Source organism: Stenotrophomonas sp. STEN087, from assembly GCF_056759115.1.
Genome location: NZ_JBRRCR010000011.1, coordinates 1 through 56,090, shown reverse-complemented (window position 1 = coordinate 56,090; position 56,090 = coordinate 1). Strand labels below are relative to the sequence as shown.

Here is a 56,090-nt window from a genome sequence, read left to right as displayed (position 1 = left end):
GCCTGACGGCACGCGGAAGTGCGATGCCACGGTGAACGAGCCGGTACTGATTCGCGCACCCGAACCGCTGCCGCCGACCGGGGCATCGCCTTCGGCCGCGCTGTCGAAGATCTCTTCCAGTGCCTGCTTCAGCTTGGTCGGATTGCGTGCCAGGAAGTAATTATCCGGCACACCCTTTTTCTTGCTGTCCCAAGCCTTCTTGCCCGCTGGGACACCGTACTTGGCGGCATACCAGAGTGGGCTCTCCAGCTGGCCGGCGGCACCGCTGGAGGCCTTGTACTTGATGACGACAGGCTTCTGCCAGTCAGCGGGGAAGCTGCTGGTGGTGCTGAGCACAGAAGCATTGGAGTTGCCCGGACGAAGCGCAAGCCGTTGTACTGGATCGGACGCATTGGAACCGGTAATGGTGTAACCAGTCAGCATTGCATTGCCGGCATATGCAGAGAGGTTCTCGATGCGGATCACCACTTCGTCAGCAGCGGGTGTGCTGATCAGACCAGTGCTATTGCAGATTGCTGCGTTATTGGCTGCGCTAACGCTCTTAGTCGTGTCCGCTTGCCAGCAGATGTTGTTGAAGCCCGTGTTCTCGTTACAAGTCGAGCCCACGCAATAGCTCAGCATGGCGACCACGTCGTTATCATGGTCGTTGCCCCACAGCGAGTCTTCCCACACGAGTGAGAAGCTGCCCGCCTTACCGTCTGCGCGATAGCTCCTGCCGTAGACCAGATTGCCACCCGTGCTGTTGGCGGTTTTGGTACCAATACCCACGGCACCCAGGAAGCAGCTTCTCCATCCGCTAGTCTTCTGGTTTGCATTGCCGCTGTTGTTGGCCTGGCACAGCGGCGCCAGGCCGATCTTGCTGTTGCCCACGGCAATTTCAAACTGCGGAAGCGTCTCCGCCATAGCGACCGTATATGTGGTGGCGGTCACCTTGTAGCTGGCAGGTTTGCTCTGAACGCCCGGACGAAGATCGGTCGCGGCTGCGCCCTTGGCCATGCCCGCCATCAGATAGCTGCCTTCCATGCTGGGAATATCCGGGCAGATGCCACGCGCGGTACTCAGGCCATTGATGGTCCGGCCCTGACAGATGTCTTCGTGAGTATTGTTGGGGTCGGTGGCAGTGGCGGTATCACGCCCGACCATCCACGACTTGCCGGAAATGCCGTCGCCGGTGCCAATGGCATTGGTCTGCGCAGCGGCATCGATCTGCTGCGGCAGCGTGCCTATGTTGTCGCCGTCGAAGGAAGGCAGGCCTGACGACAGCACGAGGATATTGCAGGTCGCGCAGTAGGAATTGCCTCCGTTGGCGGGCAAACGATACGGATCCAGCCACTTGACGGCTTTCGGCAACCCACTCAAGTCACTGGTGTCGCTATAAAGACCAGATGCGCTGCCACCGATGTAGCGGAGTGCTTCGGCATACATCTCTGCCAAGGGATTACCCCAGGCGCTGCACTTCTGAGAGCCACTGCCCGGGTTGTCCAGAATGCGTGCTCTGTCCGTGCCGGCGCGGTTGAGGATGCCGTAGTTGTTGCAGTCGTTCCAGTTATTGCTCCAGTTCCACTGGTCGATACGGAAGTTGGAGATGGTATTGATGATGCCTTCTTTACCGCTGGCCAGTGTGTTGCAGAAGACACCGTTGGACAGATTGATTTCGTCGCCGTCTGCGCAAAAGCTCGTGCCGTTGCCAGCAATCTTGCCGATGTTACGGCGCACAACACCGCCATCACGCGGGTTGGAATATGTCCCGCTGATCAGACCGAAGCGCAGACGGCCGCTCTCACCATAAGTCTGCAATACGCCGGCAGGCTTGTAGCGGTCGGTGGTGCCGTCGTTGTACTTGCGGCAGTAGCCTTCGCGCAGGGCGGCATTGGTTGATCCGCAGACCTCTGCGCGGACCACGTAATCGGCGGTGGATTTCGGAGTATCGGCGCTGCCTTCACCCGAACGGTTGACGCCGCACTGATACGAAGCCGTCGACGCCCATTCAGACCAGTTGCCGGACGCGACTCGCATCAACGGTCGACCGCCAGAGCTGACGGTGGCGTTACAGAACGACTGGGTGCCAGACAGCGGGGTGAAACTACCGATGTCGCTCCCGCTGTAGACCTTCACCCAGGCGTGCAGATCATTCGGAATCTGCGCGCGCTCGATCACAGTCTTGTTGGCGTCATCAGTGGAACGCTGGCCACCGTAAAGCACACTGCGCATGACATCCAGGCGACTCATGGTCACCCAATTGAGAAAGTTGCCAGACCATGCGCCACTGCAGCTGTGCCCGTTGGTACCCCCTGCCACGGCTGAAGCCTTGAAGACATTGCTGTCTGAATTTCCCGCGGTGGCCGCGTAGCAGAGCTTGGAATCGAAATAACCGCCATACTCGAACGTATCGAGATAGGTGGTGTCCAGCGTGCCGTCTTCGTTGAGATCGCTGTAATCGCTGTAGGCCTTGTTGAACAGCTGCTCGTCACGCGACATCACCATCATCATCAGCGGCGGCTGGCTCTGCTTGGTGTACAGCGGCTCCTGCGCGATATCGTAGTCGCCAAGCGCGGCATGCAGCGGAATGATCAGCGCGGCCAGGCCGGCCAGAACGGCCAGGCCAGCGCCGCCTTTCAGCCAGGTGGAGGGGCGCAGGCGAAGGAAGCGTTGATCGTTGTTCATGGGATGAAGACCGTATCGATGACAGCGCTGGCGGTTGCGTCGGTGGCCTGGTCACTGGCAAGCGCGGTGACCTGGTAGATGTTTCCGGTCTCTTCGTTGCGCTTCTTGCCCACGGTAATGGCCGAGGAGGCGAAGCACTTGTCCAGACGCCGGGTGTAGTTGGACGAGGTGGCGGTGATCCCGTTGGCCCAGGTCGCCGGGTCGAAGGTGGGGCTGCACTCTTCCTGGTTGGCCAGGTACACGTTCGCGCCACTGTCCAGTGCGGTTTCAATGGTCGCTTCGGTCGAGCGCGCGCTCGATTCCGCGTTCTGGAACGCCAGGTTGGTGCGCAGGTAGTTGGACGCCATGCGCTCCTGCATGCTGGTGACCTGCATGCCGGCAATGCCGATCAGCGCAAGCAGGATCAGCATGATCAGCGCCACATAGAGCACCGCACCACGCTGGCGTTGCGGGAAGGCGGGTTGGGATCGTGGCGTACGCATCTTGACCTCAATTGCCGTAAAGGCGGTTACGCAGCGCGACGGTGGTCTGATAGACCGCACGCATGCGCCTGTCGGTAGGTGTGGTATAGGTCACGCCCATGCCGATCAGGGCAGCCGCGCCGTCCCCTTGGCGCGCCGATGCAGGGTCCGGGCTGGACATCAACAGACCGATCTGCACCGCGCCGACACGACGCCATGCCAGCTGGACATCACTGGGCAACGATTCCTGGACGGCCTTGGCGGTTCCCTGGCGATCGACATAGCCTGACGGCGAAATGGTGTCCAGGTTGCGATCCTGGCCATACAGCAGCTGCAGGTTGTCCACACCCTCGACCAGCGGCTCGGGAGCGCCGGCAGCAAGATCACCGCCGGGCGTGGCACTGAAGCGCACGCGATACAGAGAGCTCTGCTTCGTGTCTGCGTCGTAACCGACGTAGTAGACGGCACTTTCTGCTCGGTAGAGGTTGGCCTGGCCTACCGTGTAGCCTTGGACGAAAGTTCGCGAAGCGTTGAGCTTGCCCGTGTTGAAGGTGATGCTTGCGGTGCCGGTATTGACCGCACTGGCCTGGAACACGGTGGCCGACGAGCAGTCCGCCACGCCATACAGACCTGGGTTGGTCATGCCACTGCGCAGCACCGACAGACGCGAGGCATCGAAATTGAAGACCGGCTTGGAAGCGTCGCCGCCCATTGAGGTGACCGGCACGCCGTCGGGCATCAGGTAGCGCAGCGCGATGATGTCACTGCCATTGACCCGGTTGGTCAGCGCCTTGGCAATGGCATCTGGCAGCGCCGGCGTGTAGTCCGTTCCGCCGGTCGACGGCGTTGCTGCGATCGTAAGCGTCTTGCCCGGCTCGGTGCCGTTGGCCTCGTAACCCTGGATGGACCGGTTGAAGTCAAGCACCGGATTGGTGCCATCCAGCGTCGAACGCAGGGAAATCCGCGTCGGCGAGGTGTGCGCCTGGTCGTTCACGCAACCGAAGTGCCCGACCATGCGGATCTCGCGCTGCAGGGTGTCCATGGCGAAGCGGCTGTTTTCCTGCACCCGCGCGAGGCCTTCGGAAAGGCGGTAGGCCTCGCGCGATGCGGCAAACACCTGCACGACAGCCAGCATGATGATCAGGCCGATCACCATCGAGATCATCAACTCGATCAGCGACAGGCCGCGGGCAGCGCCACGAAAGCGGTAGGCGTCATTCACAGTCGGGTACTCGCACTGAAGGTGGTATCGGCGGCGTCGGCCTTCCAGCGGTCGTCGCCCCAGGTCACCTGCACGGTGTACAGGGTCCCGGCGCGGCTGACCTTCGCCTTGGCCCCCTCGCCCAGCGACTTGCCCATGCGGCAGCGCCAGTCGGTCATGTAAGTGTCCTTGGCGATGTCCTTGCCGGTCGGCGGCGAGCAGTTGCTGGTGGTCGCGGTGTAGTCGCCCAGGTAGAAGGCAGCCCCCACCCGGTTGGCACGGATCTGGTCGAGCAGTTCGTAGCTCAGGTTGGTCGCCTGTGTACGGAAGTTCGCACTCTGCACGTAGCGCACGTTCATCGTCTGCAGCAGGGCGAAGCCAAGCAGGCCGAAGCCAAGTACCAGGATCGCGATCAGCACTTCGATCAGGGTGAAGCCCTGCTGGGTGCGGGGACGCATCGGGAATCGACGGAACGGTCTGGGCTTCACTTGCATGCTTCCTTCTGCAGCCGGACCTGTCCGGTAAGCGAGACGATCATCCGCCGCTGCAACGGCTGACCGCCGCAGTCGGCCGGGCGCAGGGTGATGTTGCTGACGGCGGCAGCACGACTGCGGCCGCGCGGGTCGAAGGCGATGCTGAGCGCCTCGCCCGATGCGCCCTTCATCTGCGGGCGCGCTTCGGCATAGCGCAGCACCGGCTCATCCTTGTCGTAGGCGCTGTTGCCGTTGGTGTCGTTCCAGACCATCCAGCCGTCGGCCCAGCTGGCGCCGTCACAGGCAGTGCCGTCCTTGGATGCGCATACGGCACCACCGCGGGTGCTGCGGATCGCCTCGGAACGGGCCAGCGACAGCGCAGCAATCAGCTCATTGGCTGTCGTGGCCATCCGATTGGAACGGATGGTGCTCTGGAAACTGGGATAGGCAATCGCGGTCAGGATTGCCAGCACGGCAATCGTGATCATCAGTTCGACCAGCGTGAAGCCCTTGGACCGGCGCAGTGACATGGAACGCTCCCCAGCGTGTTGGTGGCCACGATGGCGCAGCCGGGTGCCGCCGGCAAGCGGCGGCAGGATGAACGGTCAGAACAGGGCGACGGGCGTCAAAGCGTTGACGTGCCCCGCCCTTCCCGCGGGCTTTGGATGGGGGCGGAGCCCCTTCGGGGGTCCGACCCCGGGCGGCCGGGTGGGCCGCCCCGGCCGGTCAGGCCAGCACCTGGTAGCAGGGCTGGTATTCACCGGAGATCTTCATCCGGCGCTGCTCGACGAAGGCGCGCAGCAGCGCGTCCAGGGCCTGCATCATGTCGGCGTCGCCATGGATCTGGAACGGCCCGAACTCCTCGATGCGGCGCATGCCGTCTTCCTTCACGTTGCCGGCCACGATGCCGGAGAACGCCCGCCGCAGGTCAGCTGCCAGCGCATGCGGGGCGCGGCCGTGGTGCAGGTCCAGCGCGGCCATCGCCTCGTGGGTCGGCACGAACGGCTGCTGGTACTCCCACGGGATCTCGATGGACCAGTTGAAGAAGAACGAATCCTTCTGCGCCAGGCGATGCTCGCGCACCTGCTTGATGCCGCTGGCCATCTTGCGGGCCACCGCCACCGGGTCACCGACGATGATCTCGTAGCGCTCGGCCGCGGCATCGCCCAGGGTCAGGCGGATGAACCGGTCGATCTGCTCGAAGTAAGGCGCGGCCACGGTCGGGCCGGTCAGGATCAGCGGGAACGGCAGGTCCTTGTTTTCCTCGCGCAGCAGGATGCCAAGCAGGTACAGGATCTCTTCGGCGGTGCCGACGCCGCCGGCGAACACGATGATGCCGTGGCCGATGCGGACGAAGGCCTCAAGGCGCTTCTCGATGTCCGGCATGATGACCAGGTGGTTGACGATCGGGTTCGGCGACTCGGCGGCGATGATGCCCGGCTCGGTCAGGCCGATGTAGCGGGTGACCGTCTTGCGCTGCTTGGCATGGGCGATCGTAGCGCCCTTCATCGGGCCCTTCATCGCGCCCGGGCCGCAGCCGGTGCAGATGTCCAGGCCGCGCAGGCCCAGCTCGTAGCCGACCTGCTTGGTGTACAGGTACTCGTCGCGGCCGATCGAGTGGCCGCCCCAGCAGACCACCAGGTTCGGGTCGCCCGGGTTGAGGATGCGCGCGTTGCGCAGCAGGCCGAACACCGCATTGGTGATGCCTTCCGAGGATTCCAGCTCGGCCGCGTAGGCCGGGCCCATCTCGATGGCCATGTAGGCCAGGTCGCGGACCACCGCGAACAGCAGCTCGGCCACGCCGCGGATGATCTCGCCGTCGACGAAAGCCATCGCCGGGGCGTTGACCAGGTCGATGCGCACGCCGCGATCCTGCTGCGCCACCTGGATGTCGAAATCGGGGTAGAGATCACGCGCCGCGCGCGGATCGTCCGAGGCACTGCCACTGGTCAGCACCGCCAGCGCGCAGCGGCGCAGCAGCTCGTGCATTCCGCCACCGGAGGCATCGCGCAGGCGCGCGACCTCGGCCCGCGACAGCACATCCAGCCCACCGCGCGGGTAGATCCGCGCATCCTGCACCGGCAGCGCGCGGGCTGCCTTTTCGTTCGTCGTCATATCCAACTTTTCGCTTCCTTCAAGGTTTCCGACTGTACTGCCGCCCCCTTAAAAAGCAAAACGGCCGGGAAACCCGACCGTTGGATATGTGCTGCCCGCGTTCGCCGTTCCGGGACCGCCAGGCGGCGTAGTTCGCCGCGCACGAGAGGGGATGCTACGCCCCCGCCCGCATGCCCGCAAGGACTTTCGCCTGAACGGAAAACGGCCGGGTTTCCCCGGCCGTTTCCGTGTGCGGCAACTACGTCAGTTCATCAGAACTTGTAGCGGAAGCCCAGCTGCAGCGACCACTGCGAAACGCCGGTGTTGCCGTTGCCGTTGCTGCCATTGGCGATGGACGGCGGATCAACACGAGCCGGATCGAAGTTGCTGTACACGTACTTGCCGTCCACCATGCCAGCAGCGGTCAGCACGCGGCGATTGGCGAAGAAGCCGTAGTCTTCGATGTGGCCCCAATCCTTATTGATCAGGTTGCCGACATTCATGATGTCGAGCCAGATCTCGGACTTGTGGCCCTTCATGAAGCCCGGCAGTTCCTGGCTGATGCGCACGTCGAAGTTGTTGACCCACTGGGCGCGACCGGAGTTGCGCGGTGCGGTCTGACCCGCGTAGCGCGCCAGCTCCGGGTTCTTGGCCAGCCAGTCGAAGAACGACTTCTCCATCGCAGCGTCCGCCGTGAACACACCGGTCGAGCTCAGCGTGCCGAACAGCACATCGCCCGGGCCCGACGGCACGTAGAACAGGTCATTGCCGGAACGGCCTTCGCCATTGGCGTCGTTCGAGTACACGTAGCTGAACGGACGACCGTTGCGGCCTTCATAGAACACGCCGACGCTGGTCTTGTAGTCACCGAAGAAGGCGTGGCTCCAGTTCAGGCTGGCGGTCAGACGATTGCGGATCTGGTAGCGCGAGGTACCGATCTGGTCTTCGTTGGCGTCCTTGATGTAGTTGTAGTTCCAGGTCGAACCTGCCGTCGAACTGGTCATGTCACTGACGATGTCCGAATCGGTGTAGGTGTAACCCAGGCTCCAGTTCCAGTCGCTGTCCGGGGAGAACGGCTTGGTCAGCGAGACGGTGAACTGGCTGCTACGGCCGCCATCGGTGTTTTCCAGCAGGAAGACGTTGCCGAATGCACGGTTGCGGTTGTAGCGGTTGCTGCCGGTGGTCCAGGCCTTACCCTGCTGAGCCGGGTTGTAGTACATGTCACGGCCGTCCTGACCCTGGAAGGTCGACTCACCGATGTTGATGCTGCGGTAGAACAGGTCGCTCTTGACCTTGGTCACCAGCAGTTCGGCCGACGCGACCAGGCCGTACCACGGCAGTTCGTGATCGAAGGCCAGGTTGGCCTTCCACACCGACGGCTGCTCGAAGTCCTTGCTGACGTAGGTCACGTTGGAGTCGGCAGTGCCGGTAGCCGGACGCACCTGGTCAGCCACGATCGGCTCGTACTGCCAGTTGTTCGGGTTGATCGGGCCAGTCTGCTCGCCGCTGTAGCGCAGGTAGTTCAGGCCGGTGGTGCTGAAGGCGTTGCCGAACCACACCTGCGGAGAGGAGCCGCGGAACAGGCCCACGCCACCACGCAGCTGGGTCGGGCGGTCGCTGTCGAAGGTGTAGTTGAAGCCGAAGCGCGGCTGCACCAGCCACTTGTCCTTGCCGTTGACGTAGCTGTTGTCCAGACCGAAGGCGGTCTCGGCAGCAGCGTTGTACGCCGGACGGCCACTGACGGTCGGCTTGTCAGCGCGCACGCCGTAGGTCAGGGTGAGGTTGTTGTTGACGTACCAGGTGTCCTGCAGGAACAGGCCCAGCTCACGGTACTTGAACGACGCCGCAATGGTGTCATCGCTCAGGCCCGGCTGCGGCAGATGCTGGACGTAGTTGCTCCAGAGACCGTTGGCATAGTTGTCCAGGCCGAAGAACTCATACGTGCCGTACAGGTTCTGCACGAACATGTTGTAGACGTCGTTGCTGCTGAACTCGGTACCGAACTTCACGTCGTGGTTGCCGACAGTCCAGGTACCGGAAGCGAAGCCATTCCAGGTCTTGGTTTCCAGCACGTTGCCGGGGGTGCTCGGATCCGGGCCGAACATGATGTAGGCACCCGACGGGGAATCGACGTTGCCACCGAAGTAGATCTTGCTGGTGGCGATCTTCTCGCCCGGCATGACGCGCACCGAGGAGTAATCGCGGTACGAAGCCTTCAACTCGGTGGAGAAGTTGTCCGACCAGTCACTGAAGACCTGGGCGACGTAATTCTCAATGGTCTTCTGCTGCTGGAAGAACGAGGAACTCAGGTTGACGATGGTACCGCCGGTCGTCGGAGTACGGGCCTGGTTCTGGTCGACCTTGCTGTAGCGGAAGCTTGCACGGTGGTTGTCGGTGATGTTCCAGTCGAGCTTGACGGCATACTCTTCCAGATTGGTGCTGCCGTCGACGTCGCCGACGGTGCCAGCATCAACGCCATACACGTTCTTGGCCAGGTTCACTGCCTGGTCAACCTGCGCCTGGCTGATCGAGCCCGTTCCCAGGCCGCTGTCGGCGACGCTGGCGCCCGGCGACTTCCATTCCTGCTTTTCGTAGTTGGCGAAGAAGAACAGCTTGTCCTTGACCAGCGGACCACCCAGGGTCATGCCGTAGGTCTGCTCGCGGTCGAAGCCGTCGAACTTGTAGCCGGCCGGGTCCTTGCCGAACCAGTCGCCGTCACGGTAGGAACCGTAGACCGAACCGTGGAACTCGTTGGTACCGGACTTGGTCACTGCATCGATGACCGCACCGGTGGCACCGGCGATGGTCACGTCGTAGCTGGACAAGTCGACGTTGATGGCTTCCAGCGCGTCCATGGCCACCGGCTGGCGGCGGGTCGGCATGCCGTTGTCTTCCAGGCCGAAGGTGTCGCTGATCGACACGCCGTCAACGCGGATGGCGTTGTACTTGGGGTTCTGGCCACCGACCGAGATCTGGCCGTCGGCCTTGTTGTTCTGCGCGATGCGCGGATCCAGACGCACGTAGTCCTGGATGTTGCCGCCAGCCGAGGGCAGCGCCTCGATAGTCTGGCGGCTGATGTTGGTGCCGGCACCCATCTTGGTGGCGCTGAACACTTCAGAACCACCGGCAACGGCAACGACCTGCACGGCCTCCAGGTTCGTCGCGGCGAGGTCGCCGGACAGCACGGCATTCACCGTACCCGACTGGCTGACGCCCAGGTAGACGCCATCTTCGGTCTTGGTGCCTTCACCAGGCTTGGTGATGGTGATCGTGTACGGGCCACCCACGCGCAGGCCGCGGGCGTTGTAACGACCGGCCGCATCAGTGGTGGCACGCGAAACGGTGCCCGACTCGGTGTGGGTGATGGTGACTTCTGCGCCGGCGACAGGCTGGCCTGCGGCAGACATGACCTGGCCGCCGACACCGGCAGAGGTGCTCTGGGCGAAGGCGGGGGCGGCGGCGAGTGCAGCCACGAGACCAAGGGTAAGCTTGGACATCCGGAGTGGGTGGGTCATTTTTCGGTAGCCTCGATGCGAGTTGGCGATGGCGGAAAAAAGCGCATCCAACCAGCCTTGCGGGCGGCTGACTGGACATTTATCTGGGGTTCCCTACCGTGAACGGCAGCTGCCGCAACGGTTAACACTAGATTAACACGCTACGCCATCATTGTGACGGTTGTGCGACAAGCGGCACCGGATCGCAACGAGATCGTGACGGAACCTTCATTCCGTCTTATCGTCCAGCTAACTGGCGACAGTAGCGTGACTGGCGTCAAGTACCTGCCCGCGCCACGGGGCGCCGGCGGCTGAAAGCAGCGCAACGGCCGCAGCGGCGGCGTTTTCCGGCCCTTGGGCGGCCGGATCCTGGTCAACTGAATAGGCGCGGGCCCGCAGTGCGGTGCGCAGGGGGCCCGGATACAGGCCGCTGACCCGGACGGGGGTACGGCCCAATTCATCGTGCAGGCTGGCGATCAGTCCCCGCAGCCCGTGCTGGGCCACGCCATAGCCGCCCCAGTAGGCCTGCCCCACCCTTTCAGGGGCATCGACGGCAAACACCAGGGCCGCATCGTCGCGCTGCTTCAGTAGCGGCAGGCAGGCCTGGGCCAGCCATGCCGGCGCGGTCAGGGTGACATGCACGGCGCGGGCGAAACTGGCCGGATCGGCCAGCTCGAACGGGGTCAGGCCGGGAAAATGCGCGGCACACACCAGCAGGCCGTCCAGCCGCCCCAGCTCACGCTGCAGGGCTTGGGCCAGTTCGGCATAGTCATCGGGGCCGGCACCTTCCAGGTCCAGCGGATACAGCAGGGGCTCGGGCCCCACGGCCTGCACCTGGGCGTAGACGCGGTCCAGCCGGCGCGGTTTGCGACCCATCAGCACCACGGTGGCCCCCGCTTCGGCGGCCGCGATGGCCGCAGCACTGCCCAGCCCGCCACCGGCACCGGCGATGAGGACCACGCGATCCTGCAGGGGACGGCCATCGAGCGCCGCACCGTTCGCCGACGTCGATGGCCAGGCACTCATCCCTGGGTGGCCTCTTCGACGATGCGCTTGAGCTCGCCGGCTTCGAACAGCTCCATGACGATGTCGCAGCCGCCGATCAACTCCCCGTTGATGAACAGCTGCGGGAACGTCGGCAGGTTGGAGAAGCGCGGCAGGTTGGCGCGGATCTCCGGTTCCTCCAGCACGTTGACCGTGCGCAGGGCGACGGCACCGGCGGCCATCAACGCCTGCACGGCACGGCTGGAAAAGCCGCACATCGGGTATTGCGGGGTGCCCTTCATGAACAACACGAGCGGGTAACGATCCACCTCGGCCTGGATTTGCTGCATTACCGCCACACCTCACTCCTTGCTTCGCCGGACAAACCGACCGCAGTGGTCGGCTAGACTGCCCACGGTAGCCGCCATTGTAAGCCGATGGAACCGGCTGCCGCCGTCCCCTGGCCACGAACCTGTCCATGCCCGTCGAATTGCCTGCCCTGCCCTACCTTTCCGGCTCCCTGCAGCCGCACCTGTCCGCGCAGAGCGTGGAACTGCATCACGGCCGCCATCATCGCGCCTACGTGGATGCGGTCAATGCCGCCATCGTCGGCACCGAATGGGAAGAAGCGCCGCTGGAAGAGATCGTCCGCCAGGCCCAGGGCACGCTGTTCGATGCCGCCGCCCAGGCCTGGAACCACGGCTTCTACTGGCAGTGCCTGCGCCCGCGTGGCGGTGGCGAGCCGCAGGGCCGGCTGGGTGAGCTCATCAAGCGCCAGTTCGGCGATGGCCAGCGCCTGCGCGAGGAATTCAACCGCGCCGCGCTGGGGCTGTTCGGCTCGGGCTGGGTCTGGCTGGTGCAGCACCCCGGCGGCCAGCTCGGCATCCAGGCGACCCGCAACGCAGGCACGCCGCTGACCGGCGAGAGCACCCCGCTGCTGTGCTGCGATGTGTGGGAACACGCGTATTACACCGACTACCAGAATGAGCGTGCGCGCTATCTGGAAGGGTTCTGGCAGCTGGTCAACTGGGAATTCGCCGAGAGCCAGCTGCGCTGAGGCGCCTGCCGGCCAGCGGCCGGCACTACCGGGATGGCGTGCCGCCGGGCATGGCCCGGCGCTACCGACATCGCGCGGCCCTTGCCGGCCAGCGGCCGGCACTACCCGATTCAGCGGTTGCGCAGCGCGTGCACCGCTGGCGCCACCTGGTCCTGGCGATCCAGCTCCAGGCCGACCTGCAGCAGCGCATCGGCCAGCGCATCGGCATCATCGTCACGCAGCGTGGCGTGGCCGACCTTGCGGCCGTCGCGCGGCTGCTTGCCATAGTCATGCCAATGGCCACTGGCCTGGCCCAGCACCGGCGCCGGATCGGGCATCGCGCCCAGCCAGTTCAGCATGCAGGCATGGCCGAGCATGCGGGTGCTGCCCAGCGGCAGGCCCAGCACGGCGCGCAGGTGGTTCTCGAACTGCGAGGTCTCGCTGCCTTCGATGGTCCAGTGGCCGGAGTTGTGCACGCGCGGTGCCATCTCGTTGGCCAGCAGCTCGCCATCGCGGCAGAACAGCTCCAGCGCGAACACACCCACGTAGCCCAGGTGCTCGGCCACGCGGCGCGCATAACCAATCGCCGCCTCATGCTCGGCATCGGACAACACGGCCGGGGCCACGCTGGCCGACAGCACGCCATCGACATGCCAGTTGCCGGTGACCGGCCACGCCTGGAAGCTTCCATCACGGCCGCGCACGGCGACCACGCTGACTTCGCGCTGGAAGGCGACGAAGCCCTCCAGGATCAGGCCGGTGCGCTCGACCTGGGCGCCGAGGGCGTCCCATGCGGCGTCTATGTCCGCCTCGCTGCGCAGGCGGAACTGGCCCTTGCCGTCATAACCCAGGCGGCGGGTCTTGAGGATGCACGGCAGGCCGAACTCGGCGGCCTTCGCGGCCAGCTCGTCACGGCTGCGGATATCGGCGAAGGCCGGCAGCGGAATGCCCAGCTGCTGGAACAGGGTCTTCTCGCTCAGCCGATCCTGCGCGACGGCCAGCGCCGACGGCGGCGGGTAGACCGGCACCTGGTCGGCCAGCCACTGCGCACTGTCGGCCGGCACGTTCTCGAAATCGAAGGTGACCACGTCGACCTTGGCGGCAAACTCGGCCAGAGCCTTGCGATCATCGAACGCCGCCACGGTGAGCGGCGCCAGCGGGCCGCTGCAGGCGTCGGCCGCCGGGTCGTACAGCTCGAAGCGCAGCCCCAGCGGCGCACCGGCCAGGACCATCATGCGGGCGAGCTGTCCGCCGCCCAGGATGCCGACGGTCAGGCTCATTGGCGCGGATCGTCGTGGGCCATGACATCTTCGGTCTGGCGGGTGCGGAAGGCCTCCAGCGCCTGACCGATGGCCGGCTGGTCGCTGGCCAGCATCGCCGCGGCGAACAGCGCCGCGTTGGACGCGCCCGCATTGCCGATGGCGAAGGTGGCGACCGGAATGCCGGCCGGCATCTGCACGATCGACAGCAGCGAATCCATGCCGTTGAGGGCCTTGGACTGCACCGGCACGCCCAGCACCGGCACGGCGGTCTTGGCGGCGATCATGCCCGGCAGGTGCGCGGCCCCGCCGGCACCGGCGATGATCGCGCGCAGGCCGCGCGGGCCCGCCTCTTCTGCATAGCTGAACAATACGTCCGGGGTGCGGTGGGCGGAGACCACCTTCACTTCGAACGGAACACCCAGGGCTTCAAGCTTCTGGGCGGCGTGCTGCATGGTTTCCCAGTCGGAGCGGGAACCCATGACGATGCCGACAAGCGGCGCGATCGGGTTGGGGGTCATTGGCCGTCACCTGCCTTAAAGACGTATTCTAGCCGTCTTCCACGCAAGACGAAGAACCATGGATCGCAAGCTGCTTGACCTGCTGGTGTCGCCGGACACCCGCCAGCCCCTGTCCCTGCTGGATGGCAAGGGCCTGGAAGCCCTCAACAAGGCCATTTCCGCCGGCTCGGTCAACAAGGCCGACGGCAACCCGCTGGCCCAGCCGCTGCGCGAAGCGCTGGTCACCCGCGACCGCAAGCAGGTGTTCCGGGTCGACGACGGCATTCCGGTGCTGCTGGCCGAAGAGGCCATCCCGACCGCGCAGATCGCCGACTTCCCCGCCGCATGACCGCCCTGCCGACGCCGGATGCGGCCCACGTCGCGGCCGATGTCGCCCGCGCGTTGGCCGAGGACCTGGGCAGCGGTGACGTCACCGCCGCCCTGCTGCCCGACCAGGCCGACAGCGCCTACCTGCTGTGCAAGCAGGATGATGCGGTGATCGCCGGTCGCCCCTGGTTCGACGCCACCCATCGGGCGCTCGACCCGGACGTCCGCATCGAATGGCGCGTGGCCGAGGGCGACCGCGTCGCCGCCGGCACCGTGCTGGCCCTGCTGCACGGGCGCAGCCGCAGTCTGGTCAGCGCCGAGCGCACCTCGCTGAATTTCCTGCAGACCCTGTCCGGCACCGCCACCACCACCGCCCGCTACGTGGCCGCCGTGGCCGGCACCGGCACGCGCATCCTCGATACCCGCAAGACCCTGCCCGGCCTGCGCCTCGCGCAGAAGTACGCGGTGCGCTGCGGCGGCGGTGACAACCACCGCTTCGGCCTGTACGACACGGTGATGCTGAAGGAAAACCACATCCGTGCCGCCGGCTCGCTGCCCGCTGCGGTGGCTGCCGCGCGCCAGCAGTGGCCGTCGTTGCCGCTGGTGGTGGAGGTGGAAGACCTGGAGCAGCTGCAGCAGGCACTGGATGCCGGCTGCGAGCGCATCCTGCTGGACGACTTCGATGCCGCGCTGCGCCGCGAGGCCGTGCGCATCACCGCTGGGCGCATTCCGCTGGAAGTCTCCGGCAGTGTGGGCCTGGAGGGATTGCGCGCGATCGCCGAGGACGGCGTGGACTGCATTTCCATCGGCGGCCTGACCAAGCACGTGCAGGCGATCGACCTGTCGCTGAAGCTGGGGCCGCCGCCGGGTTGAGGGTGGATCCTGTAGAGCCGAGCCCACGCTCGGCTGCCCCTCGAGCTGCCGCTTCGCTCGCCAGGCATGGCCCGGCGCTACCGGTTCGGAGGCCTTCACGATTCGGCTACGCCTGCCTCTGCGACGCTGCGGCCATCCCCCACAGGAGCCGCGCATGCGCCGGATGCTGTTGCCTGCCTGCCTGCTGCTGGCCGCCGCGCCGCTGTCAGCCGCCGCCGCCGAAGCCTGCGACGTGCCACCCCGCTTCGGCCTCAGTCCGCTGGCGATCTCCATCCGCAATGCTGCCTGCAATGAACATCGGCTCTGGTACCGCCCCTTCATCGACCGCGAGGGGCGCGCGGCCAGCCTCAGCGTCACCGAAGCGGAGAACGAGAACCTGGCCGACAACGGCCTGATCGCCTGGCAGCGCGTGGCCAGCTACTGGCGCGACAGCGGCACGCTCAACGCGATGGGCAGCATTCCCGGCGCCAGCAGCTGCCTGGCGCCGCTGGGCACGCGCTACACCGACAGCGACTGCCGCGCCTTCCTGGTCGACAACCCGTGGTCGGCCGCGTTCATTTCCTGGGTGATGACCCGCGCCGGCGTGCCGGGCTTCACCACTTCGCCGCGGCATATCGACTACATCCGCGCCGCCTACCAGGCGGGGCCGACCGGCGTGCCGTACCGGCTGGTGGATCCGGCCACGGCCAAGCCGGCACCGGGCGACCTGCTGTGCTTCCTGCGCGACCGCAGCAGCACGCTGAGCTACAGCGGGCTGGTGAAAGCGCTGGGCAACGGCTCGGTCGGTCACTGGAAATCGCATTGCGAAGTCGTGGTGGCGGCCAACCTCGGCGGCGACCAGACCCTGTACCTGGTGGGCGGCAACGTGATGAACACCGTGGCCATGCGCCTGCTGCAGCTGGACCGCACGGGCCTGATCCAGCTGCCGCCCGCGCGCGATCGCAGCAGCACCGGCATCGACCCCAGCTGCACGCCCGGCCGCGAGGACGAATGCAGCTTCAACCGTCAGGACTGGGCGGCACTGCTGCAGCTGACGGCCCCCGCATCGCGGGTGGCATTGCCGCCGGTTGCACCGCCAACGAATGGACAATGAGCAGGATGGCTTGATCCGCTGCGCGTTCGCCGCCATCTTTGCGGGATCGACCCTGCACGCGTGACGCCATGCCTACCCTGTTGTTGCTGCTGATTGCCGGCGGCATCGTCTACTTCTTCTGGAACGCCGCGCGTTCCGCCGCCGAACGTGCCATCGAACTTGGCCGCAATGCCTGCCGCGCCGCCGACGTGCAGTGGCTGGACCAGGCGGTGCACGCCACCGGCATGCGCCTGTCGCGCGGCGAGGATGGGCGGCTCGGCTTCGAGCGCACCTTCAAGTTCGAGTATTCCTACGACGGCATCGATCGCCACGTCGGCCGCATGGTGCTGCGCGGCGACCAGCTGGTGTCGTTCACCGGCCCGGGTGCGGCGCGGATCAGCCAGATCCGCGCGGATGTGGAAGACGCAGAGGACGTCTGAACCCGGTAGCGCCGGGCAGAAGCGTGCCGACCAACGGTCGGCACCCACCGTTGCTTTATGGAGTGCCGACCAGCGGTCGGCACCTACCGTTGCTTGTCGGCACCTACCGTTACTTCACAACGCGCAGCGTCGGGCGGCCCTTCGGCGGCGGCGTGGTCGGCGGGCGGTCGTCCGGCGGCGTGTCATCCGACGGGGTCTCGCCTTCGTGCAGCAGCTCGTCGCTGGTCGGTGCCGGTTCGGTACCCGGAATATCGTCCGGCAGCGCCATGCCCTGCCCGGTCTCGCGCGCGTACACGGCCAGCACCGCACTGATCGGCACCTGCACCGGATAGCTGGTACCGGAGAAGCGGGCCGAGAAGCTCACCATCTCGTTGTTGATCATCAGCTGCACCACCGCGCGCTCGGCGATGTTGAGCACCACGCGGCCATCCTTCACCGCCGAAGGCGGCACCTGGACGCCGGGAACGCCGGCATCGACCAGGATGTGCGGGGTCAGCTGGTTGTCGTTGATCCATTCCACCAGCGCCCGCAGCAGGTACGGGCGGTGGCTGGTCATGTGGAAGAAGTCGTCGGTCATGCGTGAAGTGTACGCGCCCGACGCCCCTGCCGGGGCGGATCGCCTGCACGCCGATGGGCATGCAGACGGAATGCGCCCGCCGGGATCAGCCCGGCAGGTCGCGCAGCTTCTTTTCCTGGTCGGTCAGGCTGCGGACGAAACCGGGGTGGCGGAAGATGCGGTTGCCGTAGTCCTCGATGGCCTTGCCATCCTTGGGCAGCGGCACGTCCAGCGACTGCAGCCGCCAGATGATCGGTGCCATCGCGCAGTCAGCCAGGCTCATTTCCGGGTTGAGGAAGAACTTGCTGGCCTTGAACAGCGGCAGCGAGGCGGTCAGCAGTTCCTTCAGGCGCTTACGACCGGCTTCGGCCTGGGTCTTGTTGCCCAGCTGGATGGCCTGCACCTGCGGCACCCAGTCGTGCTCGATGCGCAGCATGGCCAGGCGGATGCGTGCACGCGAGAGCGGATCGACCGGCATCAGCGGCGGATGCGGGTAGCGCTCGTCGAGGTACTCGCTGACCACCGAGGCGGCGTACAGCACCAGCTCGCGCTCGACTAGGGTCGGCACCGAGTGGTAGGGATTGAGGTCGATCAGATCTTCAGGCGGGTTCTGCGGATCGACAGCAACGGAGTCATAGCTGACCCCTTTGGCCGCCAGGACCAGGCGGACCCGGTGGCACAGGACATCATCGTTCGAGGAAAACAGCGTCAGTGTATTGCGCATGCGTACGCTCGCCGCCATCAAAGGCTCTCCCACGACAGGAGACCGCCTGCCGCATCGGCGCCGCCAGCACCGTGCTGGCGGTCGACTCCTCCCCGAGTGTGCAACCGAGCATCACAAAAGCCAATAGGCTTTGCGTCGTGCCGGCAGCAGAATCAGTGCACGTCCTTCCAGTATTCCTTCTTCAGCAGGTACAGCAGGAAGGTCAGCAGGGCCAGGAACAGGATCACCCACACACCCAGCTGCTGGCGCTTCAAGGCGGCCGGTTCACCGGCGTACTCAAGGAAGTTGGTGATGTCCCGCACGGCCTGGTCGTACTGCCCGGCATCGACGTTGCCCGGCGTTTCCAGGCGCAGCCCGGTGACCGGCGGATCCATGCCCGGCGCCTCGGCCTTGCCATGCACCGCGTGCTGCAGGCCCTGCATCTCCCACAGCGGATTGGGCATGGATGCGTTGGCGAACAGGGCGTTGTTCCAGCCCAGCGGCCGGCTGCTGTCCAGGTAGAACGACTTGAGGTAGGTGTAGACCCAGTCGCTGCCGCGCACCCGCGAGATCAGGCTGAGGTCCGGCGGCATCTTGCCGAACCACTTCTCCGCCTGTTCCTTGGGCATCGCCACCGGGATCGGGTCGCCGATCGCCGAGCCGGTGAAGTTGAGGTTGGCCATCACCTCTTCCTCGCTCAGGCCCAGGTCCTGCGCCATGCGCGAATAGCGCAGGTACTTCAGCGCGTGGCAGCCGGAACAGTAGTTCATGTACAGCTGCGCACCGCGCTGCAGCGATGCGCGGTCACCGAGGTCGTTGCCGGCCTGCAGCAGCTTGGTGCCACCTTCGGCGGCGGAGGCCAGGAAACTGCCCAGCATCAGGGTGGCCGTCAGGGCCAGCCGGACCATCCAGCGATCAGTCATGGGTGGTCACCCTCTCCGGTACCGGTTTGGTCCTGTCCAACCTTGTCCATACCGGCATGGTGATGAAGAACGCGAAGTACAGGAAGGTCAGCACCCGCCCGACGTAGGTTTCATGCGCATCGGTACCGGGGCCGGAACCGATCACGCCCAGCCAGACGAAGCACACGGCGAACACGCCCAGCAGCACCTTCGAAAGCACGCCGCGATAGCGGTAGGACTTGACCTTCGCACGGTCCAGCCACGGCACCAGGAACAGGATCGCGATGGCCGAGAACATCACCAGCACGCCGCCCAGCTTGTTGGGCACCACGCGCAACATCGCGTAGTACGGCGTGTAGTACCAGACCGGCTTGATGTGCTCGGGCGTCACCAGGCGGTTGGCCTCGGTGAAGTTGTCGTGCTCCAGGAACAGGCCACCGAAGGCCGGTGCGAAGAAGATGATGAAGGCGGCGATGATCAGCAGGAAGCCGGCGCCGACGCCATCCTTGAGCGTGTAGTACGGATGGAACGGAATGCCATCGGCCGGCGCGTTCGGCGACCAGCGGTTGCCCTTGGGCCCCTTTTTGATCTCGACACCGTCGGGGTTGTTGGAACCCACTTCATGCAGCGCGCCCAGGTGCAGTACCACCAGCAGCAGCAGCACCAGCGGCAGGGCGATGACGTGCAGGGCGAAGAAGCGGTTGAGCGTGGCATCACTGGGCAGGTAGTCGCCCATGATCCATTCGGTCAGGCCGTTGCCGATGACCGGTATCGCGCCGAACAGCGAAATGATGACCTTCGCGCCCCAGAACGACATCTGGCCCCACGGCAGCACGTAGCCCATGAAGGCTTCGGCCATCAGCACCAGGTAGATCAGCATGCCGAGGATCCACACCAGCTCGCGCGGCTTCTGGTAACTGCCGTACATCAGGCCGCGGAACATGTGCAGGTAGACCACGATGAAGAACAGCGAGGCCCCGGTGGAGTGCATGTAGCGGATCAGCCAGCCCCACTCCACGTCCCGCATGATGTATTCGATGGAACCGAACGCCTCGGCGGCGTTGGTCTTGTAGTGCATCGTCAGGAAGATGCCGGTGACGATCTGGTTGACCAGCACCAGCAGCGCCAGCGAGCCGAAGTAGTACCAGAGGTTGAAGTTCTTCGGCGCGTAGTACTCGCTGACGTGCTTGCGGTAGACCGGCATCAGGCCGGGCGCGCGCGCGTTGACCCAGTCGGCCACGCCGCTGGCGGTACGGGCGAGGATATTGGCCATCAGGCTGCCCCCTGCGGATCGACACCGATGATGATGGTGTTGTCGTCCTGGTAATGGTGCGCGGGCACCTTCAGGTTGATCGGCGCCGGCACGTCCTTGAAGACGCGGCCGGACATGTCGAAGCGCGACTTGTGGCAGGGGCAGAAGTAGCCGCCCTTCCACTGCGGGTCGTACGGCTCGGGCCGGATCTCGGCCACCATTTCAGGCGAACAGCCCAGGTGCGTGCACAGCCCGACCAGCACGGAGACATCCGGCTTGATCGAACGCAGCTCGGGGTTCTGCTTGAGCACGTAGTCCGGCTGCTGGTCCTTCTCGCCGGACTCTGGGTCCTTGAGACGGCCATCCAGCCCATGCAGCGCGTCGAGGATCGCCTTGGACCGTTTGACGATCCAGATCGGCTGGCCACGCCATTCCACGATCAGGCGTTGGCCTTCCTGCAGGGCGCTGATGTCGGCCACCACCGGTGCGCCGGCAAGCTTGGCGCGGGCACTGGGGTTCCAGGATTTGATGAAAGGAACTGCGGTGAATCCGACGCCGACGGCGCCCACCACGGCTGTGGTGGCAGAAAGAAAACGCCGACGTCCGGTGTTGACTGGATCGTGTACCCCATCGTTGGCCATCCGGCACTCCGATATTGATTAGGTAGCTTTAAGGCTGCCAGCGGATCCGGTGGGGGCCAGAGCCGCATTGAATCATGGGCGAGTGTAGCGGAACCGTCGCGCGCCACACAACGCATTGCAACAATCTTTGTAGAGCGTGCCGACTGACAGTCGGCACCTACCTGCTTGCCGCTTCGCTCGCCGGGCATGGCCTGGCGCTACTGCTTGGTCAATGCGGTGCGGTAGCGGTCGGCCAGCTGGCCGACGCGGCGCACGTAGTACTGGGTTTCACTGTACGGCGGGACGCCACCGTGGCGGTCGACCGCGCCTTCGCCGGCGTTGTAGCCCGCTGCGGCCAGGGTCAGATCGCCATTGAAGCGCTTCAACAACCACGCAAGATACTGCACGCCGCCACGGATGTTCTGGCTGGCGTCGTAGGAATCGCTGACCCCGAAGCGTGCGGCGGTCGGCGGCATCAGCTGCATCAGGCCCTGCGCACCGGCGCGGCTGAGCGCGGTCGGGTTGTAGGCCGACTCGGCATGGATGATCGCGCGCACGATGGCTTCTTCCACGCCGAACTCACGTGCGGCCGAGGCGATCTCGGTCTGGAACGAGGTGGTGTTGAGGCGCACGCTGCCGAAGTCCACGCGCGGGTTGACCCCGCAGGCGTAGCAGCGCTCCATGAAGCTGTAGCGGATGGTGCGTACCGGACCGAGATTGGCGACCTGGGTCGGGCGCGCACTGGTGTAGTGGCGCACGCCATCCTGCATGTACGAATAGACCTGCCCGCTGACCATGCGGCCGCCGCGCGGCGTGGTCGCCGGCTTGGCTGCAGGGGTGGCGGCGACGGCCGGGCTGGCGGCACTGGCGGCCACGGCCACCGGGTTGCGCTCGGCGCTGGCCACCTGGGTGGCAGCCGGAGTGGTGCTGGCGGTCTGCACCGGCGCCGCGGCCGGAACGGCGCGCGGGGTGGCGGGACGGCGGGTATCGCGGCTGTAGCTGATGCTGCTGCAGCGCGCGCCGGGCACGCGCTTGCTGACATAGCTGGTGACGCCGTCGGCACCCTGGCACTTGAACAGGGTGCCGGCGCTGGCCGGCGCAGCGGTCAGCGCAGCGATGATGATCGCCGTTGTCCCCAGTATCCCCTTCATGGCGGCGAGTGTCCCAGCTTCGCCGGGCCTTGCCAAGCCGCCCCGCTCAGTCCGTGACCGCCGGCACAGCCAGCAGCTGGCCCAGCCCGGCCAGGCGCTGTGCCAGTTCGTCACGCAGTTCCGGCGGCGAGGTCCACAGGGCCAGTGGCAGCCGATCCAGGCTGAGGATCTGGGCCAGCATCATGCCGCGGCTCTCGGCGCCCATGCGCAACAGGCAATGGTCGGGCCCCTCGGGCTCCAGCACCCCGCACCAGGGCGGAATGCGACCCTCCAGCTCGGCCAGGCTGCCGGCCAGGCGCAGGATGGCCTGCAGGGTGAAAGGCGCCTGGCTGACGGCCTGCCGCACCATCACGTCGGGCGGCGCCGGGGTGCGCCGGTGCAGGCCGGGCCCGGGCTGCAGCTGCACCGCGCCCATCCGGTCCACGCGCAGGGTGCGCCAGTCCTCGCGGACCAGATCCCAGGCCAGCAGGTACCAGCGACGGCCGTAGTTGACCAGGTGCTGGGCCTCGACCTGGCGCTGGGTCAGCACGTCCTGCGCGCTGCGGTACTCAAAGGTCAGCCGTGCGGCCTGCCGGCAGTGCTGGGCCAGGCGGCCGAGCAGGCGCGCATCGGTGGCCGGCAGGTCGGACAGGGTGGCGGTGGCCGCATGCACCTCGCCGGCCTGCTGCCGACGCCGGGTCGGCACCAGAGGGTCGAGCTTGGACAGCAGGCCGCGGGCGGTCTCGTCGATGCCCGACAGGGTGGCCGAGGCGGCCCGCAGGGCGATGGCCAGGGTGATCGCCTCCTCCTCGTCCAGCAGCATCGGCAGCACCGGGGCGCCGGTGCCGAGCCGGTAGCCACCACCGACCCCGGCCGAGGCCTGCACCGGGTAACCGAGCTCGCGCAGGCGTTCGATGTCGCGGCGGATGCTGCGCCGGTCCACGCCCATGCGCTCGGCCAGCTCGGCGCCGGACCAGTGCCGGCGGGCCTGCAGGAGCGAGATCAGGCGCAGCAGTCGATGGGCGGTATGGCGCATGAGGAATCGAGGACAGAAGTCGTCCGCGATTGTGCCCCAGCATGGCCTCCCGCTTCATCACCCACCGCAAGGAGCCCTGCCATGTCTGCACGCCAGATCACCCTCTACCACGCCGCCCGTTCACGCTCGAGCGGTGCCGTCGCCCTGCTCGAGGCACTCGGCGCCGACTACCGGCTGCAGGTGCTGGACCTGAAGGCCGGCGCCAACCTGGCCCCGGCCTACCTGGCCATCAACCCGATGGGCAAGGTGCCGGCGATCATCCACAACGGCGCGCTGGTGACCGAACAGGTGGCCATCTACCTGTACCTGGCCGACCTGTACCCGGAAGCCGGGCTGGCGCCGCCGATCGGCGATGCGCAGCGCGGCCCCTACCTGCGCTGGATGGCCTTCTACGGTGCCTGCTTCGAGCCGGCGATGACCGACAAGGCGCTGCACCGCGAGCCGCCGCCGCGGATGATGTCGCCCTACAACGATGCCGAGACCGTGCTGCAGGTGATCGAGGCGCAGCTGGCGCAGGGCCCGTACCTGCTGGGCGAGGCGCTGAGCGCGGCGGACATCCTGTGGGGCAATGCGTTGGGCTGGATGCGCGAGTTCGGGCTGGTGCAGCCGGCCCCGGCCACCGTGGCCTATATCGACCGGATGGGCACGCTGGCCGCCTTCGACCGCTCGCGGCAGATCGACGCGGAGCTGGTGGCGGCGTAAGGGGGGTTGCAGTAGATCCACGCCATGCGTGGATGGACCTGTCCGTCGCGCCCAGGGCACGGAACGCAGCCAGGCATGGCCTGGCTCTACTGACAGCCGAGCGTCCGCTCGCCCCCAAAGGGGCGCGGCGAGCGGCGTGGGATGCGGGTAGAATTGCCCGCTTTCCCGCCACCCGAATGGATTAAGCGCCATGACCGGGACGCCAGACGTCTTTCCGCCCGCCTCGGGCGGTACCCCGCTCGTTGCCCTGCCCACTGGTCCGCGCAAGCCCGACCAGGTCAAAGGCAAGCTCTACATCAAGACCCACGGTTGCCAGATGAACGAGTACGACTCGGCCAAGATGGCCGACGTGCTTGCCGCCAGCGATGGCCTGGAACTGACCGATACCCCGGACGACGCCGACGTCATCCTGGTCAACACCTGCTCCATCCGCGAAAAGGCGCAGGAAAAGGTGTTCAGCCAGCTGGGCGTGTGGAAGGGCCTGAAGAACAAGGGCCGCGAAGTCATCATCGGCGTGGGCGGCTGCGTGGCCTCGCAGGAAGGTGAAGCGATCATCAAGCGCGCGCCGTTCGTGGACCTGGTGTTCGGCCCGCAGACCCTGCACCGGCTGCCGGAACTGATCCGTGCCCGCCGCGAGCAGAAGCGCCCGCAGGTGGACATCAGCTTCCCGGAAATCGAAAAATTCGACCGCCTGCCGGAACCGCGCGCCGAGGGCGCCTCGGCGTTCGTCTCGATCATGGAAGGCTGCTCCAAGTACTGCTCGTTCTGCGTGGTGCCCTACACCCGCGGCACCGAAGTCAGCCGTCCGTTCGAGGACGTGGTGGTGGAAGTGGCGCAGCTGGCCGCACAGGGCGTGCGCGAGATCAACCTGCTCGGGCAGAACGTCAACGCCTATCGCGGTCCCTATGGCGACGGTGAATTCGCCGACCTGGGGCTGCTGATCCGCACCATCGCCGAGATCGACGGCGTCGGCCGCATCCGCTTCACCACTTCGCATCCGCTGGAATTCAGCGACTCGCTGATCGACGCGTTCCGCGACGTGCCGCAGCTGGCCAACTTCCTGCACCTGCCGGTCCAGGCCGGCAGCGACCGCGTGCTGTCGGCGATGAAGCGCGGCTACACCGCGCTGGAATTCAAGTCGAAGATCCGCAAGCTGCGCGCGGTGCGCCCGGACATCTCGATCAGCTCGGATTTCATCGTCGGCTTCCCCGGCGAGACCGATGCCGATTTCGAGAAGACCATGAAGCTGATCGAGGATATCGGCTTCGACCACAGTTTCTCCTTCATCTACTCGCGTCGCCCGGGCACCCCGGCGGCCGACCTGGAGGACACGATCAGCGATGCGGAAAAGCACGCGCGGCTGTCGCGCCTGCAGGAACGCATCAATGCGCATGCCGCCGGCATTTCCGAAAGGATGGTCGGCACCGTGCAGACCGTGCTGGTGGAAGGCCCCTCGCGCAAGAACCCGAACGAGTTGACCGGCAAGACCGAGAACATGCGTTCGGTGAACTTCCCGGCGCCGGCGCGCCTGATCGGCCAGTTCGTGGACGTGGTGATCACCGAGGCGCTGACCAATTCGCTGCGTGCGCGGGTGGTGGCGGATTGATTGCCATGGGGTCAGAGCCCCTTCGGGGATCTGACCCCGCCGCCCTTGGCACATTTTTCACCAGCGCTTCACCTCCCTTGCCGCGCAGGCTCCGCAAATACTTGTCCACAGCTTTCTTCGGCGCCGATCCACACCCGGTGTGGAGAACTGTCGCCCCGCCCGTCCGCGCGCTAATCTTGTCTTCCCTGGGTCCATCGCGGTGGACGGCGAACCCGCCCCACCCCACGCAATGAAAAGCATCGAGCATCGAGATTTCACCCTGTCGCCGGAAGACAACGAGCGGCTGGCCAACCTGTGCGGCCCCTTCGACGGCCATCTGCGCCAGATCGAGCTGAAGCTCGGCGTGGAGATCGCCAACCGCGGCTTCGTGTTCCGCATCAGCGGGCCGGACGAGGCCATCGTCGAGGCGCAGAAGCTGATCGAGGCGCTGTACGTCGAAGCCGCCGAGACCACCTTCGACAGCCACGCCATCCACCTGCGCCTGGCGCAGGCCAATGTCGAGCAGATCGCCGAGCGTTCCTACGAAGCGCAGGACGTGGCGATCAAGGTCAAGCGCGGCACCGTGCGCGGCCGCGGCGCCAACCAGGGCCGCTACCTGCACCAGATCGCCACGCATGACATCAACTTCGGCATCGGCCCAGCCGGCACCGGCAAGACCTTCCTGGCCGTGGCCAGCGCGGTGGAAGCACTGAACGAATCGCGCGTGCAGCGGCTGATCCTGGTGCGCCCGGCGGTGGAAGCCGGCGAGAAGCTGGGCTTCCTGCCCGGCGACCTGAGCCAGAAGGTCGACCCCTACCTGCGCCCGCTGTACGACGCCCTGTACGAAATGATGGGCGTGGAGAAGGTGGTCAAGCTGCTGGAAAAGAACGTCATCGAGATCGCGCCGCTGGCCTACATGCGCGGGCGCACGCTCAACGATGCGTTCGTGATCCTGGACGAAGCACAGAACACCACCATCGAGCAGATGAAGATGTTCCTGACCCGCCTGGGCTACGGCTCCACCGCGGTGGTCACCGGCGACCTGACCCAGACCGACCTGCCCAAGCACGTGAAGTCGGGCCTGCGCGACGCCATCGACGTGCTGCGCGATGTGGAGGGCGTGACGTTCACCTTCTTCGAAGCGCGTGACGTGGTCCGCCACCCGCTGGTGGCACGCATCGTCAATGCCTACGACCGCCGCGACCTGCATCAGATTCAACCTGGAGCTACCCCATGACCAAAGGCCCCGTGCGACTTGATGTCGCCATCAGCTACGCCCTGCCCCGCACCGGCCTTCCAGCGGCGGTGAGCTTCCGCAAATGGGTGGCGGCGGCCCTGAAGGGACGCATCCGCGAGGCCGACCTGGCCATCCGCGTGGTCGATGCGAAGGAAGGGCAGTCGCTGAACCGGCATTACCGTGGCAAGGATTACGCCACCAACGTGCTCAGCTTCCCGGCCGACGTGCCCGAAGGCCTGCCCAAGGGGGTGAAGTTCCCGCTGCTGGGTGACCTGGTGATCTGCGCGCCGGTGGTGGCCCGCGAGGCCGACGAGCAGGGCAAGGCACTGAACGCCCATTACGCGCACCTGACCGTGCACGGCGTGCTGCACCTGCTGGGCTGGGACCACGAGGACGACAAGGAAGCCGAGGCGATGGAGCAGCTGGAGCGCGAGATCCTGGCCGAGCTGGGCATCGAGGATCCTTACGCCGGCGAGCGCTGAGGCCAGAACCGCGCTACTCTCGGGCAGACATCCCCGGGAGACATGGACGATGAAGGGTCAACTCATGGCCGCGCTGGCCATACCTGCGATCTGCATTCTTGTAACGGTCGTGGGGTTGTACGTGGCGCGTCGAAACATCGCGCGCCACCCCGATGGCCGGCACTGGCTGCTGCTCACGCTGGCGCTGGTGTCGCCGGTCAGCCTGCTGGCAGCGTTCCTCATTGGCCTTGTCCAGTCGCGCCTGCCGCACGGCCTGATCCCTCCGCAGATGTTCAACGCCCTCTCGGTGATCGCACTGCTGCTGCCGCTGGTCGGCGTGTGCACCGCCCCGCTCAGCTGGCGCGTTTTCGTGCTGCGCCGCCTGCACCGCGGCAGCGGCAGCCTGCCTTTCTTCCGGGCGCCCCGGGTGCAGCTGCTCGCCCTGTTCGCGCTTGCCGCCGCCTACATGCTGGTACGCGGCAATGCAGGCCCGGTCGGATTGCCGATGCCGCTGCAGCCGAACTACCTGACGTTGGCAGCCGGCATCGTGATGGGTCTGATCCACGTGGTCCTGACCGTGGTGTTCCTGACGCTGCCGGTGATGGCGCTGTGGGCGCTGGCCAGCGGCGGGGTGCGGGCTGCCTGGACGCGCCGGCGCGCGGCACCGCAGGGCTGAGGGCGTAGCCGCCGACCGGTCGCAGTCGCCGTCCACCGCCGCTACCATGTCCGGGCATCCTCCATCGCGGATCTCCTGCCTGTGCTGCTGCGTACTGCCCTGCCCCTGCTGCTCGCCTCCCTCGCTGCCCCCGCTTCGGCCGCCCCGCTGGACCTGCCGGCGCTGATCGAATGCCGCCAGGGCGTGGCCGAGCATGCCGCGCTGGCACCGCTGCTGGCCGACCCGCTGAAGGCCGTGGCCCAGGGCCTGCAGCCGCTGCCGCAGGGCAACCAGTTCATGAGCGAGTTCCGCCTGGCCAACCCGATCACCGTGTTCGGCCAGCAGACCGAGCGGGTGGCCGTGGCCGGCGCCAGCGTGATGGCCGTGCTGGACCAGGCCGACCCGCACCCGCTGGCCAAGCGCCTGGAACTGGAAACCGGCTACGACCAGGACGGCAAGTTCATGGCCGGCCGCGAGGTGGTCAGCCGCGACGTGACCGACCCCAGGACCGGCGAGGCCCAGATCGAATCGATCATCCTCAGCGTGTCCACGGTGGCCAGCCACCCCGGCAAGACCCTGGCCGGCTGTACCTACAGCCTGGATCTGCCGGCCGACGACGAGGTTCCGGCCGCGGCCGCCGGCGGTCACTGAAAGGCGCCAACATCCTGCTAGACTTGGGACAACGCCCGGCTTGCCGGGTGCCCTTTTTCCAGAGATGTCAGAAGACGACAGTAGTAGCTCCTCCCTGGAGCCCAATGAAAAGAAGCGCGGCTGGCTTGAACGCCTGACCTCCGCCTTCTCCGGCGAACCCCATACCCGCGACGAGCTGGTCGCTGTCCTGCACACCGCGCAGGAAGAGGGTCTGATCGCCGCCGATACCCTGAAGATGATGGAAGGCGCCATTTCGGTGGCCGAGCTGACCGTGGGCGACGTGATGATCTCGCGCTCGCAGATGGTTTCGCTGCCGGTCGAGGCGCCCTTCCTGGACCTGATGAAACAGGTCGTCGAATCGGGCCACTCACGCTTCCCGGTGCACGGCGAGAACAAGGACGACATCCTTGGCATCCTGCTGGCCAAGGACCTGCTGCGCGGCGTGGTCGCCGACAACGGGCCGGCCAACGTGCGCGAACTGCTGCGCCCGGCGGTGCTGATCCCCGAGGCGAAGAAGCTCAACGTGCTGCTGAAGGAGTTCCGCCTGTCGCGCAACCACATGGCCATGGTGGTGGACGAGTACGGCGGTGTCGCCGGCCTGGTCACCATCGAGGACGTGCTGGAACAGATCGTCGGCGAGATCGACGACGAGCATGACGAGGCCGAGGATCAATCGGCACAGATCGCGATCCAGGCTGATGGCCGCTACGTGGTCGACGCGCTGACCGCGATCGGCGATTTCAACGAGCGCTTCGGTGCCACGTTCTCCGACGAGGACTACGACACCATCGGCGGCCTGGTGACTGAGGCGATCGGCCACCTGCCCGAGGTCGGCGATGAGCTGGCGCTGGACCGCTTCATGTTCCGCGTGGCACGCGCCGATGCGCGCCGGGTGCAGGCCTTCCATGTGACGGTGCTGCCGCCGGACGAGCAGGACGACGCTTGAAGCGCCGGGGCCTGATCCTGAGTGTGTGGCTGGCACTGTGCGTGCTGGCCATGGCCCTGCCGCAGGCGGCCTTCGCGCAGGCGATGGCCGCCGCGCCGGCCACCGATGCCGCCGCCCCGCAGGAAGCGCCGGCGCCGCGCATCGGCGTGGTGACCATGCAGCCGGGCACGGTGTTCTTCGAACGCTTCGGCCACGACGCCATCGTGGTGCTCGACCCGGTCAGCGGAGAGGCGATCTCGTACAACTTCGGTTACTTCGATCCGTCCGAGGATGACTTCATCAGCCGCTTCGCACGCGGCGACATGATGTATTACCTGGTAGCGCTGCCGCTGCAGCAGGACCTGTCGTACTACGACGAGACCGGCCGCGGTGCCAGCGTGCAGTGGCTGGACCTGCGCCCGGACCAGGCCCGTGCCCTGGCAGCCGGCCTGGCCGAACGGGCCAAACCTGAGAACGCGCGCTACCACTACGACTACTACACGGCCAACTGCGCCACGATGGTGCGCGACACCCTCGACAAGGCACTGGATGGCGGCCTGCATGCGCAGCTGTCCGGACGTTCGCGTGGCAACACCTACCGCAGCGAATCGGTGCGCCTGGCATCGCCGGCACCGTGGATGTGGCTGGGCTTCGACGTCGGCCTCGGTCCGTTCGCCGACCAGCCGCTGTCGCGTTGGCAGGAAGCCTTCGTGCCGATGCGTCTGGCCGATGCGCTGCGCCAGGTGCGCAACAGCGATGGCCGGCCTCTGGTGCAGAGCGAGCAGGAACTGCTGCCGCACCGCATCGATCCCGAGCCGAAGGAATTCGCGCGGCGCTGGTGGCCGTGGCTGCTGTGCGGCCTGGTGATCGCCGCCGGCGTGCTGGCCCTGCGCAGCCGCCCGCGCCTGCTGGCCGGCATCGCCCTGCCGTTCTGGCTGCTGTGCGCCCTGTTCGGTGGCGTGCTGGTGTTCCTGTGGGGCTTCAGCATCCACTACGCCGCGTGGGCCAACCGCAACCTGCTGCTGCTCTCGCCGCTGGCGGTGCTGCTGCTGCCGGGCGCCATCGCGCTGCTGCGCCGGCGCGTGCCGGGACGCATGTTCAGCATCGTGCTGTGGCTGCTGGCCGCACAGTCCGTGGCGGCGCTGGTGCTGCACTGGCTGAGCCTGCAGGCGCAGTACAACGTGCAGTGGATCGTGCTGCTGCTGCCGGTGCACGTCGCGCTGGCCTGGGTGCTGGCCCGTCGTCCTCACTTGTCCGAAACACCCCGCTGACGCAGGATGGCGGGCATGTCATTGCCCGCCTCCGCTTCCGCACCCGCGTCGAACAACCCCGCCTGCGTCATCAACTGCGTCCACTACGATGACCAGGGCAAGCGCCACGACATCAGCCTGGACGCCATCAGCGATGTGATCGCCAGTGGCAACGGCTTCGTCTGGGTGGGCCTGTTCGACCCCAACGACGACGTGCTGCTGAAACTGCAGGAAGAGTTCTGCCTGCACGACCTGGCCATCGAGGATGCGCGCAACGCGCACCAGCGCCCGAAGGCCGAGGCCTACGGCAACTCGCTGTTCGTGGTGATGACCACCGCGCAGATGGTCGACGAGCGCATCCAGTACGGTGAAACCCACGCCTTCCTCGGCCCGCGTTTCCTGGTGACCGTGCGCCACGGCGCATCGCTGTCCTACGCGCCGGTACGCGCGCGGGTGGAACGCGAGCCACAGCTGCTGAAGATGGGGGCGTCGTACTGCCTGTACGCGGTGGCCGATTTCGTGGTGGACAACTACCTGCCGATCACTACCCGCTTCCGCGACACGCTGGACGTGCTGGAGAAAGACATCTTCGCCGAGACCTACAAGCGCAGCACGGTGACGCGCCTGTACGAGCTCAAGCGCGAACTGAACAAGATGCGCATGGCGGTGGCACCGCTGCAGGACGTGCTGGCGCAGCTGCGCCGCTACCAGGGCGACCTGATTCCCGACGAAGTGAAGCTGTACGTGCGCGACGTGCACGACCATGCCGCGCGCATCAGCGATGTGATCGACACCCTGCGCGAGATGCTGGGCACGGCGCTGAGCGTGAACCTGTCGCTGGTGACGCTGGCGCAGGGTGAGACGGTGAAGCGCCTGGGTGCGTGGGCGGCGCTGCTGGCCGCGCCGACCCTGATCACCAGCTGGTACGGCATGAACTTCAGCCACATGCCCGAGCTCAACCAGCCGTGGTCCTACCCGTTGATGATCGTCGGCGTGGCCGCGGTGTGCGTGGGGCTGTACCGGTTGTTCAAGCGCGCGAAGTGGTTGTAGGGCGTATCGACCAACGGTCGATACCTACCGGAGCGGCGGGCAATGCCGGCCAGCGGCCGGCACCACCGTTCGGGATCAGGCCACGTAGACGGTCTTGATGTTCATGAACTCATGGATGCCGTGGTCGGCCAGTTCGCGGCCGAAGCCCGATTCCTTGCTGCCGCCGAACGGCAGCCGCGCATCGCTCTTGACGATGGCGTTGACGAAGGCCGCGCCGCATTCCATGCGCTGGGCGAAGCGCTCGCCGCGCACCACGTCGCCGGTCCACACGCTGCCGCCCAGCCCGAAGCGGGTGTCATTGGCCACGCGCAGCGCCTCGGCTTCGTCCTTGACCCGGATCACCGCCGCGACCGGCCCGAACAGTTCCTCGTCGTAGGCCGGCATGCCCGGGCCCACCTGGTCGAGCACGGTGGCCGGATAGCCCGCGTGGGTTCCCGCAATCGGCTCGCCGCCTGCCAGGACCTGTGCGCCCTTGGCCACGCTGGCCTGCACCTGCTTGTGCAGCTCGTCGCGCAGGTCGGCACGGGCCATCGGTGCCAGCGTCGTGGCACCGTCGTTGGGATCACCGTACTGGCGCTGGCCGGCGGCGTCGACGAAGCGCTGGGTGAATGCATCGGCCACCGCCTCGACCACGATGAAGCGCTTGGCCGCGATACAGGTCTGCCCGCTGTTGTCGAAGCGCGACTTCACCGCCGCGGCGACGGTCTTGTCCAGGTCGGCATCGTCGAGCACCACGAAGGCATCGCTGCCGCCCAGCTCCATCACCGATTTCTTCAGCTCGCTGCCGGCATTGGAGGCAATCGAGCGCCCTGCCCGCTCGCTGCCGGTCAGGGTCACCGCCTTTACCCGCGCGTCGCGCAGCACCTCGGCGGCCTGGTCGTTGTCGATGTGCAGCACGTCGAACACACCCGCCGGCAGGCCACCGTCACGACACACCGCCAGGATCAGGTCGGCGCACTGCGGCACGTTGCTGGCGTGCTTGAGCAGGGCCACGTTGCCGGCCATGAAGGCCGGGGCGAGGAAACGGAACACCTGCCAGATCGGGAAATTCCACGGCATCACCGCGAACACGCAGCCGATCGGCTCGTAGCGCACGTAGCTGCGCTGCGCCTCGGTGTCGATGATCTGCGGCTTCAGGTAATCCGCGGCATGGTCGGCGTAGAACTCGCAGGCGGCCGCGCATTTTTCGACCTCGGCCAAGGCCTCGGCCTTCAGCTTGCCCATCTCGCCGGTCATTGCCTGCTGCAGGTCATCGCGGCGTGCGCGCAGCTGGGCGGCGATGCTCTTGAGGATGGCGCCGCGATCCTGCAGGGATCGCTCGGCCCACACGGGGAACGCCTCGGCGGCGGCCTGCAGGCGCTGCTCGATGTCGGCCGCGCCGAACAGTTCATGGCGGTAGGTGACCTGGCCGGTGGCCGGGTTGACGATTTCGACGGTCATGGGGGATCTCCATCAGGCAGATCCCCATTCTGCGCCGGCACCCGTGAGCCGGGTGTTGCCGCCGCATGGCGGCGTGCGGGCCTCAGCCGTTGTCCTGGCGGGCCAGCTGCAGGTCACGCTGGCGCCGTTTCTCGGCACGCGCGTTGATGTACCAGCCGATCACCGCGGCCACCGACACCGCCGACACCAGCAGGGTCGCCAGCGCGTTGATCTTCGGGCTGATGCCCATGCGCACCGAGGCGAACACCTTCATCGGCAGCGTGGTCGAGCCCGGCGTGGCAACGAAGCTGGCCACCACCACGTCATCCAGCGACAGGGTGAAGGCCAGCAGCCAGCCGGCCACCAGCGCCGGGGCGATGATCGGCAGCGTGATGCGGCCGAACACGGTCAGGCGGCTGGCGCCGAGATCCATCGCCGCTTCTTCCAGCGAGAGATCCATTTCCTGCAGGCGCGAGGACACCACCACGGTGACGAAGCACAGGGTGAAGGTGACGTGGGCGATCCAGATGGTGGCCAGGCCGCGTGCGGGGAAGCCGGGAATGGCGCCCATCGAGGCCAGCAGGGCCATCAGCGAGAAGCCGAGGATCACATCAGGCATCACCAGCGGCGCGGTGACCAGCGCACCGAACACCTGCTTGCCGCGGAAGCGGCGGAAGCGGGTCATCACCATCGCGGCCAGCGTGCCCAGCACGGTCGCGGTGCAGGCGGTCCAGAACGCCACCACCAGGCTGGTCCACATCGCATCCATCAGCGCGCGGTCGGCGAACAGGTCGCTGTAGGCGCGGGTGGAGAACCCGGCCCAGACCATTGCCAGCCGCGAGCTGTTGAACGAATAGAACATCAGCAGCAGGATCGGCAGGTACAGGAAGGCGAAGCCGAGCAGCAGCACGCCCAGGCCCAGGCCCTTTGCGCTACGCGGGCTCATGCCTGCTTCCCTTCCAGCAGGCGCTGCTGGGACCGGTTGAACCACAGGATCGGCACCAGCAGCAGCAGGATCATCGCCACCGCCATCGCCGAGGCACCCGGCCAGTTGCGGTTGTTGAAGAACTCGTTCCACAGCTGGCGGCCGACCATCAGCGTTTCCGAGCCGCCGAGCATTTCCGGGATCACGAATTCACCCACCGCCGGGATCATCACCAGCATGCAGCCGGCGACGATGCCGGCCTTGGACAACGGCAGGGTGATGCGCAGGAACGCCTGCCACGGCTTGGCGCCGAGGTCGTAGGCCGCTTCCAGCAGGCGGTTGTCATGCTTGACCAGGTTGGCGTACAGCGGCAGCACCATGAACGGCAGGTAGCAGTAGACGATGCCGATGTAGGCCGCCGTGGGAGTGTCGATCAGCTGCAGCTTGGGCAGGCCCATGCTGGTCATCAGCGACTGCAGGCCGGTGAACTGCAAAAACTGGTCGAGCAGGCCGTTGCGGTCCAGGATCGCCTTCCACGCATACACGCGGATCAGGAACGAGGTCCACGACGGCAGCACCACCAGCATCATCGCCACGTTGCGCGCGGCCGGCGACAGGCGCGCGATGGCATAGGCCATCGGGTAGCCGATCAACAGGGTGAGGAAGGTGGAGATGGCCGCGATCTTGATCGAGCTCAGGAACGCCTGGGCGTAGATCGAATCGCGGAACAGCGCCAGGTAATTCTCGAGGTTGAGCTTGAGCGAGAACGCGCCATCGACATACTGGAGCAGCCAGGTGTACGGCGGCGAGCCGACCCGGCTGTGCGAGAAGCTGATCATCAGCACGATCAGGAACGGCACCGCAAAGAACAGCAGCAGCCACAGGTAGGGAATGCCGATGACCGTGGCACGCGTGCCCGGCAGCCAGCGCTTCAGGCCTGCCGCGCTCATGAGGTCAGCACCACGCCGTCGTTGTCGCGCCAGTGCACCCACACTTCATCGCCCCAGGTCAGGCCATCGCTGGCCCAGCGCTGCGAGTTGGCGAAGTTGGCCAGCACCTTGGCGCCGCTGGGCAGGCGCACGTGGTAGACCGAATGGCTGCCAAAGTAGGCGATGTCCTCGATCACACCCTGCGCCTTGTTGGTCGGCGCTTCCGGTTCGTCCTTGCCGATCATCACCTTTTCCGGGCGCAGCGCGAACGCGACCGGCTGCCCTTCGTAGCAGGTGATGCCGTGGGCGATGTAGACCGGTGCGGGGAACAGCGGCGAGCGCACGGTCACGTACTCGGGCAGGTCCTCGTCGATGACACCTTCAAACAGATTGACCGAGCCGATGAAGCCGGCGACGAAGCGGTTGGCCGGCTGCTCGTAGACCTCATCCGGCTTGCCGACCTGCTGGATCCAGCCGGCATCCATCACCGCGATGCGGGTGGCCATGGTCATGGCCTCTTCCTGGTCGTGGGTGACCATCACGCAGGTCACGCCCGACGATTCGATGATGCTGACCAGTTCCAGCTGCATCTGCGAGCGCAGCTTCTTGTCCAGCGCGCCCATCGGTTCGTCCAGCAGCAGCAGCTTGGGCCCCTTGGCCAGCGACCGCGCCAGCGCCACGCGCTGCTGCTGGCCTCCGGAGAGCTGGTGCGGCTTGCGCTTGCCCAGGTGGGCCATCTGCACCAGGTCGAGCATCTCGCCCACGCGCCGGCTGATCGCGTCCTTGGCCAGGCCGTCCTGCTTCAGGCCGAAGGCGATGTTCTGCTCGACCGTCATGTGCGGGAACAGGGCGTAGGACTGGAACATCATGTTGACCGGCCGCTGGTACGGCGGCAGCGCGTCCAGGCGCTGGCCATCGAGGGTGATGCTGCCCTTGGTGGGCGTCTCGAAGCCGCCCAGGCAGCGCAGCAGGGTCGATTTGCCGCTGCCCGAGCCACCGAGCAGGGCGAAGATCTCGCCCTTGCGCACGTCCAGGTTGACGTCGTCGACGGCGACGAAGCCATCGAATTCCTTGCGCAGGTCACGAATGGAGAGATAGCCGGGCGCACCGTTCGCATCGACGACGGCGGCTTCCGGCTGGGCTTCAACGGGCATGGGGGCTCCGGGAGCGGGCGGTGGACAGCGGTGGCCATTCTACCGGCCGGGGGGCGATGACGGTATGACAGGCTGTGGCGGGCGGGCGTCTGGCCGCTGCGCTCGCCGGGCATGGCCCGGCGCTACCGGGGTGCGCGGCGGCGTCAACGGTTCCGGGGGCATCGTTCTGGTAGCGCCGGGCCTTGCCCGGCGGAACGCATCACCGTGCGGCCACCGGAGGGGCGTCCTGCCAGCCCAGGCCCAGGCTCTTCTGCAGGGCCACGTAGCGCACCAGCAGCTGCAGGCGGGCCTGGGCGGCGGCATCCTGGGCCTGCAGGCGCTGGCGCTGCACGTCCAACAGGTCGATCTGCGAGGTGGCACCGGCCTGCCGGCGCTGCTGCATCAGGGCCAGCGAGCGGTCGGCCGAGGCCTCGGCGCGCAGGCTGGCCTGCAGCTGCTGGCGGGCGGCGCCGAACCGGGCCAGCGCCGTGTTGGCATCCTGCAGCGCGGCCAGTACCGTGCCCTCATAGGCCGCCAGCCGCGCCTCGTTGCCGGCCCGGGCCTGCGCCACGCGCGCCTTGTTCACCCCGAAGTCGAACAGCGACCAGCGCAGGAACGGGGCGACGATGGTCGCCGCCGAATCCGGCCCGAGGTCGGAGATCGAGGTGGCACCGGCACCGATGCTGCCCAGCAGGGTCACCTGCGGGAAGTAGGCCGAAATCGCCTGGCCGATCTGCGCCGAGGAGGCCGCCAGCTCGCGCTCGGCCTTGCGCACATCCGGCCGGCGCTGGATCAGCGCGCCCGCATCATCCACCGGCACGCGGGCCGGCAGCACCGGCAACGGCTGGTCGGCGGCCAGCCGCGCGTCCAGCGCACCGGGCTCGCGGCCGACCATCAGCGCCAGCACGTCACGCGCCTCGTCCGCCTGTGCCCGCAGCGGCGGCAGCGCGGCCTGCTGCTGCTCACGCTGGGCCTGCGCGCGTTCGACCTGCAGGTCCGAATCGGCACCGCGCTCGCGTCGTTGTCGGGTCAGCTGCAGGCTGTCATCGGCGGCGCGCAGATTGACCTCGGCCAACGCGATGCGCTCGCGGCTGCTGCGGTAGCCCAGGTAGACCTGCGCCAGCTCGGCCGCCAGCTGCACCTGCGCATCGGCCAGCGCCGCGGCATTGGCCTCGGCTTCGGCGGCGGCCTGCTCGGCTGCGCGACGACGGCGACCAAACAGGTCCAGCTCCCAGCTGGCATCGAAGCCGGCCACGTACAGCTCGGTGTCCAGGTCGATGTCCGCGAACTGCTGGCGGAGCTGCGCCGCCTCCTGCGGGCGGCCATTGGCCTCGGCCACGCCGGCGATGTTCTCGCCGAGGCCGCGCACGCTGTCTTCAAGCGCATTGGGCGCCTTGACGTTGGCATAGCCGGCGACGGCGCCCACGCTGGGCAGCTGCTCGGCACGGCGCTGGCGCTGCAGCGCGCGCGACGCCAGCAGCTTGGCCTGGGCAGCACGCAGGTTGGGGCTGTTGCGCAGCGCCTCGTCCACCAGCTGGTCCAGCAGCGGATCATTCAGCGCGCGCCACCACTGGCTGGGCGGCGTGGCCGGCTGCACGTCGGCCTGCGCGGCACGCGGCAGCCGTGCCGGTGCGGTGGCGCCGGTGGCCACGTCCGGCTTCACGTAATCCGGGCCCAGCATGCAGCCGGCCAGCAGCAGCGGCAGGGTGGCCGGCCACAGGCGGTGCGGGCGAAGGGAGGTGGTGAGGGTCGTCAAATTCATCAGTGCATCGCCAATGGAACGCCCTTGGGCAGGGGCTTGAGCAGGAACACCAGCGGCAGGGTCGCCACCACGATCAGGCCGAAGATCCAGAACAGGTCGTTGTAGGCCATCACCATCGCCTGCATCTGCACGGTCTGCGCCAGCACCGCCATCGCCTGCGTGGCATCACCCAGCTGCTGGCCATAGGCATGCAGCGCGTCCTGGGCGATGGTTGAATTGGCGGTGACGCTGCTGCCGATCGCATCGATGTGCAGGGTGGCGCGGCGTTCCTGGAACGTGGAAATGATGGCCAGGCCGATCGAGCCGCCAAGGTTGCGCGCGGCGTTGAACAGGCCCGAGGCATCGCTGGTGTACTCGCGCGGTACCGAGGTGATGGCCGCCTGGTTCAGCGCCATCATCGCCAGCGCCAGGCCGCAGCCCTGCAGCAGCTGGCCGATGACGAAGTGCGGGCCGATGCTGTCCGGGGTCAGCCCGAGGTTGACGAAGCAGGCCGCGGCGAAGCACAGCATGCCGCCGAACACCATGATGCGCACGTCCACCGTTTCCAGCATCTTCGGCATCAACGGCATCAGCAGGATGGTCGGCAGGCCGGCCAGCAGCAGCACGTAGCCGGCCTGCTCGGTGTTGTAGCCGGCGATGATCGCCAGGAACTGCGGGATCATGTACATGACCCCGAACAGGATCATGCCCACCGCCATCACCATCACGAACACCGCGCCGAAACTGCGCTGGAAGAGGATGTTGAGGCGGATCACCGGCGCCTTGCTGGTGAACTGCGAAAGCGCGAGCAGGGCAAACCCCAGCAGCGAGACAAGGCTGAGCACCACGATCATCGTCGATTCGAACCAGCGCTCGCGCTGGCCGTCTTCCAGCACCACGGTCAGCGCGGACAGGCCGGCGGTCATGCCGATGATGCCCAGCCAGTCCGCACGCAGCAGCCCGCCCCAGTTCGATTTTTCATGCGGCAGGCCGAGCAGCAGCAAGGCCACCAGTCCGGCACAGATCGGTACGTTGATGAAGAAGGCGTAGTGCCAGCTGACGTTCTCGGTCAGCCAGCCGCCCAGGAGCGGGCCGATCACCGGGCCGAGGATGACGGTCATGCCGAACAGCGCGGTGCCCAGCGGCTGCTGCTTCGCTGGCAGCCGCGTGCCGACGATGGTCAGCGCGGTGGGAATCAGCGCGCCGCCTGCAAAGCCCTGCCCTACCCGGCCGGCGATCATCATCGGCAGCGAATCGGCCAGGCCGCACATCACCGAGAACGCGGTGAACAGCGTGGCGCAGATCAGCAGGAAGGTGCGCAGGCCCAGCGTGCGCACGAACCAGCCGGTCAGCGGAATCATCACGATTTCCGAGACCAGGAAGGCGGTGGAGATCCAGGTGCCCTCGGTGCCGCTGGCGCCGACCTCGCCCTGGATGGTCGGCAGCGCCGCGTTGACGATGGAGATGTCCAGCGTGGCCATGAACGAGCCGATGGTGCCGGCCGCCACGGCCAGCCACGCACCGGCATCGGCCTTGCCCTCGGCGGCGGGCGCTGCTGGGGCGGTGGTCGCGTTCATCGCGCCGGCGCGGCCGTGGCCTCGGCCTCGTCTTTCGTGCGCTCGCGCGCATCCTTGGCATTGCGCGTATCGACGGTCACTTCCACCGACATGCCCGGCACCAGCACCTTGCGAGCCTCGGCACCGGCCTCCACGCGGATGCGCACCGGCACGCGCTGCACGACCTTGGTGAAGTTGCCGGTGGCGTTCTGCGGCGGCAGCAGCGCGAACTGCGAGCCGGTGCCCGGCGAGATGCTTTCCACCGTGCCATGCAGGGTGGTGCCCGGCAGTGCGTCGACCTTGATCTCGGCCGGCTGCCCGGCGCGCATCAGGCCGACCTGGGTTTCCTTGAAGTTGGCGCTCAGGTACAGCGATTCGACCGGCACGATGGTCATGGTGCGGGTGCCGGCGGCGACGAACTGACCGACCTGCACGGTCTTGTTGCCGACGCGGCCATCGATGCGCGCGCGCAGCTCGGTGTCTTCGAAGGCGACGCGCGCCTGCGCGGCATCGGCCTGGGCCTGCTTCAGGCCGGCGTTGGCCTGTTCCAGCTGTGCCTGGCTGGCCTCGATCTGGCTCTGCGCGCCCTGGATCTGCGCCTTGGCCGCATCGTACTGGGCCTGCGCGCGTTCGACGTCGTGGCGCAGGCTTTCCACATGCTCGTGGGTGTCGGCGCCGCTGGCGGCCAGCGGGGTGAAGCGGGCCAGTTCGGCCTTGCCGAAGCGCAGCGAGGCGGTGGCGGCGGTGAGCTGGGTGCGCGCCTGCAGCAGGCTGGACTGCTGGCCCTGCACGCCGGCGGCGGCAGCGGCGATGTCGGCTTCGCGCACGGCGATGACCGCCTCGGCCTGGTCGAGGGTGGCGCGGTAGGTGCGCGGGTCGATGCGCAGCAGTGGTTCGCCGGCCTTGACCCACTGGTTGTCCTGCACCAGCACTTCGGTGACGTAGCCGTTGATGCGCGGGGCGACGGCCACGGCGTCGGCCTGCAGGTAGGCGTTGTTGGTGTCCTGCAGGTAGCGGCCGACCAGCAGGTGGTAGATGAGCCAGGCGACCAGGGCGATGATCACGACGGCGCCGATGATGGCCAGGGTCCAGCGGACCTTGGGGTTCTTCAGCGGCGAAGGCTTGTCCTCGTGGGTGGAGGGGGCTTCGTCGGTGGGGGCGTCGGTGCGCGGGGGGTGGTCGGTCATTGTCTCGTCGTGGCGGTGGTCGGTGCCATACGGGACGGTAGGGGAAGGGGTGAGGAGGTGAGGTGAAAGCGTTTGTCGAGTGCCGGCGATGAGTTCCCGGTTGGCAGGGTGCAGCGCCGGGGGGGGAGGGGAGGTCAACGGCAGAGCAGAAGCAGAAGCAAAAAAAACGGAGGCCGTTGGCCTCCGTTTTTCTGCTTGGTGGAGGCCGACCGTTGGTCGGCCCTACCAGAAAGCGTGCCGACCAACGGTCGGCACCTACTTGCCGGTCTTCACTTCGGTCCACAAGCGGGTATAGAGCTTGTCGGTTTCCGGGGTGTTGATCGAGTAGGTGAACATCTTCTCGGCGACGTCGGCCGGCGGGTAGATGGTCGGGTCGGTGCGGATCGCTTCGTCCACCAGCGGGGTCGCGGTCGGCACCGGGTTGGCGTAGTGGATGAAGTTGGTGTTGGCCGCGGCGACCTTCGGTTCCAGCAGGTAGTTGATGAACGTGTAGGCTGCTTCCGGGTGCTTGGCGTCCTTCGGGATCGCCAGCATGTCGAACCACTGCGGGGCGCCTTCCTTCGGGATCGAATAGGCCACGTGGACGCCGTTGCTGGCTTCCTCGGCGCGGTCGCGGGCCTGGATGATGTCACCCGACCAGCCCACCACCAGGCAGGTGCCGCCGTTGGCCAGCGAACCCACGTACTGCGAGGAGTGGAAGTTCTGCACGTACGGGCGGATCGACTTCAGCAGGTCGGCCGCCTTCTGCAGCTCGGCCGGGTCGCCGCTGTGCGGGTCCAGACCCAGGTAATGCAGGGCGATCGGGATCATGTCCGCCGGCGTGTCCAGGATGGTCACGCCGCAGTCCTTCATCTTCGCGATGTTTTCCGGCTTGAAGATCAGGTCCCAGCTGTTGGCGATGTCGGCGCTGCCGCCGAAACGCTCCTTCAGCATGTCCACGTTGTAGCCGATGCCGGTGGTGCCGATCATGTACGGCACGCCGTACTTGTTGTCCGGGTCCTGGGTGGCGATGCGCTTCATCACCGACGGGTCCAGGTTGGCCAGGTTCGGGATCTTGCTCTTGTCCAGCGGCAGGAACACGCCGGCCTGGATCTGGCGGCCGAAGAAGTTCAGCGTCGGCACCACCACGTCGTAGCCGCTGTTGCCGGCCAGCAGCTTGGTCTCGACCATCTCGTCGCTGTCGAACACATCGTAGGTCACCTTGATCCCGCTCTCCTTCTCGAAGGTCGGGATGGTGTCCTCGGCGATGTAATCGCTGTAGTTGTAGACGTTCAGGACCTGGCTGTCCTGCGCGCCGCCGTTGCCACCGCCACAGGCGGCAAGCATGGCGGAGGCCAGGCCGAGCGTGAGGATACGCAGCTTCATCGGGTGCTCCAGAATGCGGAATGGGGGGAGGCCGGCGGGGCCGGCGACGGGTGCCAGCCTACCCCCCGGCGGCTCATTCATCAATTGCGGGCCTTCACACGTTCAACAGCAGGAACTCGCGCTCCCACGAGCTGATGACGCGGAAGAAGGTCTCGTATTCCTTGCGCTTGACCGAGATGTAGGCCCGGCAGAAGCGTTCGCCCAGCAGGGCCTGCAGTTCGGCGCACTGTTCCAGCCCGTCCAGCGCCTCGCCCAGCGAGCGCGGCAGGTTGTAGCCCAGCTCCTTGGCGCTGCCGGTCACCGGCGCGTCCGGGGCCAGCCGCTCGCGGATGCCGAGCAGGCCACAGGCCAGGGTCGCGGCCATCGCCAGGTAGGGGTTGGCATCGGACCCAGCGAAGCGGCTTTCCACCCGCATGTTCTCCGGCGTGTCCAGCGGCACGCGCAGGCCGCAGGTGCGGTTGTCGTAGCCCCAGTGCACGTTGCTCGGCGAGACCTCGCCGAACACCAGGCGCCGGTACGAATTGACGTTCGGCGCGAAGAAAGCCATCGCCTGCGGCACGTACTTCTGCAGGCCGCCCAGGTAATGGCCGAACACCGGGCTGAACTCGCCCTCGCCATGGGTCTCGCCGGTGAACACGTTGCTGCCGTCGCTCACCCGCACCAGGCTCTGGTGGATGTGCATGGCGCTGCCCGGCTCGTTCTCCATCGGCTTGGCCAGGAAGGTGGCGTACACGCCGTGGCGCATCGCCGCCTCGCGCATGGTGCGCTTGAACAGGAACACCTGGTCGGCCAGATCCATCGCATCGGCGTGGGTGAAGTTGACTTCCAGCTGCGCCGCGCCGGATTCGTGGATCAGCGTGTCCACGTCCAGCTTCATCGCATCGGCGTAGTCGTACATCAGGTCGAGGATGGGATCGAACTCGTTGACCGCATCGATCGAGTACGACTGCCGCGCCGTCTCCGGACGCCCGGAGCGTCCGGCCGGCGGCAGCAGCGGGAAATCCGGGTCGGTGTTCTTCTGCACCAGGAAGAACTCCAGCTCCGGTGCGACCACCGGGCGCAGGCCCAGTTCGGCATAGGCAGCCAGCACGCGGCGGAGCACGTTGCGCGGGGCCAGTTCGTGCGGCTCGCCGGTCTTGGTGTAGCAGTCATGGATGACCTGTGCGGTGGCGTCGGCCGCCCACGGCACCATGCGCACGGTGTCCGGGTCGGGCCGCAGCATCATGTCCGAGTCCGACGGCGAGGTCAGGTCGTAGTAATCGTCGGGGAATTCACCGGTGACCGTGGTGGCGAAGATGCCTTCGGGCAGGCGCGTGCCGTAGTCGTGCGAGAACTTGTCGGCCGGGATGATCTTGCCGCGTGCGTTGCCGGTGATGTCCGGCACCAGGCACTCGACCTCGGTGATGCGCCGCTCCTTCAGCCAGCGCAGCAGGCTGCTTTCCTGCGGTGCGGGGGGCGTGGCCGTCTTGCGCGGGCGAGGTCGGGAACTCATCGGGAATCCAGTTGGTTCTGTTGGTACTGCCGGCAAGCTTGGCCGAAAGCACGGAAAATAGCGTGATAGAACGGCGCCTGCATGACACGCCACTCCGGGTGCCACTGTACGCCGAGCACGAAACGATGGTGGCGGCTGCGTGCGGCTTCGACCAGGCCATCGCCGGCCCACGCCTCCACCTGCAGGCCATCGGCCAGCCGGGCGATGCCCTGCCCGTGCACCGAATTGACCTGTGCGTGGTCGCTGCCGTGCCACTGCGCGAGCCAGCCATCGCCAGCCAGGGTGACCGCATGCGCCGGCCCGTACTGCACCTCGACCGGTGCCTGCGGATCCTCGCGATGGTCGGCCAGCCCCGGCACTGCATGCACCTGCGGATGCAGGCTGCCGCCCAGGGCGACGTTCAACTCCTGGAAGCCGCGGCAGATCGCCAGCACCGGCAGGTCCAGCGCCAGCGCGGCCTGCAGCAGGGCGAAGGCGTTGGCATCACGCGCGGGGTCATGCAGGTTGCCCGGCCAGCTGCGGCCCCCTTCATAGTGCTGCGGCTCGATGTTGCTGACCGCGCCGGTCAACAGCAGGCCATCCAGGCCCTGCAGCCAATCCTCGGCCGGCAGTGCCGGCTGCAGGCTGGGCAGTACCAGCGGGGTGACCTCGGCCGCGTCGACCAGCGCGCGCACGTACTTCTCGCCGGCCACCGCGAAACGGTGATGGCCGAGCACGGTGCTGTCGGTGGGCAGGCCCACCCAGGGCAGGCGGCGCATGGGGAAACTCCTTGGCGTGGGCATCCTTGGCCTGGGCATCAAAGTAACCGCCGGTGCGCGCGGGCGGCAAGTCGTCGCCGTCACACACCCGGCCGCGTGCATCGGCCAGACTATGCCGGTGAACAGTGATCGCCCGCCCCCGCCCTGCCCCTTCATCCCGTGCCCGCGAGGCCTGCGGTGAGCGCGGATTTCCCGCCCAGCTGGTACGCCGACAGCCTGCCCGAACCGGTTGCGCTGCCGCCGCTGCGCGGCGATGTGCAGGCCGACGTGGCGGTGCTCGGCGCCGGCTACACCGGCCTGACCGCTGCGCTGGAACTGGCCCTGCGCGGCTACCGCGTGGTGCTGTTGGAAGCGCAGCGCATCGGCTGGGGGGCGTCCGGACGCAACGGCGGCCAGGCGCTGGTGGGCTACGGCTGCGAGGTGGATGCGCTGGAACGCCAGCTCGGCCGCGACGACGCCCGCCATCTGTTCGACTGGTCGCGCGAGGCGGTGCAGTCGATGCGCCAGCGCATCGCGCGCCACGGCATCGACTGCCATTGGGTGGAAGGCCATGCCAGCGTCGCGATCCGTGCACGCCACGAACGCGACCTGCGCGCCGGCTGCGAGCACCTGCAGCGCCATTACGACTATCCGATGCAGTGGTGGGAGCGCGATGTCCTGCACGCGCAGCTGGACAGCCCGCGCTACCGCGCCGCGATGTTCGATCCGCTCAGTGCGCACCTGCACCCGCTGGCCTATGCGCGCGGCCTGGCCGATGCCGCCCGTGCGGCCGGCGTGGTCATCCACGAGCATTCGCCGATCACCCGCGTGCAGCGTGGCGCGCAGGCCACATTGCAGACCGCGCAGGGCAGCGTGCGTGCCGCGCACCTGGTGGTGGCCGGCAATGCCTGGCTGCAGGGGCTGCTGCCGGAACTGGAGCGCCGCATCATGCCGGTCGGCACCTACATCGGCGCCAGCGCGCCGCTGGGCGCCGAGCGGGCGCGGCAGCTGATCCGCAACAACATGGCGGTGGCCGACACCGCCTGGGCGCTGGACTACTTCCGCCTCAGCCATGACCACCGCCTGCTGTTCGGCGGCCGTGCCAGCTACTCGGCGCTGCCGCCGCCGGGGCTGCGTGGGCTGATGCAGCGGCGCATGCACCAGGTCTTCCCGCAGCTGGCCGACGTGGCCGTGGAACAGGTCTGGGGCGGCTACGTGGACATCACCCGCAACCGTGCCCCGCACTGGGGCCGGCTCGATGGCAACCTGTATTTCGCCCAGGGTTTTTCCGGGCACGGCGTGGCCGCCGCCGGCCTGGCCGGCGATGTGATCGCCGCGGCCATCGATGGCCAGAGCGCGCGGCTGGATGTGTTCCAGCGACTGCAGCATGCGCCGTTCCCCGGCGGCCGGCTGCTGCGCACGCCGCTGCTGGTGGCGGCGATGTCCTGGTACAAGCTGCGCGACGCGCTGTGGTAGCCCCGTGACGTGAAAGTGTGAACTCGGTCAGAGCCGTCGCAGACCGCGCGGCAGCGGCGGAGTGGCACGGCCGTTGCAGGCAATTGCAAGCGTCCGCCGCAGCCGATACTGTCGCGGGCTGGGGCCAGGCGCGAAGCCTGAAGGGCGCTGGCGCGCAGCAGCATGGGAGGCTTGCGATTGAACTGGTGGACGAATGGAATTCGCCTGGATGTACGTATCCGCCCGGCGGGGCTTGCCCTGGCGGCGCTGTACGCGCTTGCCTGCTGGGCCACCCGGCAGATTTCGCTGGACCAGTTCTACCTGCCTGCCGGCATCCGCGTCGCCGCACTGCTGCTGTGCCCGCCCCGCCTGTGGGGCTATCTGATCCTGGGCGAGTACGCCTACTTCGCGCAGATGCGCTACCCGATGATCGACCGCTACGGGCTGCCGTGGGTGGTACTGGCATCGGCCTGCCTGATACCCGCCGTGGCCCTGGTGGTGGCCCTGCACCGCCGGCACCTGGCCACCTGCGGCGAAGCCTGGATGCTGTCCATCGCCGCGTGGGCGGCGCTGGCCACCGCGGTCCTGAAGCTGGGCCTGGCCCATCTGCTGTGGCCCACCCCGCCCTCCGATCCGATCCTGGGTACCGCCATCCGCTACGTGCTGGGCGACTACATCGCGATCATCACCGTGGTCCCGCTCGCCCTGTTGTGGTCGCGGCGCAGCGCCGGACATGACTGGTCCAGCTGGCGGCAGTGGCCGACCCTGGCCCCGCTGGCCGCCCTGCTGGTGCTGGGCAGCGCGGCGATCTGGGCGGGCGCCAGCTCCGACCCGGCCAAGACCAGCCTGCAGCTGCTGATGGCACTGCCCGCCGTGGTGCTGACCTGCATGCACGGCTGGCGCGGTGCAGCCCTCGCGGTGCCGCTGCTGAACATGCTGATCAGCGTGGGCACGCCCAGCAGCGGCCTGCCCGGCTCGTTCGATGAGCGCACGTTCATGACCCTGCAGATCGTCGCGGTCGCCGGCACCGCCCTGCTGGCACTGGGCTCGCGCATCAGCCAGCACTACCACCACCACGCGCACCAGGACCAGGCGGGGCGGCAGGCGGCCGATTTTTCCCGCAATGCGCATATCGCCAATGAAATGGACCTGCGCCAGCGCGCGTTGGCACTGCGGCGCATTGCCGATGACATTGAAACGTCGCTGGGCGAGACCGCCGACCTGCTGAAGCTGCATGGGCACCACGAACCCGCGCGACGGTTGCTGGGCACCGCGACCAGCCATTCGCGGCAGTTCCGCGAGCTGACCAGCATGGTCTACCCGGCTGAACTGGAGCAGCTGGGCCTCTATCTGGCCCTGCAGGCCAGCGGCATCCACCACGCCTGGGACGCGACCGATCGCCTCGGTCGCCACCAGCTGCAGGGCGACCCCTGCCAGTTGAACCTTGGCCTGCAGCTGGCCACCTACCGCACCCTGGCCGAGGCGGTTTCGCTGCTTCTGAACGGTGAGCGCGGACAGATCCAGGTGCGCGCACGCTGCGGTCGCCGCGGAACACAGCGCGGCATCGTGGTCACCGTCGGCCTGCTGGACCGCTACCGCACCCTGTCTGACGACACCGTGGCCTTGGCACGACGCCGGTTGAGTGCGCGGCCCATTGCCTACGGCGGACGCGTGGACTTCCGCGGCAACCGCATCCGGATGCTGCTGCTGGATTCACCGGCGCATGCCGAGCAGGACACTGCACTGCCGACAAGGTTGGCGCCGCACGGCCTGCACTGAGCACCGCAACGACCGGCCCTGCGCGCGGCAGGGCCGGTCATGCATCAGCGTTACTGCCCTTCGCCCGGCAGCTCCACCGACCAGATCGCATCGGCGCCCTTGCCATACACCACCAGCGAGAACTCGGCGCGACGGTACACCACCTGGCGCGGCGCATTGGCCGGAATCACCAGGCGCTGCGAGGGCAACGAGGTCTTCGCCGGCGACTTGCCCGCCGGCAGGGTCCAGAACACGTTGTCGAGGGTGCCGACGATCAGCTTCACCTGACCGGTCAGGTCATTCACCTGGAAATAGGTGATGCCATCGCGCTGGAAGCCATACACCTGCCAGGACGGATCCTGGCTCAGGTTCAACGTGGCAGGCAGCGACTCGCCCAGGCCGCTCTTGGCCAGCTGGATGCCATTGCCGTCGCTGGGACAGCAAGCAGCAGCGGCGATCATCGGCGTGGACAGCAGCGCAGCCGCTGCAATCGCAATACGCATACGGGAAAAACGCACGGGCAACCCCCTTGTGGAATGAATGGTGATGGGCGGCCAGGCATTGCCGCGTTCGCCTGGCACAGCCGCTGTGCATCGGCGCGGGCACTGACGGTGCCCGTGAACTCCGAGGGCTCCCGGCCAGGACGGCCGGCAAGCGGCACCGAGCATACCGGTCCCGGTCCACCGCAGCCATGTGCCATCCCGCTGCGGTCACACGGCGCGGCTAAAGTTTCTGTCGAAACCGCCGCTACCCTTCCCGAGCGCCCCTCCCTCACGTGAGCCTCCGCACCATGCCCGTCCTCCCGCAGGTCGTTGTCGATGGCGACCTGGCAGACCCCCTTCCACAGCGGATCCTGCTGGTGGAAAACTCCCGCGCGTTCACCGGAATGCTGCGAGAAGCGATCGAGCAGCGTCTGGAACTGCCGGTAGTGGTGGCCTCGACCCTGGCCGAGGCGGATCGCCTGCTGAGTGACGATGGCGGCTGGTTCCTGGTGCTGACCGGGCTGGTGCTGGCCGACGGTGACCGCGATGCAGTCGTCGAATTCTTCCTCAAGCGCGACCTGCCCACCGTGGTGGTCAGCAGCGTGTACGACGAAGACCTGCGCAAGCGCGTGCTGCAGCAGCAGATCATCGACTACGTACTGAAGAACACGCCCGGCAGCATCGATTACCTGGTGTGGCTGGTGCAGCGGCTGGAACGCAACCGCCGCATCGCCGCGCTGGTGGTGGATGACTCACCCTCGGCCCGAGGTTACGCCGCGGCGCTGCTGCGCATGTACGGCCATGAAGTGTTCGAGGCCGCCGACGGTGCCGAAGGCCTGGCCGCGATCGAAGCGCACCCGGCCATCCGCCTGGCCGTGGTCGACCAGGAAATGCCCGGCATGCAGGGCGTGGAATTCACCCGTCGCCTGCGCACCCTGCGCTCGCGCGACAAGGTGGCGGTGATCGGCATTTCTGGCAACACCGACGCTTCGCTGATCCCGCGCTTCCTGAAGAACGGCGCCAATGACTTCCTGCGGAAGCCCTTTTCGCGCGAGGAATTCTTCTGCCGTGTTTCGCAGAACGTCGACCAGCTGGAGCTGATCGGCACCCTGCAGGACCTGGCCACCCGCGATTTCCTCACCGGCCTGCCCAACCGCCGCTGCTTCCTGGAACAGAGCCAGCGCCAGCTGCCGCAGCTGCAGCTGCATGGCCAGTGCGTGGCGGTGGCGATGATCGACATCGACCACTTCAAGCACATCAACGACACCCATGGCCACGAAGCCGGCGACGATGCGCTGCGCGCGGTGGCCCGCGCGGTGGGCGACCACGCGCGCAGCCAGGACCTGATCGCACGTTTCGGCGGCGAGGAATTCTGCCTGCTGGTGCCGGAGATGGAACAGGACGAAGCCATCGTCTACTTCGAGGAACTGCGCCAGCGCATCGCCGCGCTGGAAGTGGACATCGGCACCGCCATCCTGCGCATGACCGTCAGCATCGGCCTGTGCTGCCTGCACCCGCAGCGCGACTCGCTGCACAAGCTGATTTCCGAGGCCGACCGCCAGCTGTACCTGGCCAAAGCGGCCGGCCGCAACCGGGTCAGCTGCGCGACCGTGGCCAACCCGCTGCGCCCGCGCGAAGCGGCGATGGCCGCCGCGCTTTGATCCAGATCAACGCCGCCTGAGCGCGGCGATCCTACAGTCAGCCCCGACATGAACATGAAGGGGAGCCGGGGATGGCACTACTGGTCTGGCAGGACGATCTGAACATCGGCATCGATGTGATCGATCAGCAACACCGACGCATCGTCGACATGCTCAACCACCTGCACGTGGCCCAGGCCGGGCTGCAGACGGCGGTGGTGGCCGAAGTGATCGACGAAGTGGTGGACTACACCATGTCGCACTTCGCGTTCGAGGAAGAGCTGATGGAGGAAGCGGGCTATCCGTTCTGTGCCGCGCACAAGCGCGTGCATGAGATCTTCATCAAGCGCGTGGCCGAGTACCGGCTGCGTTTCCAGGCCGGCGAAGACGTGACCGACGAACTGCGCACGATGCTCTCGCGCTGGCTGTTCAACCACATCCGCGGCGATGACCAAGCCTACGCCGAACAGGTCAAGGCGCACCTCAACCAGTTCGCCCGCGAGCACCAGAGCGGCGGCTGGCTGGGCCGCACGCTCAAGCGTTTCTTTGGCTGAGCTGCGCGCGCCGCTGCAGGGCCAGCAGCGCGCACAACGTCGCCACGGCGGTCAGGCACAGGTAGTAACCCACCGCGACCAGGCCGAAGCGCTCGGCCAGCCAGGTGGCCAGGTACGGCGCCGGCGCTGCACCCAGGATGCCGGCCAGGTTGAACGACAGCGATGCGCCGGTGTAGCGCACTTCCACCGGATAGATCTCGGCCAGGAAGGTGCCGCACGGGCCGTAGGTCAGGCCCATCAGGAACAGGCCCAGGCACAAAAAGCTCAACACCAGCCACGGGCTGTTCGCCTGGAACAGCGGCGCGAACAGCACGCCGAAGCCGAGGATCAGCAGGCTGGCGAAGACCATCGTGCGGCGCGTGCCCCAGCGGTCGCCATAACGCGCCGACAGCGGAATGCCCGCCGCGAAGAACAGCATCGCGCCCATCTGCATCAGCAGGAACTGCTCGCGGCTGTAGCCCAGCACGGACGTGCCGTGGCCGAGGCTGAACACCGTCATCAGGTAGAACAGCACGAAGGTGGCGAACGCGCCCAGCGTGCCCAGCAGCATCGGCAGCCAGTGGCCACGCAGCACCGTCCACATCGGCAGCCGCACCGGCGCCTTGCGCTCCAGCGCCTGCTGGAAATCGGGCGTCTCGTGGATGTTCAGGCGCACCCACAGGCCCAGGCCGACCAGCAGCGCGCTGGCCACGAACGGAATGCGCCAGCCCCACTGCAGGAAGTCCTGCTGGCCCAGGCAGCGACCCAGCAGCAGGAAGATGCCGGCCGACAGCAGGAAGCCCAGCGGCGCGCCCAGCTGCGGGAACATGCCGTACCAGGCGCGCTTGCCCGGCGGCGCGTTCTCGGTCGCCAGCAGCACCGCCCCGCCCCATTCACCGCCCAGCCCCAGGCCCTGGCCAAAGCGGCACAGCGCCAGCAGGGCCGGCGCCCACAGGCCGATCTGCGCATGGGTGGGCAGCAGGCCGATGGCCACCGTGGACAGGCCCATGGTCAGCAGCGCCGCCACCAGCGTGGCCTTGCGGCCGATGCGGTCGCCGAAGTGGCCGAATACCGCCGAGCCCACCGGGCGCGCGATGAAGGCCACCGCGAAGGTCGCCAGCGACTGCAGCAGGGCCGCCTGGTCGCTGCTTTCCGGGAAGAACAGGTGCGGGAACACCAGCACCGCCGCCGTGGCGTAGATGTAGAAATCGAAGAACTCGATGGTGGTGCCGATGAGGCTGGCCAGCAGGACGCGGCTGGGGGAATTCACGGGCGGAGCGGCAGCGGTGATCGAGGACATCGGCAAGGCGTGGAAGGTGGATCGACCGATTCTGCCACGCGCGGGCGGCCTGACGGGACGATGGTTTCAGCCGACACCGATGCCAACGGAATTTTTCTGGACACTGGTTAGGCTGCGCCACCGGTCCCTGCATGGATGCTTCGCCGATGGCCCCTGTGGTTGCGTTGCGCTGGTCCGATTCACCGCAGCTGCCGCGCACGGCGGCCCGGCTGGTCGTGGTGCTGCTGCATGCCCTGCTGGGCGCGTGGCTGTGGCAGAGCGGCCGGCTGGGCCCAGCGCGGGAGGCCGAAGAACGCATCAGCCTGCGCTGGCTGCCGCCGCCGCTGCAGCCGCCCGCGCCGCGCGTCGTGCCCGCTGCGGTATTGGCGACACCGACGCCTGCCCGCCCCTCGCGGCGGGTTGCGCCTGTACCGCTGCCGCCGGCAGATGTGGAAAGCGACAGTACGCCGACACCGGCCCCCCTCGTACTGGGTCTGCCGGCCGGCAGCATCGACGGCGGTGATGGCATCACGGCGGCGGGGGTGGCACCACGATTGATCGGCCGTCGCGAGGTGCATGCCGCGTTCGGACCGCGGCGGAACTACTTCCGCATCCGCAGGACGATGACGCCCGAGCAGATCGTGCACGGCGTGGCGCAGCTGCTCGGCCTGTGGCCGCCTGGGTACATCGTCGATCCGTGCCAGCTGGGCAAGCAGGACATGGACTATTTCCAGGGGGCGGTGGAGGAAATGGACCGGCAGGCGCTGCGTGATGCGGTGCTGGTGGTGAGCGCGCGGTGCCGGTAGCGCCGGGCCATGCCCGGCGGCTCAACGCTACAACTGGATCCAGGTCGCCTTGATCTCGCTGTACTTGTCGAACGCATGCAGCGATTTGTCGCGGCCGTTGCCCGACTGCTTGTAACCCCCAAACGGTGCGCTCATGTCACCGCCATCCCAGCCATTCACCCACACACTGCCCGCGCGCAGCTGCCGCGACACGCGATGCGCTCGCCCCAGGTCGCGCGTCCACAGTCCGGCGGCCAGCCCATAGCGGCTGTCGTTGGCCAGCCGCACGGCCTCTGCTTCACCATCAAAGGCCAGCACCGCCAGCACCGGCCCGAACACTTCCTCGCGCGCCAGTGCCTGCTCCGGCCGCACCTGGTCGAACACGGTGGGCTGCACGTAGCACCCGCCCGCTTCCACCTCGGCGCGCTGCCCGCCCAGTAGCAGGCGCGCACCGTCGCCCTCGGCGCCCGCGATGTCGGCCAGTACCTTGTCCACGTGCGCGGCATCGACCAGCGCGCCCATCGGCGCATCGGCCTCCAGCGGATGGCGCGGCTGCATGCGCCGCCCATACGCCACCACCTGGTGCACGAAATCGTCACGGATCGAACGTTCCACCAGCAGCCGCGAGCCCGCCGTACACACCTCGCCCTGGTTGAAGAAAATGCCCCGCGCCACACCCTTGGCCGCCGCATCCAGATCCGGCGCATCGGCGAACACCAGGTGCGGGCTCTTGCCACCGCACTCCAGCCACACCCGCTTCATGTTGGAACGGCCGGCGTACTGCAGCAGCTTCGCGCCGGTGGCGGTCGATCCGGTGAACGCCAGCACGTCCACATCCATGTGCAGCGCCAGCGGTTCACCCACGTACATGCCCTGCCCGGGCAGCACGTTCAGCACGCCATCGGGCAGCCCGGCTTCGGCAGCGAGTGCGGCCAACCGCAGTGCACTCAGCGGCGAGCGCTCCGAGGGCTTGAGCACCACCGAATTGCCCATCGCCAGCGCCGGCGCGATCTTCCAGCAGGCCATCAGCAGCGGAAAATTCCACGGCACGATCGCGGCCACCACGCCAGCCGGCTCGCGGCTCACCAGGCCCAGTTCGTTCGGGCCGGTCGGCGCGATATCGCCGTACAGCTTGTCCACCGCTTCGGCCGTCCAGCTCAGGCAGCGCACCACGCCGGGCAGGTCGACGCGACGCGCATCGCGCACCGGCTTGCCCATGTCCAGGGTTTCCAGCAGGGCCAGTTCGTCGGCATGTTTTTCCACCAGCGCGGCCAACGCCAGCAGCACGCGCTTGCGGTGCGCCGGGCCGGCCTGCGACCAGTGGCCGGCCTCGAAGGCACGCCGCGCGCCTGCCACCGCACGCTCCACGTCCTGCGCATCGCAGTCGGCCACCTGGCCCAGCACGCGGCCATCGATCGGGCTGATGCAGTCGAAACGGGCGCCGCTGGCCGCGTCCACGTAGCGGCCATCGATGAAGGCCTGTGCGGGAATGGCCAGCTGGCTGGCCAGAGCCTGCCAGTGGTTGCGGTCGGGGAAATCAGCCATGTCCGGCTCCAGGCAGCGAATGCCTCGTTTATACCGCCGTGGCCGTGATGCGCCTGTTCTGCCGCCGCCGCTACCGCCGCGATGACCGGGCTGCGCTACAGTCGGTGCATCGGAACCGACGGAGGCGGCATGAAGAACCCCGCGATCGACCCGCACGCACTGGCCACCCAGCGCCCCGAATTGCTGGATGCGTACTGGATGCCGTTCACCGCCAACCGCCAGTTCAAGGGTGCGCCGCGCATGCTGGTGCGTGCCGAGGGCATGCACTACGAGGACATCGACGGGCGCAGCATCCTCGACGGCGCCGCCGGCCTGTGGTGCTGCAACGCCGGCCACGCGCGGCCGCGCATCGTCCAGGCCATCGCCGAACAGGCGGCCACGCTCGATTACTCGCCGGCCTTCCAGATGGGATCGCCACCGGCCTTCGCCCTGGCCCAGCGGCTGGCCGCGCTGGCACCGGCCGGGCTCAACCATGTGTTCTTCACCAGCTCCGGCTCGGAGGCCGTGGATACCGCGATGAAGATCGTGCTGGCCCACCATCGCCTGCGTGGCGAGGGCCAGCGCACCCGCTTCATCAGCCGCGAAAAGGCCTACCACGGGGTCGGCTTCGGCGGCATGGCCCTCGGCGGCCTGCCCAACAACCGCCGGCAGTTCGGCCTGCAGCTGGGCGGCGTCGACTATCTGCGCCACACCCTGGACCTGGAGCGCAACGCGTTCAGCAAGGGACTGCCGCGCCACGGCGCCGAACTGGCCGACGATCTGGAACGCCTGATCGCGCTGCACGATGCGTCCACGATCGCCGCCGTGTTCGTCGAGCCCGTCGCTGGCTCGGCGGGGGTGATCCTGCCCTCCCCCGGCTACCTGCAGCGGCTGCGCGAGATCTGCGACCAGCACGGCATCCTGCTGGTGTTCGACGAGGTCATCACCGGCTTCGGCCGGGTCGGCATGCCCTTCGCCGCGCAGCGCTTCGGGGTCACGCCGGACCTGCTGACCTTCGCCAAGGGCGTCAGCAACGGGGCGGTGCCGCTGGGCGGAGTCCTGGTCGGCGATGCGGTGCATGCCAGTTTCATGCAGGGCCCGGCGCAGGCCATCGAGCTGTTCCATGGCTATACCTATTCGGGCCACCCACTGGCCTGCGCGGCCGCCCTGGCCACCCTGGACATCCACGCCGAGGAGCGCCTGTTCGAGCGCGCCATCGAGCTGGGCGAATACTGGCAGGAGCGCCTGCATGCCCTGCAGGGCCTGCCGAACGTGGTGGACATCCGTAACTTCGGCCTGGTTGGCGCGGTCGAGCTGGCGCCACGCCGCGATGCCGCCGGCGCCCGCGGCTACGAGGTGTACCGGCGCTGCTTCCACGATGGCCGCCTGCTGGTGCGCTGCACCGGCGACATCATCGCCCTGTCGCCGCCGCTGATCGTGGACAAGGCGCAGATCGACCAGATCACCGGCACCCTGGGCGAGATGATCCGGGCCACCGCCTGAGCCCGGGCCGGCGCCGGCGAGCGGGTACAATGGTCGGTTCCGCTCCTGACTGTTGCCGTGCCCATGGACATCGTCGTCAAAGAAGAACTGAAGGCCTACATCGACCCGCTGACCGCGGACGAACATGACGCGCTGGAGCGCAGCATCCTGGCCGAGGGCTGCCGCGACGCGCTGGTGCTGTGGGGTGATGTGCTGGTGGACGGCCACAACCGCTTCGGCATCTGCCAGAAGCACGGCCTGCCGTTCAACACCGTGCAAAACACCCGCTTCCAGAGCATGGAAGACGTGCACCTGTGGATGATCGAGCAGCATCTGGGCCGCCGTAGCGTGTCCGACTTCCAGCGCGGCGTACTGGCCCTGCGCAAGCGCGACATCCTGTCCGCCCGCAAGCAGGTGGAACAGGCGCAGCTGCAGCGCGAGAGCGACGGCACCGCCGAACCGGCCGACGACGCAGGCGAAGACAGCCCGCCGTGGGAGCCCGCACCGAAGATCAGCCGTGCCGAACTGGCCCGCGAAGCCAAGCTGAGCACCAGTCAGGTCGGCATGATCGAGCGCATCCACGCCCAGGCCGCGGCCGAGGTGGTGGAAGCGGTGAAGGCCGGCGTGATCTCGATCAGCGCGGCTGCGGCCGTGGCCGACCTGCCGGAAGAGGAGCAGCGCGCAGCCGCCGCCGGTGGCAAGGACGAGCTGAAGCAGGCAGCCAAGCGCGTGCGCGAATCCAAGCGCAAGCCGCGCGCACCGAAGCCTGAAGCGGCCGAGATGGATTTCGAGGAGCCGAGCGAGGATGAGGTCGCCAGCCGCGATGCCGAAGTGCTGTCCGCACTGGAGCAGCTGGGCGAGGACGCCCCGGCGCTGCGTCGTCGCGTGGTCGCCCTGACCCGCGAGAACGACACCCTGCGCGCGCAGCTGGCCGCGCTGCGGAAGCAGCTCGAAACCCAGTAACCGGTAGTGGGGGGGGGGGGGGGGGGCGCCCCCGCCCGCGGGCGCGGCGCCGGGGGGGGGGGGCGGCCCGGCGGGCGCGGGCCGGCGGCGCGCGGGGGGGGGGGGGGGGCGC

The 56,090-nt window shown here is 67.4% G+C and carries 52 protein-coding genes (1 of these 52 running past the window's edge); 21 read left to right on the top strand and 31 right to left on the bottom strand.

Features of this window, described 5'->3' with window-relative positions:
• The 9 genes from ACVOK1_RS04970 to grxD all read right to left on the bottom strand — a co-directional run.
• On the bottom strand, positions 1-2,664 hold the 5' portion of the coding sequence (locus ACVOK1_RS04970) for a pilus assembly protein (RefSeq protein ID WP_481561308.1). It extends 1,974 nt beyond the left edge of the window; 2,664 of the gene's 4,638 nt are visible here — the first part of the coding sequence; the start codon lies at positions 2,662-2,664; the stop codon falls past the left edge of the window.
• Positions 2,661-3,146 carry a pilus assembly PilX family protein gene (locus ACVOK1_RS04965; protein WP_481561307.1) on the bottom strand — a complete coding sequence of 162 codons (486 nt, stop codon included), beginning with the start codon at positions 3,144-3,146 and terminating at the stop codon, positions 2,661-2,663. The genes ACVOK1_RS04970 and ACVOK1_RS04965 overlap by 4 nt, the downstream gene beginning before the upstream one ends.
• 7 nt (positions 3,147-3,153) lie before the next feature.
• Entirely contained in the window at positions 3,154-4,347 is a 1,194-nt protein-coding gene (locus ACVOK1_RS04960; RefSeq protein ID WP_108768399.1) for a PilW family protein, read from the bottom strand.
• Positions 4,344-4,784: a type IV pilus modification protein PilV gene (gene pilV / locus ACVOK1_RS04955; protein ID WP_108768398.1), complete on the bottom strand. Its 441-nt coding sequence runs from the start codon at positions 4,782-4,784 to the stop codon at positions 4,344-4,346. The genes ACVOK1_RS04960 and pilV overlap by 4 nt, the downstream gene beginning before the upstream one ends.
• Before the next feature lie 26 nt (positions 4,785-4,810).
• A complete protein-coding gene (locus ACVOK1_RS04950; RefSeq protein ID WP_481561306.1) occupies positions 4,811-5,329 on the bottom strand; it encodes a GspH/FimT family pseudopilin in 519 nt (172 codons plus the stop codon).
• Between the two features lie 196 nt (positions 5,330-5,525).
• Positions 5,526-6,914 carry a nucleotide 5'-monophosphate nucleosidase PpnN gene (gene ppnN, locus ACVOK1_RS04945; RefSeq protein WP_481561305.1) on the bottom strand — a complete coding sequence of 463 codons (1,389 nt, stop codon included), beginning with the start codon at positions 6,912-6,914 and terminating at the stop codon, positions 5,526-5,528.
• A 251-nt stretch (positions 6,915-7,165) separates the two neighbouring features.
• Complete coding sequence (locus ACVOK1_RS04940) at positions 7,166-10,408, bottom strand: TonB-dependent receptor (RefSeq protein ID WP_481561304.1); 3,243 nt, start codon at positions 10,406-10,408, stop codon at positions 7,166-7,168.
• Positions 10,409-10,636: 228 nt separating this feature from the next.
• Positions 10,637-11,413, bottom strand: a complete 777-nt coding sequence (locus ACVOK1_RS04935) for an SDR family NAD(P)-dependent oxidoreductase (RefSeq protein WP_481561303.1) — start codon at positions 11,411-11,413, stop codon at positions 10,637-10,639.
• A complete protein-coding gene (gene grxD, locus ACVOK1_RS04930; protein WP_079221360.1) occupies positions 11,410-11,730 on the bottom strand; it encodes a Grx4 family monothiol glutaredoxin in 321 nt (106 codons plus the stop codon). The genes ACVOK1_RS04935 and grxD overlap by 4 nt, the downstream gene beginning before the upstream one ends.
• Before the next feature lie 119 nt (positions 11,731-11,849).
• On the opposite strand from grxD, the gene ACVOK1_RS04925 reads away from it, so the two are divergent.
• Positions 11,850-12,428, top strand: a complete 579-nt coding sequence (locus ACVOK1_RS04925; protein ID WP_200752266.1) for a superoxide dismutase — start codon at positions 11,850-11,852, stop codon at positions 12,426-12,428.
• Between the two features lie 110 nt (positions 12,429-12,538).
• Here ACVOK1_RS04925 and ACVOK1_RS04920 read toward each other — a convergent pair whose 3' ends face one another.
• Entirely contained in the window at positions 12,539-13,687 is a 1,149-nt protein-coding gene (locus tag ACVOK1_RS04920) for a 5-(carboxyamino)imidazole ribonucleotide synthase (RefSeq protein ID WP_406232143.1), read from the bottom strand.
• Complete coding sequence (gene purE, locus ACVOK1_RS04915; protein ID WP_079221357.1) at positions 13,684-14,187, bottom strand: 5-(carboxyamino)imidazole ribonucleotide mutase; 504 nt, start codon at positions 14,185-14,187, stop codon at positions 13,684-13,686. The genes ACVOK1_RS04920 and purE overlap by 4 nt, the downstream gene beginning before the upstream one ends.
• Positions 14,188-14,245: 58 nt before the next feature.
• Between purE and ACVOK1_RS04910 the strand changes: the two genes are divergently transcribed.
• From ACVOK1_RS04910 to ACVOK1_RS04895, 4 genes are all read left to right on the top strand, one after another.
• Entirely contained in the window at positions 14,246-14,515 is a 270-nt protein-coding gene (locus tag ACVOK1_RS04910) for a Trm112 family protein (RefSeq protein WP_108746345.1), read from the top strand.
• Positions 14,512-15,366 carry a carboxylating nicotinate-nucleotide diphosphorylase gene (nadC, locus tag ACVOK1_RS04905; RefSeq protein WP_108768391.1) on the top strand — a complete coding sequence of 285 codons (855 nt, stop codon included), beginning with the start codon at positions 14,512-14,514 and terminating at the stop codon, positions 15,364-15,366. The genes ACVOK1_RS04910 and nadC overlap by 4 nt, the downstream gene beginning before the upstream one ends.
• A 154-nt stretch (positions 15,367-15,520) precedes the next feature.
• A complete protein-coding gene (locus tag ACVOK1_RS04900) occupies positions 15,521-16,459 on the top strand; it encodes a DUF2272 domain-containing protein (RefSeq protein ID WP_481561302.1) in 939 nt (312 codons plus the stop codon).
• A gap of 68 nt (positions 16,460-16,527) precedes the next feature.
• Positions 16,528-16,878, top strand: coding sequence for a DUF3301 domain-containing protein (locus ACVOK1_RS04895; RefSeq protein WP_108768389.1), 351 nt, complete (start codon positions 16,528-16,530; stop codon positions 16,876-16,878).
• 109 nt (positions 16,879-16,987) lie between these two features.
• On the opposite strand, the gene ACVOK1_RS04890 is transcribed toward ACVOK1_RS04895, so the two are convergent.
• The 7 genes from ACVOK1_RS04890 to ACVOK1_RS04860 form a co-directional block, all read right to left on the bottom strand.
• Positions 16,988-17,455: a ClpXP protease specificity-enhancing factor gene (locus ACVOK1_RS04890; RefSeq protein WP_108768388.1), complete on the bottom strand. Its 468-nt coding sequence runs from the start codon at positions 17,453-17,455 to the stop codon at positions 16,988-16,990.
• Positions 17,456-17,540: 85 nt separating this feature from the next.
• Positions 17,541-18,176, bottom strand: a complete 636-nt coding sequence (locus ACVOK1_RS04885; protein WP_108768387.1) for a glutathione S-transferase N-terminal domain-containing protein — start codon at positions 18,174-18,176, stop codon at positions 17,541-17,543.
• A 134-nt stretch (positions 18,177-18,310) separates the two neighbouring features.
• Positions 18,311-19,060, bottom strand: a complete 750-nt coding sequence (locus ACVOK1_RS04880; protein WP_164074002.1) for a cytochrome c1 — start codon at positions 19,058-19,060, stop codon at positions 18,311-18,313.
• Positions 19,053-20,312: a cytochrome b gene (locus ACVOK1_RS04875; RefSeq protein ID WP_108768385.1), complete on the bottom strand. Its 1,260-nt coding sequence runs from the start codon at positions 20,310-20,312 to the stop codon at positions 19,053-19,055. The genes ACVOK1_RS04880 and ACVOK1_RS04875 overlap by 8 nt, the downstream gene beginning before the upstream one ends.
• Complete coding sequence (gene petA, locus ACVOK1_RS04870; protein ID WP_108764653.1) at positions 20,312-20,932, bottom strand: ubiquinol-cytochrome c reductase iron-sulfur subunit; 621 nt, start codon at positions 20,930-20,932, stop codon at positions 20,312-20,314. Before petA ends, ACVOK1_RS04875 begins: the two co-directional genes overlap by 1 nt.
• 197 nt (positions 20,933-21,129) lie before the next feature.
• Positions 21,130-22,062 (bottom strand): lytic transglycosylase domain-containing protein, encoded by a 933-nt coding sequence (locus ACVOK1_RS04865; RefSeq protein WP_481561301.1) that lies wholly within the window; start codon positions 22,060-22,062, stop codon positions 21,130-21,132.
• Positions 22,063-22,108: 46 nt separating this feature from the next.
• A complete protein-coding gene (locus ACVOK1_RS04860) occupies positions 22,109-23,077 on the bottom strand; it encodes a helix-turn-helix transcriptional regulator (RefSeq protein ID WP_481561300.1) in 969 nt (322 codons plus the stop codon).
• Between the two features lie 81 nt (positions 23,078-23,158).
• On the opposite strand from ACVOK1_RS04860, the gene ACVOK1_RS04855 reads away from it, so the two are divergent.
• The 9 genes from ACVOK1_RS04855 to ACVOK1_RS04815 all read left to right on the top strand — a co-directional run bounded on the left by ACVOK1_RS04855 (position 23,159) and on the right by ACVOK1_RS04815 (position 31,593).
• Positions 23,159-23,779: a glutathione S-transferase family protein gene (locus tag ACVOK1_RS04855; protein ID WP_481561299.1), complete on the top strand. Its 621-nt coding sequence runs from the start codon at positions 23,159-23,161 to the stop codon at positions 23,777-23,779.
• Positions 23,780-23,969: 190 nt separating this feature from the next.
• On the top strand, positions 23,970-25,385 hold the full coding sequence (miaB, locus tag ACVOK1_RS04850) for a tRNA (N6-isopentenyl adenosine(37)-C2)-methylthiotransferase MiaB (RefSeq protein ID WP_481561298.1): 1,416 nt from the start codon (positions 23,970-23,972) through the stop codon (positions 25,383-25,385).
• 229 nt (positions 25,386-25,614) lie between these two features.
• Positions 25,615-26,601 carry a PhoH family protein gene (locus ACVOK1_RS04845; protein WP_108768380.1) on the top strand — a complete coding sequence of 329 codons (987 nt, stop codon included), beginning with the start codon at positions 25,615-25,617 and terminating at the stop codon, positions 26,599-26,601.
• Positions 26,598-27,083, top strand: a complete 486-nt coding sequence (gene ybeY, locus ACVOK1_RS04840; protein ID WP_108764644.1) for an rRNA maturation RNase YbeY — start codon at positions 26,598-26,600, stop codon at positions 27,081-27,083. Before ACVOK1_RS04845 ends, ybeY begins: the two co-directional genes overlap by 4 nt.
• A 64-nt stretch (positions 27,084-27,147) precedes the next feature.
• Entirely contained in the window at positions 27,148-27,738 is a 591-nt protein-coding gene (locus ACVOK1_RS04835; RefSeq protein WP_481561297.1) for a hypothetical protein, read from the top strand.
• Positions 27,739-27,819: 81 nt separating this feature from the next.
• Complete coding sequence (locus ACVOK1_RS04830) at positions 27,820-28,368, top strand: hypothetical protein (RefSeq protein ID WP_481561296.1); 549 nt, start codon at positions 27,820-27,822, stop codon at positions 28,366-28,368.
• 64 nt (positions 28,369-28,432) lie between these two features.
• Positions 28,433-29,314 carry an HlyC/CorC family transporter gene (locus ACVOK1_RS04825; protein ID WP_108768378.1) on the top strand — a complete coding sequence of 294 codons (882 nt, stop codon included), beginning with the start codon at positions 28,433-28,435 and terminating at the stop codon, positions 29,312-29,314.
• Positions 29,311-30,564 (top strand): lipoprotein N-acyltransferase Lnb domain-containing protein, encoded by a 1,254-nt coding sequence (locus tag ACVOK1_RS04820; protein ID WP_108768377.1) that lies wholly within the window; start codon positions 29,311-29,313, stop codon positions 30,562-30,564. Before ACVOK1_RS04825 ends, ACVOK1_RS04820 begins: the two co-directional genes overlap by 4 nt.
• Positions 30,565-30,570: 6 nt before the next feature.
• Entirely contained in the window at positions 30,571-31,593 is a 1,023-nt protein-coding gene (locus ACVOK1_RS04815) for a magnesium and cobalt transport protein CorA (RefSeq protein WP_481561295.1), read from the top strand.
• Between the two features lie 75 nt (positions 31,594-31,668).
• Here ACVOK1_RS04815 and ACVOK1_RS04810 read toward each other — a convergent pair whose 3' ends face one another.
• From ACVOK1_RS04810 to ACVOK1_RS04765, 10 genes are all read right to left on the bottom strand, one after another.
• Positions 31,669-33,033 carry an NAD-dependent succinate-semialdehyde dehydrogenase gene (locus tag ACVOK1_RS04810; RefSeq protein WP_481561294.1) on the bottom strand — a complete coding sequence of 455 codons (1,365 nt, stop codon included), beginning with the start codon at positions 33,031-33,033 and terminating at the stop codon, positions 31,669-31,671.
• A gap of 82 nt (positions 33,034-33,115) precedes the next feature.
• Positions 33,116-33,958: an ABC transporter permease subunit gene (locus tag ACVOK1_RS04805; RefSeq protein ID WP_108768374.1), complete on the bottom strand. Its 843-nt coding sequence runs from the start codon at positions 33,956-33,958 to the stop codon at positions 33,116-33,118.
• Complete coding sequence (locus tag ACVOK1_RS04800) at positions 33,955-34,887, bottom strand: ABC transporter permease subunit (RefSeq protein WP_406232170.1); 933 nt, start codon at positions 34,885-34,887, stop codon at positions 33,955-33,957. The genes ACVOK1_RS04805 and ACVOK1_RS04800 overlap by 4 nt, the downstream gene beginning before the upstream one ends.
• Positions 34,884-36,020, bottom strand: coding sequence for an ABC transporter ATP-binding protein (locus ACVOK1_RS04795; RefSeq protein ID WP_481561293.1), 1,137 nt, complete (start codon positions 36,018-36,020; stop codon positions 34,884-34,886). Before ACVOK1_RS04795 ends, ACVOK1_RS04800 begins: the two co-directional genes overlap by 4 nt.
• A 199-nt stretch (positions 36,021-36,219) precedes the next feature.
• Entirely contained in the window at positions 36,220-37,761 is a 1,542-nt protein-coding gene (locus ACVOK1_RS04790) for an efflux transporter outer membrane subunit (RefSeq protein WP_481561292.1), read from the bottom strand.
• On the bottom strand, positions 37,761-39,317 hold the full coding sequence (locus tag ACVOK1_RS04785) for a DHA2 family efflux MFS transporter permease subunit (protein WP_481561291.1): 1,557 nt from the start codon (positions 39,315-39,317) through the stop codon (positions 37,761-37,763). Before ACVOK1_RS04785 ends, ACVOK1_RS04790 begins: the two co-directional genes overlap by 1 nt.
• Positions 39,314-40,483, bottom strand: coding sequence for an HlyD family secretion protein (locus ACVOK1_RS04780; RefSeq protein WP_481561290.1), 1,170 nt, complete (start codon positions 40,481-40,483; stop codon positions 39,314-39,316). The genes ACVOK1_RS04785 and ACVOK1_RS04780 overlap by 4 nt, the downstream gene beginning before the upstream one ends.
• Before the next feature lie 255 nt (positions 40,484-40,738).
• On the bottom strand, positions 40,739-41,848 hold the full coding sequence (locus ACVOK1_RS04775; RefSeq protein WP_481561289.1) for a polyamine ABC transporter substrate-binding protein: 1,110 nt from the start codon (positions 41,846-41,848) through the stop codon (positions 40,739-40,741).
• A 94-nt stretch (positions 41,849-41,942) separates the two neighbouring features.
• Positions 41,943-43,340 (bottom strand): glutamine synthetase family protein, encoded by a 1,398-nt coding sequence (locus ACVOK1_RS04770; protein ID WP_079221322.1) that lies wholly within the window; start codon positions 43,338-43,340, stop codon positions 41,943-41,945.
• Positions 43,337-44,098 carry a gamma-glutamyl-gamma-aminobutyrate hydrolase family protein gene (locus ACVOK1_RS04765; RefSeq protein WP_481561288.1) on the bottom strand — a complete coding sequence of 254 codons (762 nt, stop codon included), beginning with the start codon at positions 44,096-44,098 and terminating at the stop codon, positions 43,337-43,339. Before ACVOK1_RS04765 ends, ACVOK1_RS04770 begins: the two co-directional genes overlap by 4 nt.
• Positions 44,099-44,275: 177 nt before the next feature.
• On the opposite strand from ACVOK1_RS04765, the gene ACVOK1_RS04760 reads away from it, so the two are divergent.
• Both ACVOK1_RS04760 and ACVOK1_RS04755 read left to right on the top strand, forming a co-directional pair.
• A complete protein-coding gene (locus ACVOK1_RS04760; RefSeq protein ID WP_481561287.1) occupies positions 44,276-45,553 on the top strand; it encodes an NAD(P)/FAD-dependent oxidoreductase in 1,278 nt (425 codons plus the stop codon).
• A gap of 177 nt (positions 45,554-45,730) precedes the next feature.
• Complete coding sequence (locus ACVOK1_RS04755) at positions 45,731-47,311, top strand: MASE1 domain-containing protein (protein WP_481561286.1); 1,581 nt, start codon at positions 45,731-45,733, stop codon at positions 47,309-47,311.
• A 50-nt stretch (positions 47,312-47,361) separates the two neighbouring features.
• Here the strand turns inward: ACVOK1_RS04755 and ACVOK1_RS04750 are convergent, their stop codons facing one another.
• The gene (locus ACVOK1_RS04750) at positions 47,362-47,793 is read right to left on the bottom strand and encodes a hypothetical protein (RefSeq protein WP_200753357.1); all 432 of its coding nucleotides are present in this window, start codon (positions 47,791-47,793) and stop codon (positions 47,362-47,364) included.
• Between the two features lie 287 nt (positions 47,794-48,080).
• Between ACVOK1_RS04750 and ACVOK1_RS04745 the strand changes: the two genes are divergently transcribed.
• The gene (locus ACVOK1_RS04745) at positions 48,081-49,433 is read left to right on the top strand and encodes a diguanylate cyclase (protein ID WP_200753352.1); all 1,353 of its coding nucleotides are present in this window, start codon (positions 48,081-48,083) and stop codon (positions 49,431-49,433) included.
• Positions 49,434-49,504: 71 nt separating this feature from the next.
• Complete coding sequence (locus ACVOK1_RS04740) at positions 49,505-49,966, top strand: bacteriohemerythrin (protein WP_108768362.1); 462 nt, start codon at positions 49,505-49,507, stop codon at positions 49,964-49,966.
• Here ACVOK1_RS04740 and ACVOK1_RS04735 read toward each other — a convergent pair.
• A complete protein-coding gene (locus tag ACVOK1_RS04735) occupies positions 49,947-51,245 on the bottom strand; it encodes an MFS transporter (RefSeq protein ID WP_481561285.1) in 1,299 nt (432 codons plus the stop codon). The two genes, ACVOK1_RS04740 and ACVOK1_RS04735, sit on opposite strands and share 20 nt — an antisense overlap.
• A gap of 146 nt (positions 51,246-51,391) precedes the next feature.
• Between ACVOK1_RS04735 and ACVOK1_RS04730 the strand changes: the two genes are divergently transcribed.
• The gene (locus ACVOK1_RS04730) at positions 51,392-52,030 is read left to right on the top strand and encodes a hypothetical protein (protein ID WP_481561284.1); all 639 of its coding nucleotides are present in this window, start codon (positions 51,392-51,394) and stop codon (positions 52,028-52,030) included.
• Between the two features lie 27 nt (positions 52,031-52,057).
• On the opposite strand, the gene ACVOK1_RS04725 is transcribed toward ACVOK1_RS04730, so the two are convergent.
• A complete protein-coding gene (locus ACVOK1_RS04725) occupies positions 52,058-53,554 on the bottom strand; it encodes an aldehyde dehydrogenase (RefSeq protein ID WP_481561283.1) in 1,497 nt (498 codons plus the stop codon).
• A gap of 129 nt (positions 53,555-53,683) precedes the next feature.
• On the opposite strand from ACVOK1_RS04725, the gene aptA reads away from it, so the two are divergent.
• Together aptA and ACVOK1_RS04715 are read left to right on the top strand one after the other, a co-directional pair.
• On the top strand, positions 53,684-55,036 hold the full coding sequence (aptA, locus tag ACVOK1_RS04720; protein ID WP_481561282.1) for an omega-aminotransferase AptA: 1,353 nt from the start codon (positions 53,684-53,686) through the stop codon (positions 55,034-55,036).
• 63 nt (positions 55,037-55,099) lie between these two features.
• Positions 55,100-55,978: a ParB N-terminal domain-containing protein gene (locus ACVOK1_RS04715; RefSeq protein ID WP_481561281.1), complete on the top strand. Its 879-nt coding sequence runs from the start codon at positions 55,100-55,102 to the stop codon at positions 55,976-55,978.
• Positions 55,979-56,090 lie beyond the last annotated feature (112 nt).

Excerpts from the sequence above, each read along its gene's own strand:
- aptA (WP_481561282.1), top strand. The coding sequence starts at position 53,684 with ATGAAGAACCCCGCGATCGACCCGCACGCACTGGCCACCCAGCGCCCC.
- ACVOK1_RS04910 (WP_108746345.1), top strand. The coding sequence starts at position 14,246 with ATGGATCGCAAGCTGCTTGACCTGCTGGTGTCGCCGGACACCCGCCAG.
- petA (WP_108764653.1), bottom strand. The coding sequence starts at position 20,932 with ATGGCCAACGATGGGGTACACGATCCAGTCAACACCGGACGTCGGCGT.
- ACVOK1_RS04965 (WP_481561307.1), bottom strand. The coding sequence starts at position 3,146 with ATGCGTACGCCACGATCCCAACCCGCCTTCCCGCAACGCCAGCGTGGT.
- ACVOK1_RS04890 (WP_108768388.1), bottom strand. The coding sequence starts at position 17,455 with ATGACCGACGACTTCTTCCACATGACCAGCCACCGCCCGTACCTGCTG.
- ACVOK1_RS04715 (WP_481561281.1), top strand. The coding sequence starts at position 55,100 with ATGGACATCGTCGTCAAAGAAGAACTGAAGGCCTACATCGACCCGCTG.
- pilV (WP_108768398.1), bottom strand. The coding sequence starts at position 4,784 with ATGCGTCCCCGCACCCAGCAGGGCTTCACCCTGATCGAAGTGCTGATC.
- ACVOK1_RS04900 (WP_481561302.1), top strand. The coding sequence starts at position 15,521 with ATGCGCCGGATGCTGTTGCCTGCCTGCCTGCTGCTGGCCGCCGCGCCG.
- ACVOK1_RS04825 (WP_108768378.1), top strand. The coding sequence starts at position 28,433 with ATGTCAGAAGACGACAGTAGTAGCTCCTCCCTGGAGCCCAATGAAAAG.
- ACVOK1_RS04785 (WP_481561291.1), bottom strand. The coding sequence starts at position 39,317 with ATGAACGCGACCACCGCCCCAGCAGCGCCCGCCGCCGAGGGCAAGGCC.
- purE (WP_079221357.1), bottom strand. The coding sequence starts at position 14,187 with ATGACCCCCAACCCGATCGCGCCGCTTGTCGGCATCGTCATGGGTTCC.
- ACVOK1_RS04795 (WP_481561293.1), bottom strand. The coding sequence starts at position 36,020 with ATGCCCGTTGAAGCCCAGCCGGAAGCCGCCGTCGTCGATGCGAACGGT.
- ACVOK1_RS04880 (WP_164074002.1), bottom strand. The coding sequence starts at position 19,060 with ATGACTGATCGCTGGATGGTCCGGCTGGCCCTGACGGCCACCCTGATG.
- ACVOK1_RS04815 (WP_481561295.1), top strand. The coding sequence starts at position 30,571 with ATGGCGGGCATGTCATTGCCCGCCTCCGCTTCCGCACCCGCGTCGAAC.
- ACVOK1_RS04725 (WP_481561283.1), bottom strand. The coding sequence starts at position 53,554 with ATGGCTGATTTCCCCGACCGCAACCACTGGCAGGCTCTGGCCAGCCAG.
- ppnN (WP_481561305.1), bottom strand. The coding sequence starts at position 6,914 with ATGACGACGAACGAAAAGGCAGCCCGCGCGCTGCCGGTGCAGGATGCG.
- ACVOK1_RS04855 (WP_481561299.1), top strand. The coding sequence starts at position 23,159 with ATGTCTGCACGCCAGATCACCCTCTACCACGCCGCCCGTTCACGCTCG.
- ACVOK1_RS04810 (WP_481561294.1), bottom strand. The coding sequence starts at position 33,033 with ATGACCGTCGAAATCGTCAACCCGGCCACCGGCCAGGTCACCTACCGC.
- miaB (WP_481561298.1), top strand. The coding sequence starts at position 23,970 with ATGACCGGGACGCCAGACGTCTTTCCGCCCGCCTCGGGCGGTACCCCG.
- ACVOK1_RS04940 (WP_481561304.1), bottom strand. The coding sequence starts at position 10,408 with ATGACCCACCCACTCCGGATGTCCAAGCTTACCCTTGGTCTCGTGGCT.
- ACVOK1_RS04875 (WP_108768385.1), bottom strand. The coding sequence starts at position 20,312 with ATGGCCAATATCCTCGCCCGTACCGCCAGCGGCGTGGCCGACTGGGTC.
- ACVOK1_RS04925 (WP_200752266.1), top strand. The coding sequence starts at position 11,850 with ATGCCCGTCGAATTGCCTGCCCTGCCCTACCTTTCCGGCTCCCTGCAG.
- ACVOK1_RS04800 (WP_406232170.1), bottom strand. The coding sequence starts at position 34,887 with ATGAGCGCGGCAGGCCTGAAGCGCTGGCTGCCGGGCACGCGTGCCACG.
- ACVOK1_RS04770 (WP_079221322.1), bottom strand. The coding sequence starts at position 43,340 with ATGAGTTCCCGACCTCGCCCGCGCAAGACGGCCACGCCCCCCGCACCG.
- ACVOK1_RS04885 (WP_108768387.1), bottom strand. The coding sequence starts at position 18,176 with ATGGCGGCGAGCGTACGCATGCGCAATACACTGACGCTGTTTTCCTCG.
- ACVOK1_RS04920 (WP_406232143.1), bottom strand. The coding sequence starts at position 13,687 with ATGAGCCTGACCGTCGGCATCCTGGGCGGCGGACAGCTCGCCCGCATG.
- ACVOK1_RS04765 (WP_481561288.1), bottom strand. The coding sequence starts at position 44,098 with ATGCGCCGCCTGCCCTGGGTGGGCCTGCCCACCGACAGCACCGTGCTC.
- ybeY (WP_108764644.1), top strand. The coding sequence starts at position 26,598 with ATGACCAAAGGCCCCGTGCGACTTGATGTCGCCATCAGCTACGCCCTG.
- ACVOK1_RS04865 (WP_481561301.1), bottom strand. The coding sequence starts at position 22,062 with ATGAAGGGGATACTGGGGACAACGGCGATCATCATCGCTGCGCTGACC.
- ACVOK1_RS04780 (WP_481561290.1), bottom strand. The coding sequence starts at position 40,483 with ATGACCGACCACCCCCCGCGCACCGACGCCCCCACCGACGAAGCCCCC.
- ACVOK1_RS04790 (WP_481561292.1), bottom strand. The coding sequence starts at position 37,761 with ATGAATTTGACGACCCTCACCACCTCCCTTCGCCCGCACCGCCTGTGG.
- ACVOK1_RS04860 (WP_481561300.1), bottom strand. The coding sequence starts at position 23,077 with ATGCGCCATACCGCCCATCGACTGCTGCGCCTGATCTCGCTCCTGCAG.
- ACVOK1_RS04805 (WP_108768374.1), bottom strand. The coding sequence starts at position 33,958 with ATGAGCCCGCGTAGCGCAAAGGGCCTGGGCCTGGGCGTGCTGCTGCTC.
- ACVOK1_RS04935 (WP_481561303.1), bottom strand. The coding sequence starts at position 11,413 with ATGAGTGCCTGGCCATCGACGTCGGCGAACGGTGCGGCGCTCGATGGC.
- ACVOK1_RS04735 (WP_481561285.1), bottom strand. The coding sequence starts at position 51,245 with ATGTCCTCGATCACCGCTGCCGCTCCGCCCGTGAATTCCCCCAGCCGC.
- ACVOK1_RS04950 (WP_481561306.1), bottom strand. The coding sequence starts at position 5,329 with ATGTCACTGCGCCGGTCCAAGGGCTTCACGCTGGTCGAACTGATGATC.
- ACVOK1_RS04750 (WP_200753357.1), bottom strand. The coding sequence starts at position 47,793 with ATGCGTATTGCGATTGCAGCGGCTGCGCTGCTGTCCACGCCGATGATC.
- ACVOK1_RS04835 (WP_481561297.1), top strand. The coding sequence starts at position 27,148 with ATGGCCGCGCTGGCCATACCTGCGATCTGCATTCTTGTAACGGTCGTG.
- ACVOK1_RS04775 (WP_481561289.1), bottom strand. The coding sequence starts at position 41,848 with ATGAAGCTGCGTATCCTCACGCTCGGCCTGGCCTCCGCCATGCTTGCC.
- ACVOK1_RS04745 (WP_200753352.1), top strand. The coding sequence starts at position 48,081 with ATGCCCGTCCTCCCGCAGGTCGTTGTCGATGGCGACCTGGCAGACCCC.
- ACVOK1_RS04730 (WP_481561284.1), top strand. The coding sequence starts at position 51,392 with ATGGCCCCTGTGGTTGCGTTGCGCTGGTCCGATTCACCGCAGCTGCCG.
- ACVOK1_RS04845 (WP_108768380.1), top strand. The coding sequence starts at position 25,615 with ATGAAAAGCATCGAGCATCGAGATTTCACCCTGTCGCCGGAAGACAAC.
- ACVOK1_RS04740 (WP_108768362.1), top strand. The coding sequence starts at position 49,505 with ATGGCACTACTGGTCTGGCAGGACGATCTGAACATCGGCATCGATGTG.
- nadC (WP_108768391.1), top strand. The coding sequence starts at position 14,512 with ATGACCGCCCTGCCGACGCCGGATGCGGCCCACGTCGCGGCCGATGTC.
- ACVOK1_RS04895 (WP_108768389.1), top strand. The coding sequence starts at position 16,528 with ATGCCTACCCTGTTGTTGCTGCTGATTGCCGGCGGCATCGTCTACTTC.